This window comes from Flagellimonas alvinocaridis (assembly GCF_004916895.1).
In the GTDB taxonomy this organism is placed as follows: domain Bacteria; phylum Bacteroidota; class Bacteroidia; order Flavobacteriales; family Flavobacteriaceae; genus Flagellimonas; species Flagellimonas alvinocaridis.
Window position 1 is genome coordinate 1,093,808 of record NZ_SNTZ01000001.1, and the last position, 57,671, is coordinate 1,151,478.

Annotated in this window: 49 protein-coding genes (2 of these 49 running past the window's edge); 27 read left to right on the forward strand and 22 right to left on the reverse strand. The window is 43.1% G+C overall.

Translation table 11 applies throughout. The features are described 5' to 3' along the window. On the reverse strand, positions 1-525 hold the start of the coding sequence (locus EZV76_RS04950) for a hydroxymethylglutaryl-CoA reductase, degradative (RefSeq protein ID WP_136565458.1). Its footprint begins 780 nt before the window's first position; only the first 525 of its 1,305 coding nucleotides appear in the window; the start codon lies at positions 523-525; its stop codon lies off the left edge, out of view. A gap of 181 nt (positions 526-706) precedes the next feature. Between EZV76_RS04950 and EZV76_RS04955 the strand changes: the two genes are divergently transcribed. Then, positions 707-2,905 (forward strand): S9 family peptidase, encoded by a 2,199-nt coding sequence (locus EZV76_RS04955; protein WP_136565459.1) that lies wholly within the window; start codon positions 707-709, stop codon positions 2,903-2,905. Positions 2,906-2,921: 16 nt separating this feature from the next. After that, positions 2,922-4,454: a peptide MFS transporter gene (locus tag EZV76_RS04960; protein ID WP_136565460.1), complete on the forward strand. Its 1,533-nt coding sequence runs from the start codon at positions 2,922-2,924 to the stop codon at positions 4,452-4,454. Here the strand turns inward: EZV76_RS04960 and EZV76_RS04965 are convergent. From EZV76_RS04965 to surE, 5 genes are read right to left on the reverse strand one after another with little or no spacing between them, the layout of a single operon-like run. Then, positions 4,451-6,457, reverse strand: a complete 2,007-nt coding sequence (locus EZV76_RS04965; protein ID WP_136565461.1) for a ComEC/Rec2 family competence protein — start codon at positions 6,455-6,457, stop codon at positions 4,451-4,453. The genes EZV76_RS04960 and EZV76_RS04965 overlap by 4 nt on opposite strands. Positions 6,458-6,474: 17 nt before the next feature. Next, on the reverse strand, positions 6,475-7,020 hold the full coding sequence (locus EZV76_RS04970; RefSeq protein WP_136565558.1) for a C40 family peptidase: 546 nt from the start codon (positions 7,018-7,020) through the stop codon (positions 6,475-6,477). A 34-nt stretch (positions 7,021-7,054) separates the two neighbouring features. Further along, the gene (gene lpxB, locus EZV76_RS04975) at positions 7,055-8,167 is read right to left on the reverse strand and encodes a lipid-A-disaccharide synthase (RefSeq protein ID WP_136565462.1); all 1,113 of its coding nucleotides are present in this window, start codon (positions 8,165-8,167) and stop codon (positions 7,055-7,057) included. Between the two features lie 20 nt (positions 8,168-8,187). Next, on the reverse strand, positions 8,188-8,475 hold the full coding sequence (locus tag EZV76_RS04980) for a hypothetical protein (protein WP_116216237.1): 288 nt from the start codon (positions 8,473-8,475) through the stop codon (positions 8,188-8,190). Next, the gene (gene surE / locus EZV76_RS04985) at positions 8,465-9,244 is read right to left on the reverse strand and encodes a 5'/3'-nucleotidase SurE (RefSeq protein WP_136565463.1); all 780 of its coding nucleotides are present in this window, start codon (positions 9,242-9,244) and stop codon (positions 8,465-8,467) included. Before surE ends, EZV76_RS04980 begins: the two co-directional genes overlap by 11 nt. A 200-nt stretch (positions 9,245-9,444) precedes the next feature. Between surE and EZV76_RS04990 the strand changes: the two genes are divergently transcribed. Continuing rightward, complete coding sequence (locus tag EZV76_RS04990) at positions 9,445-11,625, forward strand: carboxy terminal-processing peptidase (protein ID WP_136565464.1); 2,181 nt, start codon at positions 9,445-9,447, stop codon at positions 11,623-11,625. Positions 11,626-11,760: 135 nt separating this feature from the next. Then, on the forward strand, positions 11,761-12,564 hold the full coding sequence (locus tag EZV76_RS04995; protein ID WP_136565465.1) for a DNA/RNA non-specific endonuclease: 804 nt from the start codon (positions 11,761-11,763) through the stop codon (positions 12,562-12,564). On the opposite strand, the gene rodA is transcribed toward EZV76_RS04995, so the two are convergent. From rodA to EZV76_RS05030, 7 genes are all read right to left on the reverse strand, one after another. Next, complete coding sequence (gene rodA / locus EZV76_RS05000) at positions 12,561-13,844, reverse strand: rod shape-determining protein RodA (RefSeq protein WP_136565466.1); 1,284 nt, start codon at positions 13,842-13,844, stop codon at positions 12,561-12,563. The two genes, EZV76_RS04995 and rodA, sit on opposite strands and share 4 nt — an antisense overlap. Beyond that, entirely contained in the window at positions 13,834-15,702 is a 1,869-nt protein-coding gene (locus tag EZV76_RS05005) for a peptidoglycan D,D-transpeptidase FtsI family protein (protein WP_136565467.1), read from the reverse strand. Before EZV76_RS05005 ends, rodA begins: the two co-directional genes overlap by 11 nt. 56 nt (positions 15,703-15,758) lie before the next feature. Next, positions 15,759-16,265 (reverse strand): rod shape-determining protein MreD, encoded by a 507-nt coding sequence (locus tag EZV76_RS05010; protein WP_136565468.1) that lies wholly within the window; start codon positions 16,263-16,265, stop codon positions 15,759-15,761. Next, complete coding sequence (gene mreC, locus EZV76_RS05015) at positions 16,258-17,073, reverse strand: rod shape-determining protein MreC (protein ID WP_136565469.1); 816 nt, start codon at positions 17,071-17,073, stop codon at positions 16,258-16,260. The genes EZV76_RS05010 and mreC overlap by 8 nt, the downstream gene beginning before the upstream one ends. A 53-nt stretch (positions 17,074-17,126) precedes the next feature. After that, positions 17,127-18,155, reverse strand: coding sequence for a rod shape-determining protein (locus EZV76_RS05020; protein ID WP_116216229.1), 1,029 nt, complete (start codon positions 18,153-18,155; stop codon positions 17,127-17,129). A 55-nt stretch (positions 18,156-18,210) separates the two neighbouring features. Next, entirely contained in the window at positions 18,211-19,743 is a 1,533-nt protein-coding gene (gene purH / locus EZV76_RS05025) for a bifunctional phosphoribosylaminoimidazolecarboxamide formyltransferase/IMP cyclohydrolase (protein WP_136565470.1), read from the reverse strand. Positions 19,744-19,833: 90 nt separating this feature from the next. Continuing rightward, positions 19,834-20,286 carry an XrtF-associated fRMsr-like GAF protein gene (locus EZV76_RS05030; protein ID WP_116217558.1) on the reverse strand — a complete coding sequence of 151 codons (453 nt, stop codon included), beginning with the start codon at positions 20,284-20,286 and terminating at the stop codon, positions 19,834-19,836. A 155-nt stretch (positions 20,287-20,441) separates the two neighbouring features. Between EZV76_RS05030 and EZV76_RS05035 the strand changes: the two genes are divergently transcribed. The 8 genes from EZV76_RS05035 to EZV76_RS05070 all read left to right on the forward strand — a co-directional run bounded on the left by EZV76_RS05035 (position 20,442) and on the right by EZV76_RS05070 (position 31,792). Continuing rightward, positions 20,442-20,804, forward strand: coding sequence for an HYC_CC_PP family protein (locus tag EZV76_RS05035; RefSeq protein ID WP_236640859.1), 363 nt, complete (start codon positions 20,442-20,444; stop codon positions 20,802-20,804). Positions 20,805-20,896: 92 nt separating this feature from the next. Beyond that, the gene (locus tag EZV76_RS05040; protein WP_136565472.1) at positions 20,897-24,634 is read left to right on the forward strand and encodes an efflux RND transporter permease subunit; all 3,738 of its coding nucleotides are present in this window, start codon (positions 20,897-20,899) and stop codon (positions 24,632-24,634) included. Next, the gene (locus EZV76_RS05045; protein ID WP_136565473.1) at positions 24,631-25,851 is read left to right on the forward strand and encodes a TolC family protein; all 1,221 of its coding nucleotides are present in this window, start codon (positions 24,631-24,633) and stop codon (positions 25,849-25,851) included. Before EZV76_RS05040 ends, EZV76_RS05045 begins: the two co-directional genes overlap by 4 nt. Before the next feature lie 16 nt (positions 25,852-25,867). Next, on the forward strand, positions 25,868-26,203 hold the full coding sequence (locus tag EZV76_RS05050) for a heavy metal-binding domain-containing protein (RefSeq protein ID WP_136565474.1): 336 nt from the start codon (positions 25,868-25,870) through the stop codon (positions 26,201-26,203). A gap of 25 nt (positions 26,204-26,228) precedes the next feature. Further along, complete coding sequence (locus tag EZV76_RS05055) at positions 26,229-26,780, forward strand: helix-turn-helix domain-containing protein (protein WP_136565475.1); 552 nt, start codon at positions 26,229-26,231, stop codon at positions 26,778-26,780. Positions 26,781-26,847: 67 nt separating this feature from the next. Continuing rightward, positions 26,848-29,343 (forward strand): heavy metal translocating P-type ATPase, encoded by a 2,496-nt coding sequence (locus tag EZV76_RS05060; RefSeq protein WP_136565476.1) that lies wholly within the window; start codon positions 26,848-26,850, stop codon positions 29,341-29,343. Between the two features lie 3 nt (positions 29,344-29,346). Then, entirely contained in the window at positions 29,347-30,057 is a 711-nt protein-coding gene (locus EZV76_RS05065; RefSeq protein ID WP_136565477.1) for a PepSY domain-containing protein, read from the forward strand. Position 30,058: 1 nt separating this feature from the next. After that, on the forward strand, positions 30,059-31,792 hold the full coding sequence (locus tag EZV76_RS05070; RefSeq protein WP_136565478.1) for an efflux RND transporter periplasmic adaptor subunit: 1,734 nt from the start codon (positions 30,059-30,061) through the stop codon (positions 31,790-31,792). 301 nt (positions 31,793-32,093) lie between these two features. Here the strand turns inward: EZV76_RS05070 and groL are convergent, their stop codons facing one another. The 7 genes from groL to miaB form a co-directional block, all read right to left on the reverse strand. Then, on the reverse strand, positions 32,094-33,725 hold the full coding sequence (groL, locus tag EZV76_RS05075) for a chaperonin GroEL (RefSeq protein ID WP_129653473.1): 1,632 nt from the start codon (positions 33,723-33,725) through the stop codon (positions 32,094-32,096). 21 nt (positions 33,726-33,746) lie between these two features. After that, positions 33,747-34,025 carry a co-chaperone GroES gene (locus tag EZV76_RS05080; protein ID WP_116216218.1) on the reverse strand — a complete coding sequence of 93 codons (279 nt, stop codon included), beginning with the start codon at positions 34,023-34,025 and terminating at the stop codon, positions 33,747-33,749. Between the two features lie 144 nt (positions 34,026-34,169). Continuing rightward, entirely contained in the window at positions 34,170-34,538 is a 369-nt protein-coding gene (gene secG, locus EZV76_RS05085; RefSeq protein ID WP_136565479.1) for a preprotein translocase subunit SecG, read from the reverse strand. A gap of 7 nt (positions 34,539-34,545) precedes the next feature. Continuing rightward, positions 34,546-35,442 (reverse strand): DUF8458 domain-containing protein, encoded by an 897-nt coding sequence (locus tag EZV76_RS05090; protein WP_136565480.1) that lies wholly within the window; start codon positions 35,440-35,442, stop codon positions 34,546-34,548. Positions 35,443-35,447: 5 nt separating this feature from the next. After that, the gene (locus tag EZV76_RS05095; protein WP_136565481.1) at positions 35,448-35,966 is read right to left on the reverse strand and encodes an LptE family protein; all 519 of its coding nucleotides are present in this window, start codon (positions 35,964-35,966) and stop codon (positions 35,448-35,450) included. Positions 35,967-35,997: 31 nt separating this feature from the next. Continuing rightward, positions 35,998-37,269 (reverse strand): sigma-54 interaction domain-containing protein, encoded by a 1,272-nt coding sequence (locus EZV76_RS05100; RefSeq protein WP_136565482.1) that lies wholly within the window; start codon positions 37,267-37,269, stop codon positions 35,998-36,000. 3 nt (positions 37,270-37,272) lie between these two features. Further along, the gene (miaB, locus tag EZV76_RS05105; RefSeq protein ID WP_136565483.1) at positions 37,273-38,736 is read right to left on the reverse strand and encodes a tRNA (N6-isopentenyl adenosine(37)-C2)-methylthiotransferase MiaB; all 1,464 of its coding nucleotides are present in this window, start codon (positions 38,734-38,736) and stop codon (positions 37,273-37,275) included. Positions 38,737-38,875: 139 nt separating this feature from the next. Between miaB and EZV76_RS05110 the strand changes: the two genes are divergently transcribed. The 9 genes from EZV76_RS05110 to EZV76_RS05150 all read left to right on the forward strand — a co-directional run bounded on the left by EZV76_RS05110 (position 38,876) and on the right by EZV76_RS05150 (position 50,839). After that, entirely contained in the window at positions 38,876-40,132 is a 1,257-nt protein-coding gene (locus EZV76_RS05110) for an LVIVD repeat-containing protein (RefSeq protein WP_136565484.1), read from the forward strand. Positions 40,133-40,251: 119 nt separating this feature from the next. Further along, entirely contained in the window at positions 40,252-42,735 is a 2,484-nt protein-coding gene (topA, locus tag EZV76_RS05115) for a type I DNA topoisomerase (RefSeq protein ID WP_136565485.1), read from the forward strand. Position 42,736: 1 nt separating this feature from the next. Further along, positions 42,737-43,894, forward strand: coding sequence for a formimidoylglutamase (locus EZV76_RS05120; RefSeq protein WP_136565486.1), 1,158 nt, complete (start codon positions 42,737-42,739; stop codon positions 43,892-43,894). Positions 43,895-44,014: 120 nt separating this feature from the next. Next, entirely contained in the window at positions 44,015-45,394 is a 1,380-nt protein-coding gene (gene porK / locus EZV76_RS05125; protein WP_136565487.1) for a T9SS ring complex lipoprotein PorK/GldK, read from the forward strand. Between the two features lie 72 nt (positions 45,395-45,466). After that, positions 45,467-46,123: a type IX secretion system motor protein PorL/GldL gene (gene porL, locus EZV76_RS05130; protein ID WP_136565488.1), complete on the forward strand. Its 657-nt coding sequence runs from the start codon at positions 45,467-45,469 to the stop codon at positions 46,121-46,123. A gap of 66 nt (positions 46,124-46,189) precedes the next feature. After that, the gene (gene porM, locus EZV76_RS05135) at positions 46,190-47,761 is read left to right on the forward strand and encodes a type IX secretion system motor protein PorM/GldM (RefSeq protein WP_136565489.1); all 1,572 of its coding nucleotides are present in this window, start codon (positions 46,190-46,192) and stop codon (positions 47,759-47,761) included. Positions 47,762-47,779: 18 nt separating this feature from the next. Then, entirely contained in the window at positions 47,780-48,682 is a 903-nt protein-coding gene (gene porN / locus EZV76_RS05140) for a type IX secretion system ring subunit PorN/GldN (protein ID WP_136565490.1), read from the forward strand. A gap of 460 nt (positions 48,683-49,142) precedes the next feature. Next, the gene (locus EZV76_RS05145; protein ID WP_136565491.1) at positions 49,143-49,439 is read left to right on the forward strand and encodes a hypothetical protein; all 297 of its coding nucleotides are present in this window, start codon (positions 49,143-49,145) and stop codon (positions 49,437-49,439) included. A 344-nt stretch (positions 49,440-49,783) separates the two neighbouring features. Continuing rightward, on the forward strand, positions 49,784-50,839 hold the full coding sequence (locus tag EZV76_RS05150) for an NAD(P)/FAD-dependent oxidoreductase (protein ID WP_136565492.1): 1,056 nt from the start codon (positions 49,784-49,786) through the stop codon (positions 50,837-50,839). Here the strand turns inward: EZV76_RS05150 and EZV76_RS05155 are convergent. Continuing rightward, positions 50,836-51,249, reverse strand: a complete 414-nt coding sequence (locus tag EZV76_RS05155; protein WP_136565493.1) for a DUF983 domain-containing protein — start codon at positions 51,247-51,249, stop codon at positions 50,836-50,838. The two genes, EZV76_RS05150 and EZV76_RS05155, sit on opposite strands and share 4 nt — an antisense overlap. Before the next feature lie 65 nt (positions 51,250-51,314). On the opposite strand from EZV76_RS05155, the gene EZV76_RS05160 reads away from it, so the two are divergent. The 6 genes from EZV76_RS05160 (at position 51,315) to EZV76_RS05185 (ending at position 57,354) form a co-directional block, all read left to right on the forward strand. Next, complete coding sequence (locus tag EZV76_RS05160; protein WP_136565494.1) at positions 51,315-53,228, forward strand: ABC-F family ATP-binding cassette domain-containing protein; 1,914 nt, start codon at positions 51,315-51,317, stop codon at positions 53,226-53,228. 135 nt (positions 53,229-53,363) lie between these two features. Further along, positions 53,364-54,251, forward strand: coding sequence for a leucine-rich repeat domain-containing protein (locus EZV76_RS05165; protein ID WP_136565495.1), 888 nt, complete (start codon positions 53,364-53,366; stop codon positions 54,249-54,251). Positions 54,252-54,427: 176 nt separating this feature from the next. Next, positions 54,428-54,787 carry a potassium channel family protein gene (locus tag EZV76_RS05170; RefSeq protein ID WP_136565496.1) on the forward strand — a complete coding sequence of 120 codons (360 nt, stop codon included), beginning with the start codon at positions 54,428-54,430 and terminating at the stop codon, positions 54,785-54,787. 447 nt (positions 54,788-55,234) lie between these two features. Continuing rightward, positions 55,235-56,527 carry a Glu/Leu/Phe/Val family dehydrogenase gene (locus EZV76_RS05175; protein WP_136565497.1) on the forward strand — a complete coding sequence of 431 codons (1,293 nt, stop codon included), beginning with the start codon at positions 55,235-55,237 and terminating at the stop codon, positions 56,525-56,527. 9 nt (positions 56,528-56,536) lie between these two features. Then, positions 56,537-56,956: a GreA/GreB family elongation factor gene (locus tag EZV76_RS05180; RefSeq protein ID WP_136565498.1), complete on the forward strand. Its 420-nt coding sequence runs from the start codon at positions 56,537-56,539 to the stop codon at positions 56,954-56,956. Next, positions 56,953-57,354: a hypothetical protein gene (locus EZV76_RS05185; RefSeq protein ID WP_136565499.1), complete on the forward strand. Its 402-nt coding sequence runs from the start codon at positions 56,953-56,955 to the stop codon at positions 57,352-57,354. Before EZV76_RS05180 ends, EZV76_RS05185 begins: the two co-directional genes overlap by 4 nt. A 23-nt stretch (positions 57,355-57,377) precedes the next feature. On the opposite strand, the gene EZV76_RS05190 is transcribed toward EZV76_RS05185, so the two are convergent. After that, positions 57,378-57,671 carry the end of a type ISP restriction/modification enzyme gene (locus EZV76_RS05190; protein WP_136565500.1) on the reverse strand. The gene runs 390 nt beyond the window's last position, so 294 of the gene's 684 nt are visible here — the last part of the coding sequence; its start codon lies beyond the right edge, outside the window; the stop codon is at positions 57,378-57,380.

A 57,671-nucleotide genomic window follows, 5' to 3' on the forward strand; every position in this document is an offset into this window, starting at 1 on the left:
TTGGTGGTAGCCTTCCATTTTATCACTGAGGTCCCGTAATTGAATATCGTTGATGCCCCCGCCACGTTTTTCCATGTTTTGGGTAATGGAAGATACACTTTGGATGAGCTTTGGTTTTAACTTCTCAAAAAAGCCTTGAAGTTTTCGGACATCTCCCTTATAGATAAAATGTACTTGCCCCACTTTTTCAGTATCAATGACTTTCGTCTTGAATCCGCCCCGATTCAACCAAAATTTGGCCGCCTTGCTGGCCGCCGCTACTACAGAGCTTTCCTCAATGGCCATGGGGATGACATGAAGTTTTCCGTTGATCAAAAAATTGGGGGCTATGGCAAAAGGGAGGTAATAATTGGAGATAGTATTTTCTATGAACTCGTCGTGAAGCTTCTGAACCGTTGGGTCGGGATTCCAATACTGTTCCAGCAATTTTTTGGAAGCTTTGGGGTCTGCGGTGAAATGCTCGGCAATGTAGGCTATCTTCTCGGCTTTTGAGCGTTTGGAAAATCCTTCAACAGGGGTGTCCATAGTGTTCGGTTAAAAAGGTTCAAATATAAAGATAATAGAACTTTGGGGTAGGTCTGGTCAAAACTTAAGCGTTGATTAGGTAGGATGTTGTGAATCAGTTCTTGTTGCAAATGCAACATTTAAGTTTATTTTTTCGATAAATATTAGTAAACTTGACAGTTTTAAATAATTTTTTCTCCACATGAACAAAAAGTTCTTCTTGATCCTATCCCTTTTAGGATTTTTGACCATTTCCACAGCACAAAAGAAAAAAATTACCCTCGAAGAAATTTGGGGTGGCGAATTTAGGACCGAGTACATGGACGTACTCCGTTCCATGAAAAACGGAAAACAGTACACCATTTTGAATTTTACCCAATCACCCCAGACCAGTAGTTTGGACAAATATGATTATCAAACTTTGGAAAAGGTAGAAACTATTGTAGCCTCAGGCGGTACTGTGCCATTTTTTACCTCATATACCTTCAGTGAGGATGAATCAAAGATAATGTTGGCCACAGAGGTTGAGCCGATTTTTAGAAGATCAAGATTAGGAATATACTATGTGTATGATATCGCATCCAAGAGCATGACAAAGGTTAGTGACACCAAAATCCAAGAACCTATGTTATCTCCAGATGGTTCTAAAGTAGCTTACGTACAGGACAATGACCTGTACATTTTCAATGTTGCTTCCAAGACAGTGCAACAGATAACCACAGATGGGAATAAGGGAACCATCATCAATGGGGTCACGGATTGGGTGTACGAAGAGGAATTTGCCTTTGTCCGTGCCTTTGAATGGAACAGTGATGGCAGCAAAATTGCCTTTTTACGATTTGATGAAACCGAAGTGCCTTTATTTTCCATGGATGTATATGGACAGGGGCTCTACCCGTTTCCGTATGAATTTAAATATCCCAAAGCAGGAGAAAACAATTCCATAGTAACCTTACACATGCTGGATGTGAAGTCGGGTTCCATTTCTAAAGTGGATTTGGGTAATCCCTATTACATTCCTCGCATCAAATGGATGAATAGTCCAGAACATTTGAGTGTACAGACCATCAACCGACACCAAAACCATATTAAACTGTTGGATGTTAACGCCAAGGATAATTCGGTTTCCATTTTGTTGGAAGAAAAGGACAAGGCCTATGTTGATATTGATGACGATCTTACCTTTTTGCCCGACGATAGTTTTATCTGGACCAGCGAAGGCGACGGTTTCAACCACTTGTACCTGCACAGCAAAAACGGCAAGCTGAAAAACCAGATTACCAATGGGCCATGGGAGGTGACCCAGTATTATGGGTATGATGAGGCCAATGATAAAATTTACTATCAATCTGTGGAGAACGGTTCCATTAATCGGGACGTTTACAGCATCGCCAGCTCTGGAAAGGATAAAAAAAGGTTGAGCAACAAGGAAGGAACCAATTCAGCAGCTTTCAGTGCCGATTACACCTATTACATCAACACCTTTTCAAGTGCTACAACGCCTTACGAGTTCACCCTCCATCAAGTGGCTAAAGGCAAACGAATCAAAGACTTAAAGGAAGATAATGAGCTTATCAGCAAAGGCAGGTTGATTAAGGATAATGGAGCTTTGTTGAAAAAATTGGAGGGATATGAACTTGTTCCCAAGGAGTTTTCAACCATTAACATCAATGGGAACGACCTGAACATGTGGATGATGAAACCGGCCGATTTCGACCCTGCAAAAAAATACCCTATGATCATGTTCCAATACAGTGGCCCTGGTTCGCAGCAAGTGGCCAATAGCTGGTTGGGAAGCAATGACTACTGGCATGAAATGTTGGCCTCTGAGGGCTACATCGTTGTTTGTGTGGATGGTAGGGGGACAGGTTATAAAGGGCGTGACTTTAAAAAAGTCACCTATTTGAACCTAGTGAAATATGAGACCGAGGACCAAATTGCTGCGGCCAAAAAATTAAGCGAACTGCCTTATGTGGATGAAGACCGAACCGGAATATGGGGATGGAGCTTTGGGGGACATATGAGCACCAATTGCTTGTTGAAAGGGAATGATGTCTTTGAAATGGGCATTGCCGTGGCCCCGGTGACCAACTGGAGGTTCTACGATACCATTTACACCGAACGTTTTTTGCGTACCCCTGAAGAAAATCCCGAAGGGTATGACAATGAGTCTCCATTCAACTATCCCGAACTGCTCAAGGGTAAATATCTGTTGGTGCACGGTTCTGGGGATGACAATGTGCATGTGCAGAACTCCATGCGAATGATAGAAGCTTTGGTACAGGCCAACAAACCTTTTGATTGGGCCATTTATCCCGATAAGAACCACGGTATTTATGGAGGTAATACCCGATTACACCTGTTCACTAAAATGACCAATTTCATCAAGGAAAATTTATAACCAATACATAAAACATATGTCAGACATTGTAAAACCAGCCGATGAGAAAACCCTTTTTGGGCACCCGCAGGGGCTTTTCTACCTATTTTTTGCTGAACTGTGGGAGCGTTTCAGTTTTTATGGGATGCGGGCCCTGCTGTATCTTTATATGGTTGAGGTCATATTTGAAGCATTGGTCACTAGAGACTACGCAGCAGCGGCGATTTACTCTTCTTATGGCTCGTTAGTCTATGCTTCTACAGTAATCGGAGGAAAGATTTCCGATACCATAATTGGAATGAGAAGGTCAATTTTTTTAGGAGGGATTTTAATGTCCTTGGGTCATTTTGTATTGGCTATTGACAATAATATAGCTTTCTTTTTGGCCTTGGCTTTTATCATTGTGGGCAACGGATTCTTCAAACCCAATATCTCAACCTTTGTGGGAACGTTGTACAAGGATGGTGATACCCGAAAAGATTCAGGGTTCACCATTTTTTACATGGGAATTAATATAGGGGGCTTTATTTCACCCTTGCTCTGTGGTTGGTTGGGACATACCTATGGTTGGCACTACGGATTTGGTCTGGCTGGAATAGGCATGTTGACTGGATTGTTGTTTTTCTGGAGGGGTATCAAAAAGAATGTATTTGGTGATGGAGGTAAACCACCTAGCATGGAAGTCTATGAAAAGAAAATTTGGGGGATTCCACAAAAACATTTAGTTACACTCTTGGCTTTTTTATCAGCTCCACTGATTGCACTCCTTCTTCATTCTTATAAACCAATTGGAAGCGAAGGATCTTTCTTTGAGAACCAGAATCCAGTTAACCTGATTTTCAATTTTATGTTAATCCCCATAGGAATTTACTTGATTTATATTATGATCAAAGCTACTTTGGATGAGCGGAAAAAACTCTTTATGGCCATTTTGATTACGTTCTTTATGACCATATTTTGGGGATTCCATGAGCTTCATGGTAGTGTAATTACCCTTTTTGCGGCTAGGAATGTCAACCTTTCTTTGATCAATGCGAGCCAGACAAATGCCTTGAATTCCATGTTCATTGTTATTCTTTCCATACCCATATCGGTTATGTGGACGTACATGGCCAAGAAGAAAATCAACCCAAGAACACCATATAAGTTTGGTATGGGGTTAGTATTGGCCGGGTTGGCCTTTTATGTCGTTTCTTTAAGTGGTGGTAGTGCCGATGAAAATGGAATGGTTCCCTTTTCATATTTACTTGCCTTATACTTCCTGATTTCGGTTGGAGAATTGTTTATGTCGCCCGTAGGGCTTTCCAAAATAACCGATCTTTCGCCAAAACGTATTGTAGCGTTTATGATGGGGATATGGTTCTTGTCATCGGCCTATGCATTTCAAATAGTAGGGTTCATCTCCAAGCAATTGGCCATTGAAAGTACCGATAGCAATGTGGGAGGTTTCGATACCTTGAATGTGTATTTGGATGGTTTTAGTCTCATTGCCAAATATTCCTTGGTAGCGGGTGTAGTGGTGCTGATTTTTGCACCATTGATGAAACGTTTAATGGGTAACGTCCACTAGTCCATATCAAAATCAAAAACATAATATCCCTTTTCGCCAGTATGGTGGAAAGGGATTTCTTTTTGGGCACAAGTCCGTTTCCAGCGGTATATGTAACTGGGATAATTGCTGCCATCGGCCAATACCATTTTTGGGCGTACGGAATCCAAAAAACGCTCCAGATTGATTTTTGGGGACTGGGTGAGCAGAACAAAATCTTGATTTCTTTCTATGGGGTAAATCCCTAAACTGTCCATGATGTATAACTTTTTTTGACCGATGGAGTAATTGTTCTTGAGTTGTATATTGTCAATAGTCTTGATCCGTTCTGCCACGGAATAATCTTGGACAATGTTGCCTGGATTAATACTGTCTTGGGCATAAACATGCAAAGCATTGCCCAACTGGTGCAGCAAAATGGAGTTTCGAGATCTGTGGACCAAGACCAATGCTTCTTTTTGCTGGAGTTGTATCTGGCTCCAAATGCCCCAAGTTTGAAAAGCAATGATGCCACTACATAAAATTAAAGTGGGTTTCAGTTTTGGTTGAGATAGGAATACCACCATGGAAATTACGATGGCGTAGCCTAAAACCAACTGGACATCGTCAAACGGAATATCCTTGATTACAAATTCCTCTTGTTTGGCCACCCAACCCACAATGGAATTCATGGTTTGTATGACCCAATTATAGGAAACCACTAAAAAAGAGGGAAGTTGATTCAGTAGGGCCAAAGCCATGACCAAAATGCCAAGGCCCAAAATCAACCCTAAAAATGGAATGATCAAAAGATTGGACACAAAAAACAAGGCCGGAAATTGATGGAAATAGAACAGGCTAATGGGCAATACTCCCAATTGGGCGGCCAAGCTTACAGATAGCAACTGCCATATTTTGCGCACGATGATGTGCTCCGGGAACCAAAACCGCTGCAATTTTGGATAGATCCAAACAATGGCAAATACAGCAGCATAACTCATCTGAAAGCCCACTTGGAACAGAAAGAGCGGTTTGATCAACAAAATAAACCACATGGAAAGGGCAATGATATTAAAGGCGTTGGTAGGGCGGTTCAAATACAGGGCATAGGCTACAAAGGAAAACATGGTAACGGCCCGTACGATGGAAGGGGAAAGTCCGGCCACAAAGGCATATGCCCACAATAGGACGACCACGCCGACCAGTTTTAAGGTTTTTCCCTTAGGGAAACGCTCCAAGGGTGACAACAAAAACTGAAAGATGAAAAGCAGGATACCCACATGCAGTCCCGATACTGCCAAGATATGTATGGCGCCTGCGTTGGCATAATTGTTATAGGTGCTTTCCGAAATGTCGTCCCGTTGTCCCAACAACAAGGCTTGGATAACGGCCAGTTCGTCTGCACCGAAAGGATACTCTTTCAGTTTTGCGATGAGGTGTTCCCTAAAATTTGAGGCCAACCCAACTATGGTCAAAGAGGATGTTTCCTGCACGACAATGGATTCATGACCCGTCCGCATCTGATGAAAAATGCCCTGCTTTCCCAGATAGTCCTTGTAATTGAACTGATGCGGATTCAAGGGAGGTTGAATGGTTTCCGCCTTGGAGAATATAAAAAGCTCATCATCAATCTTAAAGTTCTTTTTGGTGGAATCCACAGGAAGACTGAGCAATAGTTTACCTGTTGCCTTTTTATGTTCCAGACCTTCGACTACAACCACATAGCGTTGGGTGTAGGGATTGGGTTTTAAGACCTCCCTTACCTTCAGCTGCCATAATTGGTCTTGGGTAAAATCGTTATGCGAATAATGGCTCCCCAAATTGTTGGAGAGCGATAGACCAACCACCAACATACCTAAGGATGCGGTTATAAGCAGGGTGGTCAACTCAAAAAAGGGAACACCATCCCTTGCCTGCCTTTTGTAGGTAAAGTACAGGACGGGGAACAGGATACAAATCGCAATGAACGGGATGCGAGGTGCGATATCCAGATAAAAGCCCAAAACAATTCCCACAATGACAAACACTGTGAGTTTGATGGACACAAAATTAAACGAGCGCACTATAAAATACGCATGGCCTTTACAAAGGCATAGTTCCAGTATCCCTCCCGTAATGAGGATACCAAAACACCCCTTGAGGTCGTGGCATGAATGAATTTAATGTCATCTCCATCCACATCCACCACAAGGCCCACATGGTTGATGCGCTTTCCGGTTTTACTCGTTTTAAAAAAGAGCAAATCGCCCTTTTGTACATCTTCCACCTGTATTTTTTGGCCCTCAAGGGCCATTTGGTACGAAGTTCTAGGAAATAGGATCTCATTCTCCTTTAGGGAAACATAGACCAATCCAGAACAATCCATACCTTTTTTGGTGGTGCCCCCGTATTTGTAGCGTGTTCCAGAATAGCCCATAGCGGTGGAAATGATGGCCTCGGCCTTGGCATTTTCACGTTCTTCCTTTCTGGTTTTTTTCTCGGGGGATGTGTCTTCTGTTGACCCCTCTACCGTAATGGTTCGGGTCTTGCTGTAGGTTCGTTTTCTCTTGCCTGGGCCGCAACTGATAAAGGCAAAAAGAAACAGTAAGAAAATGGTTTTACGTAGCATCCAAGAAATAGTATTGTTTTCTTGGACGTTAAATCTAAGCATTTTCAATGATTAATCGGGCGGCTAATTGACTGGCGCCTTTTCCACCCAATTTTTTTCGTAGCAATTCATAGTCCTCTATAATTTGTTCCCGCTCTTGTCCTGCCACTATTTTTGAAAGCTCATTTTTGAGGTTTTTGGTGGTCAGGTCGTTTTGAATAAGTTCTTTGACCACCTCTCTTCCCATAATCAAATTGACCAGTGAAATAAAGTCGAGTGTGATGATGCGTTTGGCAATTTGGTAAGAAATCCAATTGCCCTTGTAGCACACCACTTGGGGAATGCCGAAAAGGGCCGTTTCCAAAGTGGCCGTCCCACTGGTTACCAAAGCCGCATGGGAATGTTTGAGCAAGGAATAGGTTTTGTTGGATACATAACCCACTCTGCTTTCCTTTAGGAAAGGAGCGTAAAATTCATCTGGTAGGCTAGGGGCTCCCGCAATCACAAATTGGTATTCGGGAAAATCACCTTTTACGGACAGCATCACGTCCAACATCTTTTGAACCTCCTGTTTTCTGCTTCCGGGAAGTAAGGCAATAATAGGTTTCTGGTTGTCCAATCCATTTTCTTTTCTGAAAGTGGCCTCATCCACCAAAGGGGTGTTCTCTATGGCATCGATAAGGGGGTGGCCCACAAACTGCACGGGGTATCCATGTTTTTTTTCATAGAACTCCTTTTCAAAAGGAAGGATGACGTACATGGCATCAATATCACGCTTGATTTTTTGGATGCGCCCCTCCCGTGAGGCCCAAATTTGAGGGGAAATATAATAGTTGGTTCTAAAGCCATTTTGTTTGGCCCATTGGGCTATCCGAAGGTTGAAGCCGGAAAAATCAATAAAAATGACCACATCCGGATTGAATTTTTTGATGTCTTCCTTGCAAAAAGCGATGTTTTTAAAAATGGTGGGGATGTTCATGATCACCTCAAGAAATCCCATAAAGGCCATATCCTTGTAATGCTTGGCCAATTGCCCTCCGGCCTGCTGCATCAAATCACCGCCCCAACAACGGATATCTGCATCAAGATCTTCATCCTTCAGCGCCTTGATTAGGTTGGAGCCGTGCAGATCGCCGGAAGCCTCACCCGCTATGATATAATACTTCATCGTATAATGCTCAAGTTCAATTAGAACAAAACTTTGTAGGCCAAAATCACCAAGGCGGTCAACAATGTGGCAATCATGACCCCTCTTGCCCTCAAATCCCTTTTGATACGGAGAAACCCGAAGAATGCAATCAGGTTCAAAATGGCACCCAAGGCCAATAAACTGCCAATATGGCCTTGTTCCACTGCGGCATTGAAGGTATCCACAATACCGATATCAGAAAACAAAAGAATGTATAGTAAAGTGCCAAAAGTGTTTGCTATGATGCCCACAACAAAACCGATAATGATTTCCTTTTTAGTGTCCATTCAAGTTCCAGTTGTTAATGTTCGAAATGGCATGGTGTGCCGTAAGGTCAAATTGGGTGGGTACCACTGAAATATAACCGTTGGCCAGCGCCCATTCATCTGTATCCTCACCTTTGTCCAAAAGTTCAAATTCGCCCGTCAACCAATAATAATCCTTTCCAGAGGGGCTGGTGCGCTTGTCGAATTCCTCCTTCCAATTCCCTCGCGCCTGCCTACAAACCTTGATGCCTTTGGGTTCTTCAGAGGTTTTGGGAATGTTCACATTGAGCACGGTCCCCTTTGGGATTCCATTGGCCAAAGCCTCTGCTACAATTTTTTTGATAGGCTTTAGGGATGGCTCAAAATTGGCCTCCCATGAATAATCGCATAGGGAAAACCCAATGGCAGGAATACCTTCGATACCTGCCTCTATGGCAGCACTCATGGTGCCAGAATAGATGACGTTGATGGAAGAGTTGGACCCGTGGTTGATGCCACTCACACAAATATCCGGTTTTCGGTCCAAGATTACCTTAAGGGCCAATTTTACACAATCGGCTGGCGTGCCACTGCAGCTGTACTCACTTGGAGCACCTTCCTTATGGTCTACCACCACTTTCTTGGAAAATAGGGTGCTGTCTACCGTTATGGCATGTCCCATGCCCGATTGTGGACTGTCTGGGGCCACTACAATAACGTCCCCTATTTCTTTCATGGTCCGTATTAAGGCCCTTAGGCCTGGTGCGGTAATTCCATCATCATTGGTGACCAGAATGAGCGGTTTTTCCATTTTGCATAATTAATGGCATAAAAATACGTTTTTCATAAGGATATGACGTCCCAACCGTTTAACAAAAAATTAAGCGGGACACAACGAACTGGCACGGTTTTTTCAGTATCTTAGGGAATTCATACAATTAAAAACGACGGATACCGTAATGCAAATCCAACCTATCAGGTCAGATGGTTTCGGTCCGAAAAAAACATATTATGAAGAAGAACTTCGTTTTGGCACTTTTGGTGATTCTTGTTGCAGTCGCCTCTTGTAGCTTTACCAATAAGTCTTTTGAGAACGATGACAAGGACAAATTACTGTTGGATTTGATTACCTATGTCTTGGAGCGAGGCCATTATGAGCCTAAAGATTTGGATGATACTTTTAGTTCCAATGTTTTTGATGATTTTATCGATATCCTCGATCCCACCAAAAGATATTTTCTGGAAAGTGATGTGCGGGAATTTGAAAAGTACCGGTTTATGATCGATGATGAAATCAGAAATACGGAAATCACTTTTTTCAATGTAGTATATCAGCGTTTGATGGTCCGCATGAACGAGGCAAAGGAAATTTATAAGGAAGTGCTTTCTGAGCCTTTCGACTATACGCTTGATGAGTCTATCGATATTGATTATGAAAAGCAAGAATTTGCAGCGAACAAGAAACAACTTAAGGAGCGTTGGAGAAAACAACTGAAATATAACACCTTGGCCGTTTTTGAAAACAAGGTGGAAAATCGAATTTCTGAAACCGTACAAGGGGATGGCCCACAAGCGTCTGCACAGGCTTTTGTAAAATACAACGAAATTCCAACCTCCGTGAATCGTGAATTGACCGAGGAAGAAGCACGTGAAAACACCAAGAATACCTTGGACGAGTTCTTTGATTTTGTGGATGATTTGGAGAGAAAGGATTGGTTTGTACAGTACATCAATACCATAGTGGATGAGTTTGATCCACATACTTTTTACTTTGCGCCGGAAGAAAAGGAACGTTTTGACATTGGCATGTCCGGCAAGTTTGAAGGTATTGGAGCCCGTTTGCAAAAAAGACCTGAGGGAGCAAAGATTGTTGAAATCATTTCGGGAGGTCCGGTATGGAGAGATCAAACCTTGGAAGTAGGGGATGAAATCCTGAAAGTTGGACAGGACGGTGAAGAGCCCATTGACATTGTGGGAATGCGCCTTGACGATGCCATTAAATTGATCAAAGGCCCCAAGGGGACTGTTGTGGACCTTACCGTTAGAAGGGTGGATGGCACCATTGAAGTAGTTTCCATTACCCGCGATGTTGTGGAATTGGAAGAATCTTATGCGAAATCGGCAACTATAAAGACAGGTGATGACCATAGATTTGGCCTCATCAACTTACCCAAGTTTTATGTTGATTTTGAGGACTATACTGAACGAAATGCCGCGACCGATGTGGCCAAGGAAGTGGAGCGCTTGAAAGAAGCTGGAGCTGAAGGTATTGTTCTTGATTTAAGGGACAATGGCGGCGGATCATTGAAAACCGTGGTTGAAATGGCCGGGTTGTTCATAAAGGATGGGCCTATTGTTCAAGTACGTTCTTCAGGACAGCGGAAAGAGGTACACGAAGATAAGGATGAACGAATTCAATGGGACGGTCCATTGGTAATTTTGGTCAATGAACTATCCGCGTCTGCCTCCGAAATTTTGGCAGCTGCCATGCAGGATTACAAGCGAGCTGTGGTTATTGGAAGCAAGCAGACTTTTGGAAAAGGAACGGTTCAGAATGTAATTCCATTGGACAATATTGTTCGAAGCAATGAGCACGGGGATTTAGGTGCTATAAAATTGACTACCCAAAAATTCTATCGTATCAATGGAGGCTCTACCCAACTGGAAGGAGTTAAGAGCGATATCGTGGTTCCTGATAAATATAGCTATATTGATTTGGGGGAACGCGATCAAGAAAACCCATTGGGTTGGGATAAAATCACGCCTGCTGATTATAAGGTTTGGGATGGATACATCGACTTTGAGACCACTGTGGCCAACAGCAAAAAGCGAATGGAAAACAATGCCCAAATCAAGCTTATCGAAGAAAATGCCAAGTGGTTGAAGGAACAACAGGATGAAACCGTGATTTCGTTGAATTTTGATAGCTATGTGAGCAGGGAGAATGAGGCCAAAAAGCGTTCGGAACACTTTAAGACACTAAGGGATTATGATTCCAAATTGGCTTTTGAGTCATTGGAGTACGAAACCGAGTTGTTTACCCAAGACTCTGTTCTCCGAGAGAAAAGGGATAGATGGCATAAGAGCTTGGCCAAAGACATATATGTGGAAGAGGCGGTCAATGTTCTCAAAGACCTTCAGATGAATAACATTAAAAACAATGAGCGTAAATTAGCCAGTGTAAAAGGATAACTTTATCAAAGTAAAAAAAGGAGCCGTCCTTGAGGGGACGGTTTTTTTATGCCCTATTCTGAGACGCTGATATTCAAATCCAAATGGTTTTAATAAAGAAATGATTATTCCCAAATTTATAGTGAAGCCCAACATATGAGAAATAAAACAATATTCGCAGTGCTTTTTGCGGCTTGTATAATCGGCTTTTGGGTATTTGAAAATTTTTATACTCCGGCCACATATACAAATCCCGTAGAAGCGACTGATGTTGTTTTGGAAGACTCAAACTTATTACCACGTTCAACCACTGGAGATATTGTTTTTCATCAAAATTTTGTCCTTTCCTATAGTGAGCCCCATGAGCAGGCAGAATGGGTGGCCTACGAACTAAAAAAGGAGCATTTGACCTACGATGACAGAGAACGTCCTTACTTTATAGAAGACCCCAAGGTACAAACCAAATCGGCAGATTGGAGAAATTATAGAGGTTCTGGGTATGATCGTGGACACTTATGTCCTGCCGGAGACAGACGTTTTTCGGAATATGCCTATAACGAGACCTTTTATACCAGTAACATAAGCCCACAGGATAGAGATTTTAATGCCGGGGTCTGGAACCGTTTGGAGCAACAAGTAAGGCAGTGGTGTAAGAAATATGGAGATTTATTTGTGGTCACTGGGGGTGTTTTGGAAAATGATTTGGATGAAATTGGTGAGGAAGATGTAGATGTACCTAGAGCGTTCTATAAGATTGTGCTCAATACCGAAAAGAACTCGATGAGACCTGTTCTCGCTTTTTTGATTCCCAATGTAGAGAGTAACGCTTCTCTAGATACCTTTTTGGTTCCCGTTGAAGTACTGGAAGAAAAAACTGGAATCGATTTTTTTGAAAAACAACCAAAAACATGGCAAGATGCCCATGAGCATATAGTGAGCACTACCGGTTGGGATTTTTAAATACCATCCTTCAAACGGTTGGAATCCAGTTTCAGAAAGATAAAGAGTAGCATGGTGAAGAATATAAGTCCGGAGCCTCCATAACTAAAAAAGGGCAGTGGAACACCGATTGTGGGCAGCAGGCCAATTACCATACCAATATTGATGAAATAATGGAATACCAAGATGGAAATTACACCATAACCGTACATTCGGCTAAAATCACTTTTTTGCCGCTCCGCAATATAAATCAACCGTAAAAAGAAAACAGAAAATAGTAATACAACGGTTGCAGTTCCCAAAAACCCCCATTCTTCTCCAACAGAACTAAAAATGTAATCTGTATGTTGTTCAGGGACAAAATCCCCCTTTGTTCTGGTGCCTTCCAAGAAACCTTTTCCAAAAAAACCACCTGATTCTATGGCCTTTTCAGATTGATAGGTGTTGTACCCGATGGTCTTTCGTATTTCTTCCAGCTTGTCTTCGTCTTTTTCCAGACCTAGCCAAAGGGCAAAACGATCTCGGTGGCGCTGTTCGAACACATTTTCATATACAAAATTCACCGAAAGTGAAAAAAGGGTGGAAACTACAATGACGCCCAGTACCGGCAATAAGGGAATTTTAACGGATGCTTTTTTAAACGTATAGACCAACAGGGTAAGAACCACCATTCCTATGGTGACCCAGACCGTTCCGAACATCAGGGTAGTAACAAAAAGGGCCACTATGAACAACAATATGCCCAGATAATACAAAGGAAACCCCTCGCGAAACAACACGAAAAAAAATGAAAAATAAATCAGGGCACTTCCAGGGTCTGGTTGAGGAAGAATTAAAAAAGCAGGAAGCAAGATAATGACCAAAGCATACATTTGGTGCTTCCGCGTTCTAATATCTGTTTGAATGTCACTTAAAAACTTTGCCAGAGCTAGTGCTGTTGCCACTTTGGCCAGCTCAGAAGGTTGCAGGTTAAAAAAACCAAGATTGTACCATGACGTTGCTCCAGCAATCGTCTTTCCAAATACAAAAAGTCCAAGCAGTAACACAAGGGATACTACATAAAAAATGGAAGCGAATCGCTCAAAAAAGTTTGATTCCACAAAGAGGACCAATATGATACCCAATAGCGAAAGTCCAATAAAATAAAGCTGCTTGCCATAAAGAGTGGTGAAATCAAAAACGGAGGTGCTTTGGTCTGCGAGTGATGTGGAATATATGTTGATCCATCCTATAAATACCAAAAGTGCGTAAAGAATAATGGTAATCCAATCTATTCTTCCAAAGAGTCCCCTACCAGACATATTCATTTATCTTGAAAGGTTCCCCACTGTATGGTTTGGCATATTCGTGCTCCAAGGTTTTTTCCAGCATACGTTTCTCCAGATCTTTCCGGGTAATTTCACCTTTGATATATTTTTCAATCAAGAGGGAGGCAATATGACCTGCATAACGCGCTCCGTAGTACCCATTTTCAATATATACGGCTATTGCAATCTGTGGGTTTTCCACTGGGGCAAAGGCCACAAAAACTGAATGGTCCGTAAGTTGCATACGTTGACCATCCACCCGGATAAAATTTTCAACGGTACCTGTCTTTCCAGCAATTTCAACACCAGGAATTTGTATCCACCTCGCAGTTCCGTATTTGTATACGTTGGCCATACCTTTAATTACGGGTTCAAAGTGTTTTCGTTCTATGGTGGTATAATGGGGTTCTGTGAATTTTGGATCAATGGATCCTGAATTTCCAATACTTTTTATGACATGGGGAGTATAAAAATAACCGCGATTGGCAATGGCAGCAGTCATGTTGGCCAATTGCAGGGGAGTGGCAGCAATTTCTCCTTGCCCTATGGAATTGGAGATAATTGTGGATGCGGCCCATCTACCATCACCATACCATTTATCGTAATACGATTTGTCCGGAATACGACCGGGAGCACCTGTTGGTAGATCTGTACCTAAAAAATTGCCCAGACCAAAACTCTTCATATGCTTTTCCCAAGCGTCCATAGCTTCATCAGTGGTACGATATTTATCATATATCTTTCTGAAGACACCGGCAAAATAGGCATTACAGGATTGTTGGATTCCTGAATTCATGTTTCTGACCCCGCCCCCACAATGACAACCTCTCAAGGTATTTCCAACATAAAAACCATGATAACATCTAACCTTTGTGTCTTCATCTATTACCCCTTCTTGAAGACCAACAAGTGCATTCAAGGTTTTAAAGGGGGAACCGGGAGAAGGCTGCGCCAAAATGGAACGGTCCCACGTAGGTTTGGAAATAGTATCGTAGTGTAGTTTACTGTAGTTTTTGGAGCGCTGTCTGCCTACCAATAGCGCCGGGTTGTAGGTAGGGCCGGAAATCATGGCCAAAATCTCACCAGACTTGGGTTCTATGGCAACAATGCCCCCATGCTTTCCGTGCATCAACCGTTCTCCATATTCCTGAAGTTTTTTGTCCAAAGTAATATGGATTTCCTTTCCTTGTTCGGGAAGTGTGTCCAGTTTTCCACTTTTGTAAGGGCCAATATCACGGTTAAAACGGTCTTTCTGAATGTGTTTTACCCCTTTGCGACCCCTTAAAACCTCTTCATATTGTTTTTCAATCCCTGTATGTCCTTTTAGTTCACCGGCCACATAGTTGGGATTGTTTTTGAGTTCCCATTCATTTACCTCACTAATGTACCCCAATACATTGGCAGCACTATTGGTGGCATAATAGCGCAAGGAACGTTTTTGAATATAGAACCCGGCATAATGCCTCATTTTTTCCTGTAACTTGGCATAGTCCTCCTTGGAGAGCTGGGGTACCAAAACCGATGGAAGTCTTGGAGAATAGGTCCGGGCCTTCTGCATACGGTCTGTAAAGACGGTTTTTTCAATTCCCAAAAGGCCACAGAATTCCAGAGTGTCCAAAGGCTTTACTTCCCGAGGAATCACCATGACATCATAAGCAGGCTGATTGCCCACCATGAGTTCCCCATTTCGATCATAGATATATCCCCGTTCAGGATAGTCATAGATTTTTTTGATGGCGGGATCATCCAATATTTGATCGGGAGAAAAACGAAAAAGCTGCAAATAGGAAAGCCTACCAATAAAGGTAAACCCTATTAACACAATCACGGATGATAGTAGCAGTTTTTTCATGGACAATTTGATTTAAAGCTTTGACCCTTCAATAGTTCAACGTAGCATTGCCTTTTTTATTCAGTTTTTGGACTAAAAAGAGAACTGAATAGTGTGCATAATACTAAAGTTACGATACCTGTGCCAAAAACTTTCTTCAAAATTAAAAGGATGTGGGTAAAACTTAAAATTTCCAGCGAAAAGAAAACAACTTGATGAATCAATATCAGCAAGGCCAAAAAAGCAACACGTTGAATTTTTGTGGTGTTTTTAAAGCTAAAATTCTGAAACTCATAATTGACCCCAAAACAGAATCGCATCACCACAGGTCTTGCATAGGCCACGGTCAAAGATGCAATGGAATGTAATGCCATGGTGTCCGAAAAGATATCAATAATGAATCCCAACAAAAAGGAAATTAGCATGAAGAAGGTGCGGTTTCCTTTAATGGGGTACCAGTAAAAGAAAATTACATACACAAATGGATTGATGCTTCCCATAAAGCTGAGATTGTTGAAAATCAGCACTTGGGCCAAAATCAACAATACAAACCTAAAACCATTTAGCAATACAGAATTATTCATTTGTGGTACGTGCTTCCAGTGTTTTAATTTCTTCTCTGCTCTTGTTTTCTATGAGATATACATTCTTTATGTTGGCCATATCGTTAAAAAGCTCAACATCTATATTGTAAAAGCTTCCGGCCGTGTTAAGGTCATATTTTTTGATGGTACCTATAGGGATGTTCTCTGGAAAAATACTGGACATACCGCCGGTGACAATGGTATCGCCCACAACCAACGGGACCAATCTGGGGATGTCTATCAACTGGGCCATGGTATAATCCTCAGCAGTCCATACCAGTGAGCCAAAATATTCTGAATGTTTGATCTTGGCGTTGATGTTGGACTTGGTGTTTAGAACGCTCTGCACGGTGGCAAAATTTGAGGATACATTTTCAACAATGCCCAATATGCCTTTTGTGGTGATGACGCCCATATCCTGTTTAACACCTTGATTTCTTCCCTTGTTGATGGTAATGTAATTTCTTGGGGAAGTATAACTATTCTTGATGAGTTTTGCACTCAGGACTTCGTAGGCAACAAAAGAGGAATCCAGTTGTTGGGAACTATCAACCTTCATATTGAACAGTAATTTGCGCAAACGCTCATTTTCCTTCACAAGCCTATTGTTTTCTTCCCTTAGACCAAAGTAAGATGAAACATCTGCGGCTGAGCCATAAATATTGCCGGTCAACCATTTGGAAGAATTGAAAAACTTGGATTGGTGATAGGAATGCGAACGAACCGTAATGATTAACGAAATAATCGCAAGAAAGCCATAGAGAAAAGCATTTCTGTAGCGTAAAACAAAATTAATGATCCGTTGCATGCAATCGTATCGTTATAAAAGTTCGAACGCCAAAAGCAAGCGGAGTTCGCAAATTATTTAATCAAGATGCTCTTGTAGCGCTCTAAATTTTTAAGGGCTATTCCAGTTCCACGAACAACGGCTCGCAAGGGGTCTTCGGCTATATACACCGGCAAATCCGTTTTTTGGGAAAGTCTTCTGTCCAATCCTCTTAACATGGAACCGCCCCCGGCCAAATAAATACCAGTGTTATAGATATCGGCTGCAAGTTCTGGAGGGGTTTGCGATAAGGTTTCCATTACCGCATCCTCTACCCGTAGAATACTTTTGTCCAAGGCTTTGGCGATTTCGCGATAAGATACCTGTACCTGTTTTGGCTTCCCGGTCAACAAGTCCCGTCCTTGAATGGATTTATCCTCTGGGGGCGACTTGAGGTCCTCAGTGGCCGATCCAATCTCTATTTTAATGGCTTCAGCGGTGGTCTCCCCTACATAGAGGTTGTGCTGGGTGCGCATGTAATAAATAATGTCGTTGGTGAACACGTCACCTGCAATTTTCACTGATTTATCACAGACAATACCCCCCAAGGCAATTACCGCAATCTCGGTGGTACCCCCACCAATATCCACGATCATGTTTCCTTTGGGTTGCATAATATCCAATCCAATACCAATAGCCGCTGCCATGGGTTCATGGATAAGGTATACTTCCTTGCCGTTTACCCTTTCCGCAGATTCCCTAACCGCACGCATTTCCACTTCGGTGATACCGGAAGGGATGCAAATGACCATTCGCAATGCAGGCGGGAACCATTTTTTCTTTAGAGCTGGAATGTTTTTGATGAACATATTGATCATCTTTTCCGAGGCATCAAAGTCTGCGATTACCCCGTCTTTCAAAGGCCGTATGGTCTTTATGTTTTCATGGGTTTTCCCCTGCATCATGTTGGCTTCGCGCCCCACCGCGATGATTTTTCCGGACACGCGATCCCTTGCCACAATGGAAGGGCTGTCCACAACCACTTTATCCAAGTGGATGATCAGGGTATTTGCAGTACCAAGGTCAATGGCAATTTCCTCGGTCATGAAATCAAAAAATCCCATAAAAAGCGTTTATTTTCGGATTAACGGTAAAAAATTACCGGCTAATGTACTAAAATTAATGTTTAAAATGCCTTGTGCCCGTCATTACCATGGCCATTCCATTTTCATTGCAATAATCAATGCTCAATTGATCTTTGATGGACCCTCCTGGTTGGATGACACTTTTAATGCCCGCCTTGTCCGCAATTTCAACACAATCTGGGAAAGGGAAAAAGGCATCACTGGCCATTACGGCACCCTCTAAATCGAAATTGAACGACCCTGCTTTATGGATGGCCTGGTTCAGTGCATCCACACGGGATGTTTGACCTGTTCCACTGGCGCACAGTTGTTTGTTCTTGGCCAAAACAATGGTATTGCTCTTGGTATGCTTGCATAATTTGGAAGCGAAAATCAAATCTTCGATTTCTTCTAAAGTTGGTTTTTTATCTGTAACAGGATTCAAGTCTTCTTTGGAATCGGTTTTGGAATCCTTGTCCTGTACCAAAAATCCATTCAAGCAAGTGCGGACTAAAGTCTCTGGCAGGCTTACTTGGTTTTGAACAAGGATGATGCGGTTCTTTTTTCCTTTTAGGATTTCCAACGCCTCATCGGAATAGCTCGGTGCAATGACCACTTCGCAGAACAGGTTGTGGATCTCCGCTGCGGTTTCAGCATCAATTTCAACATTGGAAATCAAAATACCACCAAAAGCTGAGACCGGGTCACCGGCCAAGGCATCCACATAAGCTTGCTTGATGGTGCTTCGGGTGGCAAGGCCACAGGCATTGTTGTGTTTTAAAATGGCAAAAGTGGGGTCATCATTCACAAATTCTCCCATCAGGTTTACTGCGGCATCCACATCCAAAAGGTTGTTGTAAGATAGCTCCTTGCCGTGCAGTTTGGTGAACATCGCATCAAAATCTCCAAAGAAGAATCCTTTTTGATGAGGGTTTTCCCCATAGCGTAACACTTGTCCTTTGGCTTCACTGATTTTGAGTACGGTTTCTTCCTTTTCCGCATTGAAATAGTTGAAAATGGCCGTGTCATAATGTGATGAAACGTTGAACGCTTTAGCAGCAAAACGCTTCCGGTCTTCCAAGGTGGTGGTGCCGTTTCCTTCGGAAATAACATTTAGGAAGTCTTCATAATCCTCCATGGAAGAAACACAAAGTACATCTTTGAAGTTTTTGGCAGCGGCCCTGATCAAGGAGATACCCCCGATGTCTATTTTCTCAATAATATCTTGTTCCGAGGCGCCACTGGCCACGGTTTTTTCAAAAGGGTAGAGGTCCACGATGACAATGTCCAACTGGGGAATGTCAAATTCTTGCATTTGGGCCACGTCACTTTCGTTGTCCTGTCTGTTTAAAATGCCGCCGAACACTTTGGGGTGCAATGTCTTCACCCGTCCACCTAGAATGGAAGGATAGCTGGTAACGTCTTCCACGGGTACCACATCAATACCCAGATTGCGGATAAACGTTTCGGTTCCTCCTGTGGAATAGAGGGTTACGCCGAGTTCATCCAATTTTTTAACGATGGGCTCCAAACCATCTTTGTGGAATACGGAAATCAGTGCAGCAGAGGCTTTTTTGGCAGTCTTCATGGGTGTCTTAAAAATCAATTTCTTAAGCCCACAAAAGTACTTGTTTTGTTGCTAAAAAGCAGAATGGGTTATCAACAAAATGGAGGAGTTTTACAGAATTTCAGCCACTTTTTTGTTGATGAATTCCAAAAACCGCTCATCCTCCTCGGAAAAGGGGTCCGGGGTGTTGGAATCGATATCGATTTGCCCCACATTTTCCCCATTCACAAACAAGGGAACCACAATTTCAGCTTTTACGGTTATGCTACAGGCAATGTAGTTGTCCTGTGCGGCCACATCGGGAACCACAAAATTCTGGTTGCTCACCGCAACTTGCCCACAAATTCCCTTACCAAAAGGGATAATGGTGTGGTCCGTGGGTGCACCTGCGTAAGGACCCAATTTTAATTCTTCTTTATCCCCGTTTCTGAAGTAAAACCCCACCCAATCGTAATAGGGCACTTTACTGCGCAATAATTCACAAATTTCACCCAAGCGGGTGTCCACGGTTTTGGAATCATCGGTTATGATGGAAAGTACTTTGGGTTGAAGGGTTGCCAACATACATCTATTTTTTTGCAAAGGTATGGAATAGGGGGTTTGTCCGATGCAAAGCCATAAACTTACGGGTCCGTATTTTTAAACTTCTGTTAAACAAAACAATAAATCATCAAATTTTGTAGTTTTGTAGGGAAATGAAACAGGTTTTTCATCAAATCATGTCATCTGCAATGGCCCTTTTGGTCTTGGCTTCAACGGTTTCTTGGACCGTGGACAAGCATATTTGTATGGGTAAAGTTCAGGATATTTCCTTTTTTGCCCATGCGGATGATTGCGGTATGGACATGGAGATGGAAAAATCTTGCTGTGATGAAGAATCGTTTACGGTTCAAGGTCAGGATGACCTAAAAATCTCCTTTGATGATTTTAGTGTAGGACAACAGCTGTTTTTGGTAAGCTTTGTCCATTCCTATTTTTATCTTTTTGAAGACAATGTGGACGAAGTCAATGCTTTTAGGGACTACGCCCCACCCCCACTGATACAGGACGTTCAAGTACTGCATCAGACTTTCCTCATTTGATTTAACATTGGTTGATTGTACCCGACCCCTTGTGGTTGGGCGTGCCCTTTTATGCACTTTTTTCTTGATCCAATTGTTTAAATCAAACCTATATGCTGAACAAAAGCATCAAATTTCTCATAGAGAACAAATTAGTGGCCGTTTTACTCCTAATCCTATTTGTAGGATGGGGTACGGTGAACGTTCCATTTGACTGGGATACCGGATTTCTTCCCAAGAACCCTGTCGCAGTGGATGCTATCCCCGACATTGGAGAAAACCAACAGATTGTATTTACCCAGTGGCCCGGGCGGTCACCCCAGGATATGGAAGACCAGGTCACCTATCCGTTGACCACTTCGTTGTTGGGTATCCCGGGAGTAAAGACCATACGGAGTTCGTCCATGTTCGGACTGTCCAGTATCTATATCATTTTTGAGGAAGATGTGGAATTTTATTGGAGCCGGAGCCGTATTCTGGAAAAACTGAATTCTCTGCCCAATAATCTTTTGCCCAGTGGGGTAAATCCGGCATTGGGTCCCGATGCCACTGCCTTGGGACAAATTTTCTGGTACACTTTGGAAGGACGGGACGAAGAAGGCAATGTTACCGGCGGATGGGATTTGCAGGAACTGCGAAGTGTTCAGGATTACTATGTAAAGTATGCCCTGTCATCGGCCAGTGGGGTTTCAGAAGTCGCTTCCATTGGTGGATTTGTGCAGGAATACCAAATTGATGTAAATCCAGAATTGCTCAAACAGTACAATATTGGATTGGATCAAGTGGTAAAGGCCATAAAGCAGAGCAATCGGGATATTGGCGCTCAGACCTTGGAAATCAACAAGGCAGAATATTTGGTCCGTGGACTGGGGTACATCAAATCCTTGGAAGATATTAAGGATGCCGTGGTCACTTCAACCGAGTATACCTCCATAAGAGTACAGGATGTGGCCCATGTATCCTTGGGACCTGCTGTTCGAAGGGGTATTTTGGACAAGGAAGGTGCCGAGGTGGTCGGTGGTGCTGTTGTGGCACGATATGGGGCCAACCCCTTGGAGGTGATCAACAATGTAAAGGAAAAAATAAAGGAGCTCAGCGCCGGATTGCCGTCCAAGGAATTAAAGGATGGTACTACATCGCAGTTGACCATTGTGCCATTTTATGACCGCACGGAACTCATCCAAGAAACCTTGGGCACGTTAAATGAAGCATTGACCTTGGAAATACTGATCACCATTTTGGTGATTGTGGTGATGGTCTTCAACCTGAGGGCGTCTTTATTGATTTCAGGACTATTGCCCGTAGCGGTACTCATGGTCTTCATTTCAATGAAACTGTTTGGGGTGGATGCAAATATCGTGGCTCTTTCCGGAATTGCCATCGCCATTGGCACCATGGTCGATGTTGGGGTTATCCTTTCCGAGAATATTATTCGGCACAGGGATGAGAACACCCAAAACCTACCCATAAACACCGTGGTCTACAATGCCACATCGGAAGTCTCTGGAGCCATATTGACCGCCGTACTGACCACGATTATCAGTTTCATTCCAGTATTTACCATGGTAGGGGCAGAGGGGAAATTGTTCCGTCCACTGGCATTTACCAAGACTATGGCCTTGGCAGCTTCCGTAATTGTTGCTTTGTTCATAATACCCCCTTTTGCAGCCATCATTTTCAAAAGAAAACCGCAGGGGCCTCTCCTAAAATACATTTGGAATGGTGCGCTTATAACCTTGGGTGTTGTAGCGGTTGTTTTTGGACAATGGCTTGGCCTGACCTTGGTGGCTTTTGGAGTTTTGGGCATTTTAAGATTGAAAAAGTTGGTGTCTGAAAAGGATGTTACATGGCTCAATGTGGTCCTCTGCATCACTACCATACTATTTTTATTAGCGACCTATTGGCGGCCCCTTGGTTTTGATAGGAGCATAGCCATCAACCTTATCTTTGTGGGGTTGATTTGTGGGGTACTGTTGGGAGTGTTTTATCTGTTCCGAAAATATTACCATCGGATTTTGTTGTGGGCATTGGAGAACAAACTACTGTTTCTTTCAATTCCTACAGTGATTGTGGTCTTCGGGTTTTTGATCATGCGAAACACAGGTCAAGAATTTATGCCCTCCCTTAACGAAGGCTCTTTTCTGTTGATGCCCACCTCGCTCCCTCATGCCGGGGTAGAGGAAAACAAAAGGGTGTTGCAGCAGTTGGATATGGCCGTGGCCACGATCCCGGAGATTGAAACTGTGGTGGGAAAATCGGGAAGGACCGAATCGGCCTTGGATCCTGCTCCTCTTTCCATGTACGAAAATATGATTCAGTACCGCTCCGAATATGAAAAAAATGAATCAGGCTCCCCGCAGCGTTTTAAGGTAAATGAAGATGGGTATTTTGTGTTGAAGAACGGAAAAGTGGCCGCCAATCCCAATCTCAAAGTTCAGAATGAGACCAATTATGCAAATTCCCATGTAAGTGAACCATTGCGGATTAACAGGAAGTTGCTGACCCCTGATTCCGATGGGGAATATTTTAGGAACTGGCGTCCAGAAATCAAAAACCCGGATGACATCTGGAATGAAATTGTAGGGGTGACCCGATTGCCAGGGATTACTTCGGCTCCCAAATTACAACCCATTGAAACCCGTTTGGTGATGCTTCAGACTGGGATGCGCGCTCCTATGGGAATCAAGGTCAAAGGACAGGATTTGAAGGAAATCGAGGCGTTTGGATTGCAGTTGGAGTCCATCCTCAAAGAAGCTGATGGGGTAAAGGATGAGGCTGTCTTCGCCGATCGTATTGTGGGCAAACCCTATTTATTGATTGATATAGACCGTGAAAAATTGGTGCGATACGGCGTGGTCATTGAAGATGTACAGCAAATTCTTGAGGTGGCCATTGGCGGTATGACCTTGACCCAAACCGTTGAAGGAAGGGAACGTTATGGGGTTCGGGTGCGCTATCCAAGGGAACTCCGGGGAAATCCAACCGATATAGGCAATATTTATGTGCCCGTGGAAAAGGGCAACCCCGTTCCGTTGAGCGAATTGGTCACCATAAAATACGAACAAGGTCCGCAGGTCATTAAAAGTGAAGATACCTTTTTGGTGGGCTATGTACTTTTTGATAAGCTGGATGGTTTTGCCGAAGTGGATGTGGTGGAAAATGCCCAAGCCAAGATTCTGGAAAAAATTGATAGTGGTGCGCTGGTGGTACCCAAAGGGATCAGCTATCAGTTCACGGGGACCTATGAAAACCAGCTACGGGCAGAAAAGACATTGTCCGTTGTGGTGCCTTTGGCCCTATTGATCATTTTCCTCATCCTATATTTCCAATTTCGATCAGTGGCCACTTCCTTGATGGTGTTCACGGGAATTGCCGTGGCCTTTGCCGGAGGATTTTTAATGATATGGCTATACGGTCAGGATTGGTTCTTGAACTTCAGTTTTTTCGGTGAAAATCTACGGGATCTGTTTCAAATGCATCCCATTAATCTGAGTGTTGCGGTGTGGGTCGGGTTCATTGCCCTTTTTGGAATTGCTACGGACGACGGTGTAGTCATGGCCACCTATTTAACGCAGACCTTTCAGAAAAATACCCCTACCTCCTTGGAAGCCATCAGGGAATCAGTTTTGGAAGCTGGGGAGAAGCGTATTAGACCCTGTTTGATGACCACGGCGACTACCATTTTGGCCCTTTTGCCCGTATTGACCAGCACCGGAAGGGGAAGCGATATCATGATTCCCATGGCCATTCCCAGTTTTGGGGGAATGCTGATCGCATTGATCACCCTATTCGTAGTGCCCGTATTGTTCAGTTGGAAAAGCGAGTGGCAACTTAAAACGCAAAATCGATGAAAAAGAATCTCATTTTTATGGCATTTGCCCTTTTGACGGTTGGAATGAATGCGCAGACATTGGAACTGTATCTTCAGGAAGCGGAGCAGAACAATCCATTGATCCAGGCTTTGGAGCTGCGGTACAACATTGCCAAGGAGAAGGTGGATGAGGTGAACACCTTACCCAACACGACCCTAGGCGCGGGTTATTTTGTGAGCGAACCCGAAACACGGACCGGTCCACAGCGGGCCAAATTTTCAGTATCACAGATGCTGCCCTGGTTTGGGACCATTACGGCCCGTGAAAACTATGCCAGTTCTATGGCGGAGACCGAGTATGTGGAAATTGCCATAGCCAAACGTAAATTGGCATTGTCCGTGACCCAATCCTATTACCGATTGTACGCATTGCAGGCTACCCAGGACAAACTCGATGAGAATATTGCTTTGCTCAAAACCTATGAACGCTTGGCCCTTACTTCAGTGGAAGTGGGAAAGGCTTCGGCAGTGGATGTGCTCAAACTTCAAATAAGACAGAACGAACTTCAACAGCAAAGAGAAGTATTGCAGCAACAATACCTAGCGGAACAGGCCGTGTTCAATAACCTATTGAATCGGGATGAGAGCATTTCGATTGAGGTGGTAGACGAAATGGGTATTCCGGAGGAAGACCCCATTCTTGAAAAGGAAGCATTGACCCTGAACCCTGAACTCCTCAAGTACGATCAATTGTACGAATCTGTGGTGCAATCCGAACTGCTCAACCAAAAGGAGAATGCCCCTAGTCTCGGATTTGGATTGGACTATGTGACCGTTTCGGAACGGCCCGATATGAGCTTTAGTGACAATGGCAAGGACATTGTAATGCCCATGGTCACCCTTTCCATTCCCATTTTCAACAATAAGTTCAAGTCCGTGACCAAACAAAACCAAATGCGCCAACAAGAGATCGAGCTGCAAAAACAAGAACGTTTGAATGTATTGGAAAATACGTTTGCCAAAGCGCTTTCACAGCGTAACGAGGCCCGGATTGCTTATTCCATTCAGGCTAAAAATATGGATCAGGCCAAGGATGCCGAGGAAATCCTCATCAAAAATTATGAAACAGGCACCATTGATTTCAATGATGTACTGGACATTCAGGAGTTGCAATTGAAATTTCAACTCAATCAAATACAATCTGTGCAGATGTACTATGTGCAATCTGCCTTGATCAATTATGTAATCAACAAGTAATTTAATTTTAACAAAAATGAGAACAAACATCAGAACAATTATCGGAATCGCATTTGCATCAGCATTGGTATTGACCATATCTTGTAAAGGAAAAACAGAGGAGACAAAGGAAGCTTCCACCGAAGCGACCATGGACCATGAGGGGCATGATATGGACAACATGAACCATGAAAATCATAACATGGGCGACATGGAAACCAAGGATGTGCAAGGCAAAGAGTATACATCTACTTATGTGTGTCCCATGCACTGCGAAGGCAGTGGTAGTGATACAGAAGGGAAATGTCCGGTTTGTGGCATGACCTATGTTTTGAATACGGAGCACATGAAGGACGGGCATACCCATAATTAAGCTTCAAGAACTTTACCCATCCATTATGATCATTAAAGTCAAAAATATGGTGTGCGACCGCTGCAAGAGCGTTTTGAAAGACGAGTTTCAAAAGGCGGACATTGCCGTGGTGAAAATGGATTTGGGTGAGATCCAGTTCTTGGATGATGCATCGCATCGCATGGACGATATTCGGGAGATTTTGGTCAGCAATGGGTTTGAGCTGATTGAGAATCCAAACGACACCCGCATTGCTGAAATCAAAAAGCATGTGCTCCTGGCATTGAACCATGGGGTGGACCGGAATCTCTCGGAGTATCTGTCCGACAAAATGAAAAAGGAATATTCGGTGCTGAGTAAACTCTTCAGTGCCACAGAGGGGATGACCATTGAAAAGTTTTTCATCAGGCTCAAAATTGAAAAGGCCAAGGAACAGATTCAAATGGGCAACAAAACCTTTTCGGAGATTGCCTATGATCTAAACTATGCTAGTGGCAGTCATTTGGCCAAACAGTTCAAGGCCATAACAGGAATGTCCATGGGGGAATATCAAAAACTTCAGCAGTGGGACAGAAAGGCTTGGGACCAAATTGTATAACAATTAACCAAAATTGTAAAAGTAGTTGACCGGAGGATACGGTAGTTTCGATTTAAAAACAAAAACAATGAAGCACACCTATCACATACACGGAATGACCTGTAACGGATGTAGGGGCCATGTGGAAAAAACCCTTTCCGAGGTTGAGGGGGTGATTTCCGCTGAGGTCAATTTGGAAAAGGCCGAAGCCGTGATCACCATGGAGGAGCATATTCCACTGGAACGGTTTCAACAAGCTTTGGAAAAGGATGGGGGCAGGTACAGTATCCATATGCCCGGTCATCACCATCCACCCAAACCCAAGGAAAAGCAAGCGATAAAAAATGGAACCGGGGTCTTTTATTGTCCTATGCATTGCGAGGGGGACAAAACCTATGATAAGCCCGGAGATTGTCCGGTCTGTGGAATGGATTTGGTGGAGGAACAGAATTTGTCCACTCCCTCCTCGGAACAATGGACCTGCCCCATGCACCCTGAAATTATTCGGGACGAACCGGGCAGTTGCCCCATCTGTGGGATGGATTTGGTCCCCAAAAAGCCAGATCTTTCAGCAGAGGAGAAAACGTATAAAAAATTAATCAAAAAATTCTGGCTGGCCTTGGCATTTACCCTGCCTATTTTTTTGATCGCCATGAGTGAAATGGTACCCAACAATCCATTGTACACCATTTTATCACAAAAATATTGGAACTGGGTGCAGTTTGCTCTGTCCCTGCCCGTGGTCTTTTATGCCACTTGGATGTTTTTTGAACGGGCCTACAGAAGCATAAAAACTTGGAACCTGAACATGTTCACTCTCATTGGCATTGGTGCTGGAGTGGCATGGACTTTTAGTGTTTTTGGGATGCTTTTTCCGGATTTCTTCCCGGAACAGTTCAAGACGGAAGCGGGTACGGTACACGTGTATTTTGAGGCCGCAACGGTCATTCTCACCTTGGTGCTTTTGGGTCAGGTATTGGAAGCCAGGGCCCACAGCAAGACCAATTCTGCCGTAAAGGAGCTATTAAAGCTTGCCCCGAACAAAGCAATCAGGGTAATCAATGGAGAAGAGGAGGAAGTACATATCGATGACATTCAGTTAGGGGATATTTTGCGGGTAAAGCCCGGGGAAAAGATTCCTGTGGATGGCGTGGTGATGGAAGGTCAGACAGCCATAGATGAGTCCATGATCACGGGCGAACCCATTCCTGTGAACAAGGAAAAAGGGGATAAGGTAAGCAGTGGTACCATCAACGGGAATACATCCTTCTTGATGAAAACCGAAAAAGTGGGGTCGGACACCCTATTGTCCCAAATCATAAAAATGGTGAACGATGCCAGCCGCAGTAGGGCGCCTATTCAGAAATTGGCCGATACCGTATCTGGATATTTTGTGCCCATTGTGGTGGCCATAGCCGTGGTCACTTTTGGCGTTTGGGCCATTTGGGGACCTGAACCTGCCTATGTATATGCGTTGGTCAATGCCATTGCCGTATTGATCATTGCCTGTCCCTGTGCCCTAGGGCTGGCCACTCCAATGTCCGTTATGGTGGGGGTGGGAAAAGGGGCCCAACATGGCGTTTTGATCAAAAATGCCGAAGCATTGGAAAAAATGAACAAGGTGAATACCCTTATTGTGGACAAGACCGGAACCATTACCGAAGGTAAACCCACCGTTGAAAAAGTTGGGACATTCGGTGATAATGATGAGAACACGGTTCTGCAATACATGGTTTCCTTGAACAACCTTAGCGAGCATCCCTTGGCACAGGCCACTGTGAACTACGGAAAAGAAAAGAATATTGATTTTTTAAAAGCTGATGGATTTGAAGCCGTCACCGGAAAAGGGGTCCAAGGAACCGTAAATGGGAAGAAGACTGCTCTGGGTAATCACAAGATGATGCAGGAAATGGACATAGAGGTGTCTGAAAAGATGGAAGCTGAGGTAAAAACCTATCAACAGCAAGGAAAGACCGTTTCCTATTTGACCATCGATGGAAAAGCGGTGGGTTATGTGGTCATTGGAGATCGTATCAAAAAAACCAGTGCAAAAGCCATCAAGGCATTGCAGGATAAAGGGGTGAGTGTGATCATGCTAACTGGGGACAACCGGGATACCGCCCAAGCCGTGGCCAATGAACTTCATTTGTCAGACTTTGAAGCGGGCATGCTGCCCGAGGACAAGCTTAAAAAAGTATCGGAACTGCAGTCCCAAGGTAGGGTGGTGGCCATGGCCGGAGACGGTATCAATGATGCCCCCGCATTGGCCAAAAGCGATGTTGGGATTGCCATGGGAACAGGTACCGATGTGGCCATGGAAAGTGCCTCCATTACCCTGGTAAAAGGAGATTTGCATGGTATTGTCAAAGCATTCAACCTGAGTGGTGCCGTCATGGGTAATATCAAGCAAAACCTGTTCTTTGCCTTGGTATACAACACCTTGGGGGTTCCTATCGCCGCGGGAGTGCTCTATCCATTTTTTGGATTGTTGCTCTCTCCCATGATAGCCGCCTTGGCCATGAGCTTTAGCTCCGTATCGGTCATTGCCAATGCACTCAGACTTCGAACTAAATCAATCGACTAAATAATGGTAAAACGACAAACAGCAATCAAAATTCGAAAGACCCACAGGTACTTGGGTATCTTTTTGGGGATCCAATTCCTGATGTGGACCATCAGTGGGATGTATTTCAGTTGGACGGACATTGATGAAATCCATGGAGATCATTTCAAACAAATGCCGCCCAAAGTCACATCTTTTTCCAATCTTTTGGGAACGGATAGCTTAAACGGTATTGAAGGGATAGCTTCCATGGAGCTTTTGGAGATTGCTGGTCAACCCTATTATTGGATCAATGGGGCACAGTTGTTCAATGCCAAAACCGGGGAACAAAAGAAAAGTGTAAGTGAAGAAGAGGCCTTACAAGTGGCGGCCGATCATATGCGCCCTGACCTTAAGGTCAGTTCCATTGTCCAGATCAATGAAGTGGGGCCGCATCATGAGTATCGAGGAAGACCTTTGCCCGCCTATGAAATTTCGTACGAGACTTCTGAAGAATTAAAGGCTTATGTGGCTCTGAACAATGGGGCATTTCAAACGGTACGGCACAGGGATTGGCGTTGGTTTGATTTTTTATGGATGACACATACCATGGACTATCAAGGTCGGGATGATTTCAATACCCTATTGCTCCGGGGATTTTCCTTATTGGGACTGATTACGGTATTGAGTGGTTTCTTACTTTGGTTCACGTCTTCCCCATCCGTTCGAAAAGTGGTTAAACAAAAAAATAAATAGCATGAAAAAGAATAGTGTATTTGTTGTAGTGGCAGCCGTGGTTGGACTTCTTTTAGGATATCTGATTTTTGGTTCAAACGCTAGTGATGAGGGTTCTGCCGATGGACATAATCACAGCGAGGAAATGGCATCCGGTCAAATGTGGACCTGTTCCATGCATCCCCAGATCATGCAGCCGGAACCTGGCGATTGTCCTATCTGTGGTATGGATTTGATTCCGGCCAGCTCTTCAGATGAAGGCCTTGCCATGGGACAGATAAGAATGTCAAATAATGCCATGGCACTCGCAGGTGTGGAAACAGTGACCGTGGGTGCTGGGATGACAGGGGAAGGTAGTGTGAAACTCTCTGGAAAAGTGGCCGTCAACCAAGAGGCGGATGCCGTGCAATCGGCCTACTTTAATGGGAGGATAGAAAGGCTCAACATCAATTTTGAAGGGGAAGAGGTGCGAAGGGGGCAACAACTGGCCACCATTTACTCTCCCGAGCTGGTAGCCGCACAACAAGAGTTGATCACTGCGGCGAATTTGAAGGGTTCCCAACCAGCACTTTATGCGGCGGTTCGGAACAAGCTTACCTTTTGGAAACTTTCTGAAAATCAAATCAATGAAATTGAAAGTTCCGGAAAGGTACGTGAGAATTTCCCGGTATATGCCAATGTTTCGGGAGTGGTTTCGGAAATCATGGTCGAAGAAGGGGATTATATAAGCACTGGCTCACCCTTGGTGAAAGTGGCCAATTTAAATTCGGTTTGGGCCGTGTTCGATGCTTACGAGAACCAATTGTCACTTCTTAAGAAAGGACAAAGCATTGAGGTACGAACAAAATCGTACCCCAATGAAGCTTTTAATGCAAAGATTTCTTTTGTGGATCCCTTGCTGAACAGTTCCACCAGGACCCTTGAGGTGCGTGCGAATCTGGATAACAGAAAAGGATTGCTGAAGCCAGGGATGTTTGTCACTGCCGAAATCCAATTGGAGAACGATACCGAAACGGAAGCCCTTACCGTTCCGGAAAGTGCAATTCTTTGGACTGGGGAACGCTCTGTTGTTTATGTAAAGCCAGATTCCGAAGAAGGGATTTTTGAGATGCGCGAAGTGACCTTGGGAAATTTGGTCAATGGGAATTATGTGGTGGTTTCTGGATTGAATTCAGGTGAGGAGGTAGTCGCCAAGGGTGCCTTCACCGTGGATGCGGCTGCACAACTTCAAGGGAAAAAATCCATGATGAATAAAAGCGGGGGAAGAACCATAACCGGACATGAAGGACATGGAGCTGGAATGCAAATGGATATGGAAATCTCAAAAGAAGCCAAGACGGCATTTGACTTATTGTTGGATCCGTATCTTAAACTAAAAGATGCCTTGGTGGCTTCCAATATGGAACAGGTACAACAATTTGCCCGTGAGGGGATGGAGAAAGCCAAACAAATTGCTGCCATGGAAATGGATGAAAAGACAAAGATTCATTTTTCGAAGATTGGGAATCAATTTGCGACTATTGCTTCGGAAAGTTCGTTGGACAGCCAGCGAGATCATTTTGTCCAATTGTCGGAAAACATGATACTGATTGGAAATGGGATAACAGGAATGAGCAAGAAGCTGTATGTACAACAATGTCCTATGGCCAACAAAAGCAAAGGGGCAAATTGGTTGAGTCTAGAGGAGGAAATCAAGAACCCATATTACGGCGAGGCCATGTTGAAATGTGGAAGCACGGTTAGTGTAATAAACTGATAATCAAATACTAAAAAATATCTTACCTCAAGTTTAGTTAATATTTAGCCAATAAAAATCATGGAATTGAAAACTGATATACATTTACTTCAGTTTTTAATTTATTGACTCATGAAACAAGCGAAGTCAACTGGAAAGTCATCTCCTGCCAAAGCTGTAAAAAGCAATGCCAAGAAGACTACCCAAGCTACTGGTAAGAAGAAGTAACTTGTGGTTTTTTGGCCCAAAGGGCCATAACTGAAAAGAAAGAAAAACGCCCTGATGAAAATCAGGGCGTTCCTATTTTAAATCCTATTGGATATTACATCATTCCTGGCATTCCGCCACCACCCATTGGAGGTCCGGCAGGAGTATCTTCCTTGATGTCGGTCAATGCACACTCAGTGGTCAAGATCATACCTGCAACCGAAGCGGCATTTTCCAAAGCGATACGGGTCACTTTCTTAGGGTCGATGATTCCAGCTTTCAACATGTCAACATATTGATCGGCCTTGGCATCGTAACCAAAGTCTTTCTTGCCTTCCAAAACCTTGGAAATTACAACAGAACCTTCACCTCCAGCGTTTTCAACGATGGTACGCAATGGAGCCTCAATGGCCTTGGCCACGATCTGAACCCCAGTGGTTTCGTCCAAAGATTCGGTTTCCAATTTCTCAAGGACTTTCTTAGCACGAACCAAAGCAACACCACCTCCGGCAACGATGCCTTCTTCAACGGCGGCGCGGGTAGCATGCAAAGCATCGTCCACACGGTCTTTCTTCTCTTTCATTTCCACTTCAGAGGCAGCACCTACGTACAATACCGCAACACCGCCAGCCAATTTGGCCAAACGCTCTTGCAATTTTTCCTTGTCGTAATCTGAGGTTGTAGTCTCGATTTGCGCCTTGATTTGGTTTACTCTAGCTTTGATGTCAGTCGCTTTTCCTGAACCGTTTACAATAGTGGTATTGTCCTTATCGATGGTTACGGTCTCGGCAGTACCCAACATATCCAAAGAAGCATTTTCCAAAGAGAAACCTCTTTCTTCAGAGATAACGGTACCTCCGGTCAAGATGGCGATGTCTTCCAACATGGCTTTTCTTCTGTCCCCGAATCCAGGAGCCTTCACAGCGGCAATTTTAAGACCACCTCTCAATTTGTTCACTACCAAAGTGGCCAAAGCTTGTCCTTCAACATCCTCGGCAATGATCAACAACGGTCTTCCTGATTGCGCAACGGGCTCAAGAATAGGAAGGATTTCCTGTAGGTTGGAGATTTTTTTATCGAAAAGAAGAATATAAGGACTCTCCAAATCGGCAATCATTTTGTCAGTATCGGTCACGAAGTAAGGAGAAAGATAACCTCGGTCAAACTGCATTCCCTCTACGACATCTACATAAGTATCGGTACCTTTGGCTTCTTCCACAGTGATGACACCTTCTTTACCTACTTTTTCAAAAGCAGTGGCGATAAGGTCGCCAATGGTATCGTCATTGTTGGAAGAAATAGCGGCAACCTGCTTTATCTTGTCGGTATCGCTACCTACTTTTTTGGCTTGTTTTTCCAAATCGGCTACTAAAGCCTCAACGGCTTTGTCAATACCACGTTTCAAATCCATGGGATTGGCGCCGGCAGCAACGTTTTTCAAACCTTCTTTTACAATTGCTTGGGCCAAAACAGTGGCGGTAGTGGTACCATCACCGGCTTGGTCATTGGTTTTGGAAGCAACTTCCTTCACCATTTGGGCACCCATATCCTCTAGGGCGTCCTCCAATTCAATTTCTTTTGCTACGGATACACCATCCTTGGTCACTTGGGGAGCGCCAAAGGATTTACTGATGATCACGTTTCTTCCCTTGGGACCCAAGGTAACTTTAACGGCTTCGGCCAATTTATCAACGCCTCGTTTCAAGCCGTCACGTGCATCTATATCAAACTTAATGTCTTTTGCCATTTCTTTTTAGTTGATTTTTAATTAAACAATTGCCAAAATATCACTCTCGCGCATGATCAAATAATCCGTTCCGTCCAATTTAAGTTCGGTTCCGGCATATTTTCCATAGAGTACGGTATCTCCAACCTTTACGGTCACTTTTTCATCCTTGGTACCAGGACCAACAGCAACTACATTGCCTTTTTGAGGTTTTTCCTTTGCGTTGTCCGGGATGATGATACCGGAGGCAGTTTTGGTCTCAGCCTGAAGAGGCTCGATGAGGACCCGATCTGCCAATGGTTTGATGCTTACTTTAGCCATATTTTTACTTTTTAGGTATTTGTTTTTAAAATTCTCGAAATATTGGGGCAGAAATTATGCCATTGCCCAAAAACTGACATTATGGAAAACAAAAATGCCAGCTTGTCATTCAAGCTGGCATTTTTGTATCTGTTGTCATTGTTCTTAGTTGATCGTGTCAGCGGGATTTGTGGTATCCGCCGCAGGAACCTGCTCTGGAACTTCTTCTGGAAGTGCTTCAGGAACTGTAGTTTCAGTTCCGTCACCCTGTAGAAGTTTTGAGTCTGCTTGGCTATAGCTTCCCTTTAGGGAAACATTGGAAAGCAAAATCAAAACAACCAATAAAGTGGCAAGGGTCCAAGTACTTTTGTCCAAGAAATCCCCTGTCTTTTTTACACCACCAACAACTTGGGTACCACCTCCTCCAAAAGAAGAGGAAAGACCGCCACCTTTTGGATTTTGGACCATGATGACCAATACCAACAAAAGGCACACGACGATAATCAATATCAAAAAAATTGTAAACGTGCTCATTACTATCTTATTCTTTTTCTTTTTGCAGCTTCTTCACCGCCCGAATTTGGTCTGCAAAGAAACCACTTTTTTCTGGATATTTCAAACTCAATATTTTAAAGGCTTGAATGGCCTTTTTGTACTTTTTTTGTTCCAAATACACCTTGGCCAAAGTCTCTGTCATCAGTTCATTTTTATCGAACTTGGTAGATTCTTTGATATTTACCTTGGGATTGGTGTTTTCTTGGGGTACTATTTTTGGATTGTTCTCGATGAACTTGTCCAATAGCTCAAATTTTTTCTTTTTTTCCAACTCTTCCATGATCTCCTGCTCATCTTGGGATGCTTCCTGCTCATGCTTGGAGGTCAATTTGAGCCATTCGGTAAAGGAATGCTTTTCTTTTTTGGTAAAGGGGATGGGTTTGCCCAATTGCAGTTCGACCTCTGGAGTGGGATCTTCCTTCTTGATTTCTTCCGAAACAGGTTCTTCGGGGGTTTTGGATTTGAATAGGGCCGGATTCAATATTTGTTCGGCATCCTGAAGGTTTTGGGGCAAGGCTACTTCTTCGGCATCCACCAGCATGGCTTTCACAGTCTCACTGGGTTCAATTTCCTCCGAAACGGCATTTTGATCTTCCAGTTTGCTGCCTCTTCCGGCAATGGTGTCGGCAATATTGTTCTGTACAAATTCCTGGGATGTAATGTAATCAAATAGTACTTCACGGTCCGCCGTATGGGCCGCGGCCACTTTTAGTGCTCCGTTATATTTATAGCTGTCCAGATTTTTAAGCCCCTTCAAGTGCAGTGCCCGTGCGGCTTGAAAATAGGGATACTCCTCAATAATGTCCTCCAATTCCCTCGTCTGTTTTGGGGACAGGATGGTGTTGGACTTTTGAAGAATATGTATAAAATCCGATACGTTCATAATCATTACCAATTTCCTAAGGATGCATTAAAAATATCCTGGGTAAGGCGTTCAAAAATTTCTTCGTGTGCGGCTGCTTGGATTGCTGTCAATGAAGCAGCGGCATCAAAATCATAGAAAAATGAAAATCGACGTTCAAAATCAGCATCATCCTTTGTGGTGTTGTAAAACCGTACATTTACGCTCATGGTCAATCGGTTTTGGGCCGTTCTCTGGTCGGAGGTTGCCGTCATGGGGATGACCTTGTACTCCACAATTTCACCTTCGTACAAAAGATCGCCGTTGCTGCCGGTGAGAGATAGGCTGGTGAGGTTGTTGATCATATCCTGAAGTGCCAAGGTAAAATCGCGATCCAATCCGGGCACAATGGTGGAACCGGGGCTTTGGTCGGCATAATTCTGGAAAAAGTTGACCTGAAAACTAGTGGCCGTCCCAATATCTGCTCCCGAAAAATTATAGGCTCCACAACTATAAAGACTGAGAATAAACCCTAAAAGTCCAATTTTAAAACCATTTTTCTTCATGTATATCAATTCAAATTTTAAACTTGGAGTATTATAGATCGTATTGTTTTATCTTTCGGTATAGAGTCCGTTCAGAAATGCCCAATTCGGCAGCCGCGGCTTTGCGTTTTCCACGATTGCGTTCCAATGATTTCCTAATAAGTTCTATTTCCTTTTCCTGTAAAGATAGGGTTTCTTCTTCTTCGATCTCCTCGGCAAAATGGTACCGGTCTTCTGGGGATTGGGTCACTACCATGGGTTTTTCCACAGTGGGCTCAGGAAGATGTAATACTTCGGCCATAGTATCGTCTTCCTGCTCAAATTCCTCTTCCTTACCTCCATAAATTTTGCGGATCAGGGTTTCATTTTCCTCCTGGACCTTTTCAGAAGTATCGTTTTTCAAAAGTTCCAAGGTCAGTTTTTTCAAATCATTGAGGTCACTTTTCATATCAAACAAAACCTTGTACAGAATTTCCCTTTCGTTGCTGAAGTCACCTTCTTTTTTAGTCTGACCCACCACGGCGGGTAAATTGGAGCCACTGGAACTGGGCAGGTAGCTGTTTAAGGTTGCCGCAGAAATGTTCCTGTTCTCTTCCAATACCGAAATCTGTTCTGCAATGTTCCGCAATTGTCTGATGTTGCCCGGCCAACGGTATTTCAACAATAATTGAACCGCATCATCCTCTAAACGGATGGTGGGCATTTTGTACTTCTGCCCAAAATCCGAGGCAAACTTTCTAAACAGCAAATGAATGTCGTCCCTGCGTTCCCGAAGGGGGGGAATTGCGATTTCAACGGTGCTTAATCGATAGTAGAGGTCTTCCCTGAACTTTTCTTTTTTAATGGCCTCGAACATGTTGATGTTGGTAGCGGCCACAATTCTAACATCCGTTTTTTGAACCTGGGAAGATCCCACTTTTAAAAACTCACCATTTTCCAAGACACGGAGCAACCGTACCTGTGTGGTAAGTGGAAGTTCACCCACCTCGTCCAAGAAGATGGTTCCACCATCGGCCACTTCAAAATATCCGCTTCGGGTTTGGGTAGCCCCGGTAAAGGCTCCTTTCTCGTGGCCAAATAGCTCACTGTCTATGGTTCCTTCCGGGATGGCCCCACAGTTTACGGCAATATATTTGGCATGTTTTCGGTGTGATAGGGAATGGATGATCTTGGGGATGGCCTCTTTTCCCACACCACTTTCCCCGGTCACCAAAACCGATATGTCCGTGGGAGCTACTTGAATAGCCTTTTCTATGGCACGGTTTAGCTTGACGTCATTGCCAATGAGCTCAAACCGTTGTTTAATGGATTGAACGCTCTCCATATATTAGTTGTTCTTTGAGTATTCCAAGGCCTCTCCAAGGAGTGTGGCCGAGGTGCAATCATTGATTTGTACATTCACAAAATCGCCCACTTGGTAGTTTTCCTTTGGAAAGACCACAACGGTGTTTTGTGAATTCCGACCCATCCAGTGGGCATCGGATTTTTTGGACGGACCCTCAATAAGGACTTCCTCAATTTTGCCTACATGTTGCTGGGTACGGTAATGGCTATGCTTTTGTTGCAGTTCGATGATTTCCGTGAGGCGTCTTTTCTTAATGGCTTCAGGAATGTCATCTTCCATCTTTCTTTCGGCCAAGGTTCCGGGCCGTTCGGAATAGGCAAACATGAAACCAAAATCATACTTTACATACTCCATGAGGCTCAAGGTATCTTGATGGTCCTCTTCGGTCTCTGTAGGGAAACCGGTGATCATATCCTGACTAATGGCACAATCGGGGATGATGTTTTTAATATTGTCAATAAGCTCAAAATATTCCTCACGGGTATGCAAACGATTCATCGCTTGTAAAATACGATTGCTGCCACTTTGTACCGGAAGGTGGATGTACTTGCAGATGTTTTCATATTTGGCCATGGCCTCGATGACGTCCAAGGTCATATCCTGCGGATTTGATGTGGAAAAGCGGATTCGCATTTTGGGCTGGGCCAAGGCCACAAGCTCCAAAAGCTTCGCAAAATTCACCGAAGTGGCCTTTTGCATCTCGGAAGCCTTATCGAAATCTTTTTTGAGTCCGCCACCATACCAAAGGTAGCTGTCCACATTTTGGCCCAAAAGGGTGATTTCCCTAAAGCCTCTTTCCCAAAGGTCGTTCACTTCCTCCAAAATGGATTGGGGGTCACGACTACGTTCCCGTCCGCGGGTAAAGGGGACCACACAGAAGGTGCACATGTTGTCACAGCCACGGGTAATGGATACAAAGGCGCTCACACCATTGGAGTTCAACCGGACCGGCGCCACATCGCCATAGGTTTCGTCTTTGGATAGGATAACGTTTACGGCGTTACGGCCTTCGTCAATTTCTTGGATAAGGTTTGGAAGATCTTTGTAGGCATCAGGTCCCACTACCATATCCACTATTTTTTCCTCTTCAAGGAATTTGCTTTTCAAACGTTCGGCCATACAGCCCAAGACCCCTACTTTCATTCCAGGGTTGGTCCTTTTTACAGCATTGAACTTTTCCAAGCGTTTGCGAACAGTTTGTTCCGCCTTTTCACGGATGGAGCAGGTATTCACGAGTACCAAATCAGCTTCTTCGAGCTCCTGGGTTGTGTTGAAACCTTCCTTGGCCAAAATGGAAGCTACAATCTCACTGTCCGAAAAGTTCATCTGGCATCCGTAACTTTCTATATAAAGTTTACGGGTATTCTTTGCATTTTTTTCGATGGCCAATGTACTTCCCTGTTGGCTTTCATCTATTATTTTCTCTACGGTTTCGTCCTTTGTCATTGTGATGCAATAGTCTGCAAAGATAGTGCTTATTCCAGTTTAGTGACAATTTGGCAGTTAAATTTTAACCAAAATTCAAGCAACGACATCCGCTATTTTTTATCTAGGAATTGTAATCTACCAAAAAACTGCATCACCCATGAAAAAGAAAATTCTGTTTCTAGTTTCCTTGACCCTATTATTTTTTGTTGCCTGCGACGATGATGAATCCAATGGCGAATATGCCGAGTACTTGGTGGCCCGCCCCATTGTGATGAGCCAAGCTGAATTTGCGGCCAGTGTTGATATCATTGCACCACGGCCCATAGATGAATCCGGAAAAATATATACGTACAAGGATTACATTTTTGTCAACGACAAACATCAAGGCATTCATGTCATCAACAATGCCAATCCACAACAACCCGTAAAAATCGGATTTATAAAGATTCCGGGTAATGTAGATATCTCTATAAAGGATGATTTCCTATATGCGGATAGTCTTATGGATTTGGTGGTTCTCGATATTTCCGATATCAATAATATTAAGCAGGTGAACCGATTGGAAAATGTTCTGTACAGCAATGTTTTTTGGCCCATGGAAGCTGATATTTTTGAATATGAGGATTATGATTACCAAACGGAGATCCTGATCGGATGGGAAACCATAACGGAGCGAAGATTGATTTCCGAGGTGGAAGAGGGTATAGGAAGAGGTTTTTTCTTTGATAACGTGGCAGTTGCCGAAGCTGCCAATGATGGAGGGTCAGGTCAAGGTGGTTCTTTGGCCCGTTTTAAGATTGTGGCCGACTACCTTTATGCCGTGGACAACCATAACATCAATATTTTTAATATTTCAGATTTGGATAACCCCAAAGAATTGGAAGATGTATACGCTGGGTTCGATATCGAGACCATTTTCAATAGGGACAACCATTTGTTCTTGGGGAGTATGCGCGGCATGTACATTTATGATATCACCAATCCGGCAAAACCAGAGTTTGTTTCCGAGTTTGAGCATGGAACGGCATGTGACCCCGTAGTAGTTGATGGAAACTACGCTTATGTTACCCTGCGTGGGGGTAATTGGTGCGGAGCTACGGAGAGTGGTCTTTTTATTGTGGATATTTCCAATATTGAAAGTCCTGAACTGGCAATCTCGTACCCTATGGATGGTCCGTACGGGTTGGGAATCAAGGGGGAAAAGCTTTTTGTCTGCGATGGTGATTCAGGTCTTAAAGTTTATGATAAGACCGATATTAATGATTTGAAACAGTTAAATCATTTTGAAGATATTGTTACGTTTGATGTAATTCCGTTAGAAAACCAATTGATCATGGTGGGAGATGAAGTGCTCTATCAATATGAATATTTAGATGACGGAATAAAGCTTATCAGCCAGATAGGGCTGAAATAAAAAAGTACCGTTTTAAAGTCAAATATCCCGTTTTCAGCGGGATATTTTTTTGCCTATGGGTTTACAAAAAATTCAAAATCGAAATTTTGACATACTTTTGTTACCACAAAACCCAGTGCATGCCAAAGAATTTAGTTATTGTAGAGTCCCCCGCAAAGGCTAAGACCATAGAACGTTTTTTAGGAAAAGAGTTTCAAGTTGAATCCAGTTTTGGGCATATTGCAGATTTGCCGTCCAAAGAACTTGGTGTAGATGTAGAAAATGATTTCAAGCCAAAATATACCGTAGATAAGGAAAAGAGGGCCTTGGTAAAGAAACTGAAGGACCTCGCCCAAAAAGCAGAAACCATATGGCTGGCCAGTGATGAGGACCGCGAGGGAGAAGCCATTTCATGGCACTTGGCAGAGGAGTTGAAATTGGACAAGAACAAAACAAAGCGTATTGTTTTTAATTCGATAACCAAGTCTGCCATCCAAAAAGCCATTGAAAATCCACGGGACATTAATTACAATTTGGTAAATGCGCAACAGGCCCGAAGGGTTTTGGACCGATTGGTGGGCTATGAGCTTTCCCCGGTACTTTGGAAAAAAATAAAGCCGGGACTTTCCGCTGGGCGGGTGCAATCCGTTGCCGTACGGTTGATCGTGGAACGGGAACGGGAGATAGACGGTTTTACCCCGGAAGCTTCTTTCAGGATAAAGGCCGATTTCAAGACTGGCGATGGCAATATGTTTTCTGCCAGACTCAATAAGACGTTTTCCTCCAAAGCAGAAGCCGAAAACTTTCTTCAAAAAAATATTGGGGCAGATTTTTCAGTGGCCAATCTGGATAAAAAACCGGCCAAGAAATCCCCAGCTCCCCCATTTACCACATCTACCTTGCAGCAGGAAGCTTCACGTAAATTATATTTTTCGGTGAGCCGTACCATGCAAGTGGCCCAACGTTTATACGAAGCAGGACTCATTACTTACATGAGAACGGATAGTGTAAACTTGTCCAATGAGGCTTTGGGTGCCGCTAAGGAGGCTATCGTTCAAAACTACGGTAAAGAATATAGTCAAGTGCGAAACTATACAGGCAAATCCAAAGGTGCCCAAGAAGCGCACGAAGCGGTACGCCCTACAGACATGAAACTACAATCCCCTTCTTTGGAGCGGGATCAGGCCAAGCTCTACGAGCTTATATGGAAAAGAACCTTGGCTTCGCAGATGAGCGATGCGCAATTGGAGCGTACCAATGTGAAAATAAAAGCCAGTTCCCATACGGAAGAGTTTACGGCCAACGGAGAAGTGGTCAAATTTGATGGTTTTCTTAAGGTATACTTGGAAGGCACGGATGATGAAGATATTGCAGAGGAGCAGGAAGGGATGCTTCCAGCCATGCAGATTGGGGAGGCCTTGCAAAATGTATTCATAACGGCCACGGAACGGTTTACCCGGGCACCGTACCGCTACTCCGAAGCTTCCTTGGTGAAGAAATTGGAAGAATTGGGAATTGGAAGGCCATCTACCTATGCGCCAACCATTTCTACCATTCAGAACAGGGGATATATTGAAAAAGGAACGGTGGAAGGAACAGAAAGAAAGTATGTTCAGTTGGTTTTGGAAGATGGGAAAATATCAGAAAAAGGACTTTCTGAGATGGTAGGCTCCGATAAGGGAAAATTGGTGCCCACGGATATTGGAATGATCGTAAACGATTTCTTGGTGAGCCATTTCACCAAAATCCTTGATTACAACTTTACTGCCCAGGTAGAAGAGGATTTTGATGAGATTGCTGCAGGTGAAGAAGACTGGCAAGAAATGATGAAGTCCTTCTACAAAGATTTTCATCCCAATGTTGTGGAAGTTGAGGAAAATGCCGATCGTGCCAGCGGAGAACGCATTTTGGGAACCGACCCCAAAACAGGACGTCAGGTAGCCGCCAGATTGGGCCGTTTTGGACCAATGGTTCAAATTGGAACGGTGGACGAAGAGGAAAAACCGCTCTTTGCCAGTTTGTTGCCGGACCAATCCATCAACACCATTACCTTTGAAGAGGCCATGGAACTTTTTCAATTGCCTCGCAAATTGGGTGAGTATAAAGGAGAGGAAATAGAGGCCAATGTAGGCCGATATGGTCCGTATGTGCGCTTTGGAAAAAAATTCATTTCCCTGGCCCAAGGAGAAAGTGCCTTTGATGTAGATTTGGATCGCGCCATTGAATTGATCAAGGAAAAAGAAAAAGCCGATGCACCCATTGCCTCGTATGAAGGAATGGAAGTGACCAAGGGTAAGGGTAGGTTTGGACCGTTTATAAAATGGAACGGAATCTTCATCAATGTGAACAAAAAATACGATTTTGACAACCTTTCCCAATCCGATATAGAGGAGCTCATTGAGGATAAAAAGAAGAAAGAAGCCGAAAAGCTGGTACAAGAGTGGCCTGAAGAAAAAATACGTATTGAGAAGGCCAGATGGGGAAGGCACAATATTATCAAGGGAAAAATAAAAGTGGAACTTGCCAAGGATGTGGATGCCACAAAAATCTCTTTGGAAGAAGCCCAGGCCCTTTTGGAAAAAAAATCACCTAAGAAAAAAGCCAAAGCAAAAGCTAAGAAATAGTATGGCATTCGATTTTTTGGTCCCCGTCAAGGACAAGGTATTGGCCTATTCAGAATTATTGCCGCCACAGGCACTGGGTAAGAACATCCACATGCATACCGAAAAAGATGGGCTGCCAGTATTTGCCCATGCCGATGTCGCCATTTTTGGCGTGAAGGAATCCAGAAATGCCTTTGAGAAAAAAACGGAGGAATTGGATTTGGAGGAAATCCGAATACAGTTGTACCGTCTTATGATGGGGAATTGGAACTCTACCATTATAGATATTGGCGATGTGGAGGAAGGCGAGACGGTGGAAGACACTTATTTTGTGGTCAAGGAAATTGTGGCTGGACTCCTAGAGGAAAATATTATACCTATAATCTTGGGCTATACCCAAGATATTACCCTGCCAACCTATAGGGCCTTTGATAAGATCAGGGACATGGTGAACTTGGTTGCCATAGATAGCCGTTTTGACTTTGGGGAGGACGATGAACTTATTTCTTCGCATTCGTACATGAGCAGGATCATTACGGATAAACCCAATAATCTTTTCAATTTCTCCAATATTGGGTACCAGAGTTATTTCAACGCCCAAGAGGAAATAGATTTAATGGAAAGGCTATTTTTTGATGCCTATAGGTTAGGAGACATTACATCGAACATAGAATTGGCGGAACCCATTTTAAGGAGCAGCGATATAGTTAGTTTAGATTTGCGCGCCATCAGGGCCAGCGAAATGGGCATGCATAAAAACTTTTCGCCCAATGGTTTCACAGGTAGGGAAATCTGTGCCATAGCCCGGTATGCCGGAATAAGCGATCGAGTATCTCTGCTGGGCATCTACGAAGGGGAGAATACCCATCAAGCCTTTCAAATGATTGCCCAACTCATCTGGTATTTTATAGAAGGACTAAGTTTCAGGATACAGGAAACCCCAACATCCAAAAGCGAAGATTTCACCAAATTTACGGTACCCACTGATACAGAGGAGCTGGTCTTTTACAAAAGCCATGTTACCGAACGCTGGTGGGTTGAAGTACCATCAATTTTACCACAACATACTAAAACAAATTCGGTGGCGTTATTACCTTGCACCGAAGGGGACTATTTGGATGCTTGCAACCAGAACATCCCCGAAAGGTGGTTCAAGGCCTACAGAAAGGGCTTTAACTAAACAAATTAAATTTTAAGCATTGACTGTTCTTACACAATAAATTATTCAAAAATTAGTTTTGAGAGTAATGAATTTGTGTAGCACCGTTTATAATCTTGAATCGAAAATTTAACCTAAAGTATGAGAAAGCTATTCATTTCATCTATAGTACTTGTTTTTTTGCTTAGCAGTTGCGGCTCTAAATCAAGGTCAAAAGGTGAACTAGTTGGGGCCCCAGGGAAAAAATGGCATCCAGAGAAACCCTATGGAATGGAATTGATTCCACGAGGTGCCTTTGTTATGGGTAAGGCCGAAGAAGATCAGGCCAAAGTATTGAATGCCCCCACAAGAACGGTTACCGTACGTTCTTTTTATATGGATGATACGGAAATCACCAATAGTGAGTACCGTCAGTTTGTGGAGTGGGTAAAGGATTCCATTGTACGGACCAGATTGGCCATATTGGCCGACGAATTGGGCATTAGCCCGGAAGACGAAGGTATAGGGGAGTATGCTTTTAAGGATACGGATACCACTGACCTTTCCGTGTATGACAAATACATGTTGGACAATTATGCAGGTCTGGGGGAAACCGGTTACGAAGGACGCGCATTGAACAAAGATGCGGATTTGGTATGGGATACTTCAGAGTATCCAGATGAGTATTATGCCGAAGTAATGGATTCCATCTATCTTCCTGAAGAGGAAAGCTATAATGGTCTCCGGTCCATAGATGTTACCAAACTGAAGTATAAATACAGTTGGATGGACATTGAAGCTGCTGCCCGTGCAAAGACCGGAAGCAGAAAAGATTTTATCAAGCATGAAGAATTGGAAATCTATCCAGATACCACAGTGTGGATCAGGGATTTTGAATATTCCTACAACGAGCCCATGCACAACGATTATTTTTGGCACGATGCCTACAGTGATTATCCTGTTGTTGGGGTAAACTGGATGCAAGCCAAGGCCTTCTGTAATTGGAGGACCAAGTTTAAGAACGATGATCAGAAAAGTAGAGGGAAGCAGTTCGTGAACCAGTTCCGATTGCCTACCGAAGCTGAATGGGAATATGCTGCCCGTGGCGGTATTGAAGGAGGCACATACCCATGGGGTGGTCCATATGTGATCAGTGACACGGGATGTTTTATGGCCAACTTTAAGCCACAGCGTGGAGATTATGCAGCCGATGCCGCTTTGTACACCGTAGAGGCCAAATCATTTGAACCAAATGACTATAACCTGTACAATATGGCTGGTAACGTATCGGAATGGACCAGCTCCAGCTTTGATCAAGGAGCCTATGAATACCTGTCTACCATGAACCCCAACGTAGGTTCAGGACAGAACCAAAGAAAAGTGATCCGTGGTGGATCTTGGAAAGATGTTGCGTACTTCCTACAAGTAAGTACAAGGGATTATGAATATCAGGATTCCGCAAGAAGCTACATTGGTTTCAGGACCGTACAGGATTATATGGGAGAGGAAGATTCTACCAACGGAAGCAGAAGCGGACTTTAACAACGAGAGAACATTATATAAATAAACCAGTAACCAAATACTTATTTATATAACTTAATTAAAACTAGAATTATGGCACAGTCAAAATCAACAAAAAAGCTGTTTAACATGGCCTACGGGCTTGGAGCATCGGTGGTAATCATTGGTGCATTGTTCAAGATCCTTCACTGGGAGTTTGGACCCCTTACAGGTGGACTTCTTCTTGCGGTAGGTCTTATTACTGAAGCATTGATCTTCGCTATCAGTGCATTTGAACCTGTGGACGATGAATACGATTGGTCCTTGGTGTACCCAGAGTTGGCCGGTGGTCAGCAGAGCGCATCCAAAAAGCAAGATGCTAAAGATGCCCAAGAAGCAGAAGGACTTCTTTCCAGAAAATTGGATGACCTTCTTAAGGAAGCCAAAATCGATTCTGAGCTTTTCTCCAATTTGGGTGAGAGCATCAAGAGTTTTGAAGGTGCTGCCAAGAATATCACTCCAACCACAGATGCAATTCAACACACTAAAAAGTATTCTGAGGAATTGTCCCACGCCGCTGCCCAAATGGAGTCTTTGAACAGCTTGTACAAAGTACAGTTGGAAAGCGCTAGCAGACAAGCCTCCATCAATGAGGAAGTAGTTCAGAATGCAGGAGCCCTGAAAGACCAAATGGAGTCTTTGGCCACCAACCTTTCCTCCTTGAATGGAGTATATGGAGGTATGCTTTCCGCCATGGGTAGCAAAAACTAATTAGGATATCGATTAAATGATATCAAACCCCAAATCAAATTAATTTATAATTCTAATTAGATAAACATGGCATCAGGAAAACAAACACCACGTCAGAAGATGATCAACCTTATGTACTTGATCTTCATCGCGATGTTGGCACTTAATATGAGCAAGGAGGTTCTTGCAGCATTCGGACTTATGAACGAAAAGCTGGAGACTTCCAATACCAGAATGGACTCCAGTAACTCCGATTTCTTGGCAAGCTTGGGAACCAAAGCTGAAGAGAATGAGGCAGAGTACGGATCGCTGTACCAAAATGCTCAGCAAATCAAAGAACTTTCCGATAAGTATTATACCTATCTGGAAGGATTGAAAAAAGAGATGACCCAGGATCTTGAAGATCCAAAAGATTATGTGGTCATGGACAAATCCGACTATTTGGACCAAAAGTTTTTCCAAGGAGATAACTTGGGCCCAGAAGGGAAGGAATTCATGAAACAAATCAATGAGTACCGTGAAGGTGTAATCAACACATTGCCAGAAGGAAAGTTTACTGCTGTTAAAGAAGCTGTAAAGACCCGTTTTGCAACTGGTGACGCCGACGGTAAGGTAGAGAAAAGAGACGGTACACGTCAAGATTGGATCAACTATCACTACGAAGGGTTCCCATTAGTGGCCTCTTTGACCAAGTTGACCCAATTGCAGGCCGATATCAAAACTACTGAGCAAGAGGTGTTGAAAAACCTTTTGGAAGGTAACTTGACCGCTGCCGTATCCTTGACCAATTTTGCCAGTTCTTTGGACGCTCCTAAAACGGCTTACTACTCCGGTGAAAAATACGATGGTAAGATCATTGTAAGTAAAACCGATAAGACATCCACTCCTGTTAAAGCAGAGTTGACCTTGGATGGTAGAACTTTGGCCGAAGGTAAAGACTACGCTTTGGAAGCTGGAGGTATTAAGATGTTGATCAGTGCCGGTACCCCAGGTGACCACACCATTAAAGGAACCATGTACTTTATGCAGGATGGAAAAGAGGTACCTGTTGAGGTGAACAATACCTTTGCTACAATCTCTATGCCTAATGCAGCAGTTATCTCTGCAGATAAGATGAACGTAGTATACCGAGGTGTTGCCAACCCAATGACTATCTCCATCCCTGGTATTCCTGACAACAAGGTAACTGCATCAGCTGCTGGTTTGAGCAGACGAAGTGGAAGCCAGTATGTGATGAACCCAGGTACGGGTAGAACAGTTACCATTACCGCTTCAGGAACATTGCCTGATGGTAAAGGAATCTCTACCAAGTCTGAGTTCCGTATCAAGGATATTCCAAGACCAGGTGGTACCGTTCGTGGAGAGTCTGGTAGCATTAAAATGCCAAGAAGAAACCTTGAGATTTCTACCATTGGCGCCATGTTGGAAGACTTCGATTTTGATTTGAACCTTGCTGTTGGGCAGTTCAAGTTCAAAGTACCTGGTCAGCCTACCGTGGTTGTAAATGGAAACAAATTGGATAACCGTGCCAAGTCTGCCTTGCAAAGGGCTCAGCGTGGCGATGCTGTTCAGATTTTCGATATCCAAGCGTATATCACCAACAACAAGAGCTACAAGTTGAAAAAGGTATCTCCGGTTGTGGTTGAGCTTACAAACTAATAAAGTATAGAAGTAATCATGAATTGGAAAAATGTATTTATAATCGGATTGTTGGGTGTATTGCCCGTATCAATGATGGGACAGGCGAACATTTTGAACGCCAAACTTCCCACCGATATCGGCAAGAAGACCGAAGCTCAAATTGAGCAGGACAATGACGCTCCCCTCGAATACGGTTATGTGGATGATAGGGATATCCTATGGTCCAAGACCGTCTGGGAGACCATTGACCTGGATGAGCGTGTCAACTTTCCGTTGTACTATCCCACCGATACTATAGGTATTGGGGCGGACCGAAGGTCTTTGTACCATGTGTTGATGAAAAACATCAGAAATGGGAAACTGACCGAGGTGTACACAGATTCGTACTTTACCGAAAAACGGAAGCTGTCGGATCTTTCCGCTACCTTGACTAAAATCGATACCACTGACCTGGGATACGAGCAATTTAATGCCGGTGAGCAGATTTCCCCTGAGTTTATCAACAAAAGGGATTTGACCGCTGCTGATATTGAAGAGTATCGCATAAAGGGAATCTGGTACTTTGACAAGCGTCAAGGGGAACTGAAGTACCGTCTATTGGGGATTGCCCCCGTTGCACCGGACGTAAACTTTATAGATGATGAATCTATAGACCCAGGAGAAAACAAAGTAGAGTTGTTCTGGGTTTGGTATCCTGCTGCACGACAAGTGTTGCACGAAGCCAAAGTGTACAACCAACGTAACTCCGCAAGACCCATCTCTTATGACATGCTGTTGAATGCAAGACGTTTCAACGGAGTGATCTATAAAGAGGACAACGTTCACGGAGACCGTAAGATAGACGATTACATTTTTGACAATGCCCTGTTCCAATTGCTGGAAGCACAACGAATCAAAGAAACGATTCGGGATCGGGAACAGGATATGTGGGCGTATTAATGAAACCCAGCTGTGAAAACTGCTTAGGCAGTATTCAAAGGAGATGGTTGAATTATTCCGAACTTGTTTCGGAATCCACCACAAAAAATTTTCCAATTCAATAAGACAGAACGCCGCACAAATGTGCGGCGTTTTTTATGTATTCAAGATAAGATTCTCATTCCGAGCTGTCAGTCTGAGCGCCCGTCTGACGGACAGGCAGGCAGTCGAAGACAAAGCGAGAAATAAGAATAAGTTTGACAGCCATCTTTTACCTTATGCAAATCAGGGAAGTTTAGGGGAGAGGGAAAGGTTCATTGCCATCACCCTGCTCGTTCGTCAATCCATATCCCATATCCGTCAATTCTAGCTGGATTTTTTTAGTAGGAAAACGCTAACTTCACGTATCAGTCGATATAATTCATTTAAAAACGAATCATATCTTTAGACGTTGTAAGTAATTTAAGAAAAAACGTAATCCATGAAACTTTTCAGTTGGAAAAAGAAAACCGAACCACCAAAAACTGATATGAATATCAATGTGTTTTTTAAAGCGTTCATATTGGATACTCTGAAAGAATTGCCGACTGAAAAAAGTGATTTGATTGGAACTATGAATCTTGACTATGTTTTTTCAACTGACTTTAATGACTGGAAAAAAACAATAAAAAAAGTGCTGAATTTATCAGACACTATTGAAATTGCTATTAAGGACTTATGGTTACGGAATTCTGAAATCGCAAAAAAACGAATCGCAGAATCAAATCTTGCGGAATGAAAAAACTACTTACAACAATGTATAACCGCAATTACGGCGGATTCGACTATGTCCGAATCCACTCGGAATTGCTAACGCCAGTGCTAAACCGTAAATTAACCCATTTAAGCCTGTAACTGACGGTTATACGAACTGATACGTGCCACCCTTTTTCTTAGCACATTTTAGCTTTTTAAAAAGGAACGCGGCAACCTATCAATCAACAAACCACACCTACACGTTTCACCCAATAGCTACTAACCAAATACCCGATATTCGTGACGATTGGTGTAATTCGTGTCAATTTGTAAAAAAGACCAGCCTCCTAATCTTTAACATCTACTCGAGATGCCTACTTTTGCACCATGTATGATTACTTGGTTGTTGGTCTGGGCTTGGCCGGAATTTCCTTTTGCGAAGTACTGGAGAAGGAAGGCAAGTCTTTTAAAGTGGTTTCTGATGCATCGCAGCAAGCCTCCCAAGTTGCAGGCGGCCTATACAATCCAGTTATCTTAAAACGGTTTACCTTAGCCTGGAAGGCTAGGGAACAAATGGAGTTGGCTCAACCTTTCTATGCCCAATTGGAACAAAAATTAGGGGTACAGTTAGACTTTAAAGTTCCGGTGTTACGTCGTTTTGCCTCCATTGAAGAGCAGAACCTTTGGTTTGAAGCTGCTGATAAACCGGGGTTGGACTATTTTTTGTCAACCACCATTATACCCAACCAAAACAATGCTCTAGATGCACCGCATGGTTTTGGAGTAGTCAATTATACCGGAAGAATAGATACGGGCACCTTGGTACAGGCTTACACAGCCTATTTGGATCAAAAGGGAGCTTTGAAAAGAGAGTCTTTTGATTTTTCCGCCCTTAAAATTGAAGAAGCAAAGGTTTCATACAAAACCATGGAGGCAAAGCAAATTATCTTTGCCTGTGGTTATGGCCTTCAAGACAACCCTTTTTTCAACTACTTGCCCTTGAATGGCACCAAAGGGGAATTGTTGACGATCAAAGCACCAGCGTACAAGGAAGACAGAGTGATAAAGTCGTCTGTGTTCACCATTCCGTTGGGGGGGGATTTGTATCGGGTAGGCGCTACCTATAAATGGAAGGATAAGACCAACGAGCCCACCGAAGCATCCAAAAATGAACTTCTGGACAAGCTGACCACTTTTTTAAAATGTGATTTTGAGGTGATGGACCATGTGGCGGGTATTCGGCCAACTGTGGTAGATAGAAGGCCTTTGGTAGGGCAACACCCAAAACATAAAAAGTTGTATGTCCTCAACGGATTTGGGTCTAGGGGCGTACTTATTGCGCCCTATGCCTCACCCCAATTATACCAAGCCATTGAACACCAAAAACAGATTGATCCTGAAATGGACATTCAACGGTTTACCAAAAAATATTATCCAGATTAACCTTCCGCTACGGTATGCTTGTGTGTGTAATGCGCTGAAGCTTGCGGGTCATATTTAAAAAAGAAATTCACCCAAATATTACGTGACAAACGAACTATCACGGGCATGAAAACAACCAATGTGCCCACTATGGCAATAAAAGTGCCTAGTAAAGACGCGTTAAAAATCAAAAATGCAATTACAAAAGCCGCAACGGCAAAGGCTACCCCAACGGCATAACTCACGTACATGGCACCGTAGAAAAAAGAAGGCTCTATTTTGTACTTAGTGCCGCAGTGGGAACAACGCTCGTTCATGTTGAAAATTTGGGAAATAGCATACGGATTGGTGTTTTGGTACATGCTTTCCTCATGGCACTTGGGACAACTTCCTGTTAAAATACTGTACAGTTTGGTTCCTTTTTTTAACATTTGCAGCGATTTTATGCAAAAATACGCAATACCGTAATTTTGTTTTGTAATTCAGGTCACATAAAATGTTAAATGTCCATAATCTTTCAGTAGCCTTTGGGGGTGAATATCTTTTTGAAGAAATAGCGTTTCGTTTAAATGCTGGAGACCGGGTGGGTCTTATTGGTAAGAACGGCGCCGGCAAATCAACCATGCTGAAATTGTTGTCCAAGGATATGGCACCAGATGAGGGGACCATTGCCACGGAAAAGGACCTTAAAATAGGTTTTTTAAGACAGGATATAGATTTTGAACAAGGCCGAACCGTGTTGGACGAATCCTATCAGGCATTTGCAGATATCAAGGCCATGGAGCAAAAGCTTGAAGAAATTAACACGGCCTTGGCGGAGCGAACCGATTACGAGAGCGAGGGCTATCATCAGCTAATGGTAGATTTGAACGATGTTACCCATCATTATGAAATCTTGGGTGGCTACAACTATCAAGGCGATACTGAAAAAGTATTGTTGGGGTTGGGTTTTAAACGGGATGATTTTGATAAGCTGACGGATACCTTTTCCGGGGGATGGCGCATGCGGATAGAGTTGGCCAAGCTGCTTTTGCAGAATAACGATGTACTGTTACTGGATGAGCCTACCAACCACTTGGATATAGAATCCATCATTTGGTTGGAACAATTCTTAAAGACATACCCCGGTGCCGTTGTGATTGTTTCTCACGATAAAATGTTCTTGGATAATGTAACCAATAGGACCATAGAAATTTCCTTAGGTCGAATTTACGATCATAATAAACCATATACCAAGTTCTTGGAGTACAGAAAGGAAATCAAGGAACAACAGCTTAGTGCCCAAAAAAACCAAGAAAAACAAATACAGCAGACCGAGCGCTTAATTGAGAAGTTCAGGGCTAAATCGAGCAAGGCTTCTATGGCGCAGTCCCTCATTAAAAAGCTGGACAAGATCGAGCGTATTGAAGTGGACGAGGAGGATAATAGTGTCATGAACCTTCGTTTTCCTATATCAATAAATCCTGGTAAGGTAGTGGCAGAGCTGGATGACCTTTCCAAAAGCTATGGTAAAAAAGAAGTTTTAAAAGATATTGATCTTTTGGTGGAACGTGGCACCAAAACCGCTTTTGTGGGACAAAACGGACAAGGAAAAACCACTTTGGCCAAAATTATAGTGGGAGAGTTGGACCATACCGGAAGCTTGAAAATTGGACACAATGTACAACTAGGCTATTTTGCCCAGAACCAAGCAGAATATCTGGAGGGCGAAAAAACCATTTTAGATACCATGATCGATGCTGCCAATGAAAAGAACCGAAGTAAGGTTCGGGATATATTGGGTTCTTTTCTTTTTCGTGGTGATGAAGTGGAAAAATATGTAAAAGTGCTCTCTGGTGGAGAACGAAACCGCTTGGCTTTGGCCAAGATGTTATTGCAGCCCTTCAACGTCCTGATCATGGATGAGCCTACGAACCATTTAGACATCAAATCCAAGAATGTACTGAAAAAGGCACTACAGAATTTTGAAGGAACATTGGTGCTGGTATCCCATGACCGTGACTTTTTGCAAGGACTTACAGATAGGGTCTACGAATTTAAGGATGGTGGTATAAAAGAGTATTTGGGCGACATAGATTTTTATCTGGAGCAGCGCAAGGCAGAGGACTTCAGAAAAATTGAGAAAGGAGAGAAAAAAGTAGAAAAGAAAGTAGAGGAGGTATCCAAAGAAAATGATTACCAAGTCCAAAAAAAGCTGAAATCCCTTAAGAACAAATTAAGTGGGGTTGAGAAGCAAATTTCACAATTGGAAAAAGAGATAGCCGACATTGACCATGACCTTTTAATGGATTATGATACGACCATTGCCCGCCCCAATTTTTTTGACACCTATCAAGGCAAGAAGAGAAAGTTGGAGAACTTAATGGAAGATTGGGAGGTCTTGTCCCACGAATTGGAGTCCCTAAATTGATGTGGGATAGAAATTTACACCACACTTTTACCCTCGTTCACAACAAATTGCGTTCGATTCACCGATTAAATTTGTAAGTTTTTTCGTCTTTTGATTACTTTGTAGGTAAATTCCTTAGGATAAAATAAGTATTCAATGATTCGATTGGCCGTTTTCTTCTTATGTATGCTGGTATCTGTAGGTAAGACCTACGCCAACCAGGAAGTTCCCCAAGAGGAGAGGAATGCCCTCATAGATTTATACAACAGCACCAAAGGTGACAAATGGAACAATTCCTGGAATATGGAATCTCCAATCCACACGTGGAAAGGAGTAGAGATAAAAGACAACCATGTGGTGGGGTTGACCTTGTTCATGAACAATTTGGACGGCGTACTTCCAGAAAGCATGGGTAAACTGAAACATTTGACCCAATTGAATTTAGCATTCAACAATATTACCGGAGTTCTACCCAAGGATATTGTAAAATTAAAAAACCTTAAAGTGTTGCGCCTGGAAATGAATCGTATCAAAGGTTCGCTTCCGGATGGCATTGGAAAAATGAAACAATTGGAAGTGCTATCCATGTTCAACAATTTCTTAAGTGGCCCCATTCCTGATACATTCGGAAACCTCACTAAACTAAAAGAACTCAATCTATCTAGTAATAATCTTAAAGGAATCATTCCAAAATCCATAGGGAATCTAACCCAGTTGGAAGCTTTAGGCCTTTTTGAGAATGGCCTGGAAGGAAGCATACCGGCCGAAATGGGAAATTTAACCCAGTTGAAGGAGCTCGTACTGGCCAATAATCAATTGGGAGGTGAGATTCCTACAGAGTTTGGACAATTGGCAAGCATACAGGTATTGCAATTACAAAACAATCGATTTGATTCCTACACAGGACTCAAAATGATGAATACAGAACAGTTTTTGGTCTTTGATAGTGATGATAAGACCTTGACGCCACGATTTAATGACATCCATTTTGAACGTTCGCGTATGGCGGATACAAAATTTGAGGATGACAACGAAAATGAGTAGTTAGTTATTACTTTAGTTTGTTTGGTTTGGGGATACAGGCGTGTATCCCCTTTTTCTTTTTATGGATTTGATCAGAAGAAGAACGGTTTCCATGAATGATTGTGAGAATTGGGAAAGATTCCTTCTTTTGTTTAACTTCACTTAGATTCATTGTTTATAGTTTACACAGAAGTATTGTGCTCTCTTTTGTTTTGAACATTTACCGATTTGCCAAAGCCATTGTCAAAGGAATCAAAAATGATGATGAGTTTAAATTCCTGTGCTTCTTTTTGATGTTTTTATTGATAGGCTCTACCCTTTTCTATTCCCAAACAGAACATTGGTCCGTTATTGATTCGTTGTACTTTTCGGTGATGACCATGGCTACTGTGGGGTATGGCGATTTTGTTCCCACTACGGATTTGGGCAAGGTCTTCACTATAATTTATGCCTTTCTATCTATTGGAACCTTTGTGGTATTCACTGCAAAAATTGTGCGGTTGATTTTGGAAGATGGCTCACGCAGAAAACTATTCAAGAACAGCACAAGAAAATAACAAACCCGCCTGATAAATAATTCAAAAACTTACCCAATCATCTTTATCAAAATTTATGGTTTTGCTAGACCTGAAACGGAATGGGTAAAATCTCCCCAACTGAGTAAAATCTTATCTATTTAGAATATAAGATGTTTTTGTTTCAATCTGATATTCAGATACTTAATAAGATAAGTCGTTTTGGGCACACCCTTTGCCCAATGCACATACGTTCTGGGTTTCAAGAATAAGCCCGGGACGCTTAATATGGAAAAGATGAAAAATTTAAAGAGAAGCTTATGTTCCACCTGTAAATTTCTTGTGGATTGCTCGTTGACTACAAACCATAATGATATCAATTCATGTAGTGAATATGTACACCAAAGAGAACAGGAGTACGCAGTCTTTGAATGGAACTATGTAGAAGTTTAAAAATCAAAAAAAAAATAATTAAAAGAAGTATTGGTAATGATTACAAAAACAAAAAAAATAAAGAGGGTGTTAAAGCAGGGGATGCTGGACAATGTGATGCGCCAGTTTGACAATGCTGCAGATATCATAGACCTGAATCCCAACATTAGAAAAATATTGGAAGTCACCAACAATGAGTTGGTGGTGCATTTCCCGGTTCGTATGGACAATGGAGAGGTTCAAGTATTTACCGGGTACAGGGTACAGCATAACAATGCCCTAGGGCCATACAAAGGAGGTTTACGCTATCACCCTACGGTTGATATTGATGCGGCTAAAGCATTGGCCATGTGGATGACTTGGAAAACTTCACTTGCCAACTTACCCTATGGTGGGGCTAAAGGAGGGATCCAACTGGATCCATCCAAATACTCTCAGTCAGAATTGGAGCGCATAACCAGAAGATTTACCTATGCTTTGGGAGACAATATTGGTCCTGAACTGGATATTCCGGCACCGGATGTGAACACCAACAGCCAAACCATGGCTTGGATATTGGACACCTACATGTCTACCAAATCTCCTTCAGAACGTTCAACCAACCTTCACGTGGTTACAGGAAAACCGCTTGGGGCGGGTGGCTCCGAAGGAAGGGACAGAGCAACAGGATTTGGTGTGTTCTTGAGTATTAAGTTTTGGGCAGAACACAGGAACATAAACCTTAAAAACAAACGGTTCATTGTCCAAGGTTTTGGTAATGTTGGGTATTGGACAGCCTACTTCATGGAAAAAGAAGGAGCCAAGCTGGTTGCCGTGCAGGATGCCAAAGCCAGTATTTATGAAGAAGATGGAATAGCGGTAGAACCTCTTTTTGAATACGCAAGTGCCAATGGAAACTCGGTTTCTGGATTTTCAGGTGCCAGAGAGATCCATGACGATGATTTTTTTGGGTTAGACTGTGATATCATTATACCAGCAGCCTTGGGAAATCAGATAACGGCCAAAAATGCACCAAAAATAAAGGCAAGACTCATTGCCGAAGGAGCCAACGGACCAACGGATGTAGAAGCTGAGGAAATCCTTTTGAAAAGGGAAATTGAGATCATCCCCGATATTTTATGTAATTCTGGAGGGGTAATAGGAAGCTATTTCGAGTGGCTTCAGAACCGAAACGGTGAGATTTGGTCCCTTGAAAAGGTCATGGAAAAATTGGAAGAAAAACTTAAGGAATCGTTCGGAAAAGTTATTCAGACATCGGAAGAACGAAGAATGGATATGCGGACAGCGGCGTTTGTAATAGCTATTGAAAGACTTGAGCGGACTTATGTGCAACGGGGAATTTTCCCATAATCAATACGAATGAAGTACGGAAAACTGATCATAGAACAAAAAGAGTTTGTATTGTTGAAAAGGTATACCAACCTTTCTGGATTTTATAAGGATGATACGCAGTTTGAATCCGCAAAAAGGCTATCCAAAGAGTTGGATACAGCCAAGATTTGCCATGAGAGCGAAATGCCCTATGACATTGTTCGTTTCAATTCTTATGTAACGATAACTTCTGGGGATGGCTGGCAAAAACGATTTCAACTTGTAATGCCCAAGGACAAGGATGTAAAGCAGGACAAGATTTCTATTTTGGCCCCCATGGGATCTGCGGTTGTTGGCTATGCAGAAGGAGATGATGTGGTCTGGAAGTTTCCTGCCGGGGAGAAGAAGTTGGTAATTGCCAAGGTGGAACAAACAGAGGAAACCTTGGATTTAAACACCTTAATATGAACCCACCTACTTTTTACATGCATGATACGATAGAACAAATTCTCCAGAAGCGGGAACATATCGAAATCAATGAATGGATAGAAGAGCTTGAGGCTATTGAAAGAGAGCTCCAATATGTACTGAAAGTACAAGAACAGTTATTGGAAAATAAGGAGTTGGATGGGATTTTGCGTGTGTTGCGCAGGGAGAATACCATACTTTTGGCAAACCTGAACCGATATCTAATGGATAAAGCCAAAGCAGTGGAATGTGACACGCTGGAATGTGATATGTACCACTTACACCTCCATGAAAAAAGCAGGGGCATGTTCAGGGAACATCTAAAAAAGTTCAGGAAAGCAAAGGAAAGGGTGCTCTTGGGTGTTCTTGGGAAAAACAGGGCCCATCTTGCAAAATGATTTGGACAATGTAACATGCGGCGCTATTGATCAAAGGTTTCGAAAACCCCATCAATTTGGGCAAGCAAGGATTGACTATTGCGTATTTTTCTGATGGTAAGCATAAGTTCCTTAAACTCTATTTTGCTAAAGGAAGGAGCAGGTGCGGTGCTCATAACGCTGCGGATAGGGTGGTAAGGACCAATACTGAAATTTAAGGTCCAATCATTTATTTCTATTATAGTGGGGCTACTTTCCACCAATACATGAAATTCATTGGGAATGGGATGGGCGGTTTTTTGCAATGTGTCGTTGGTAATCGGTTTACCGATCTTAAA

What these genes read in the sequence shown, in the direction of transcription:
- EZV76_RS05090 (WP_136565480.1), bottom strand. Translation starts at nt 35,442, where the DNA reads ATGAACGTATCGGATTTTATACATATTCTTCAAAAGTCCAACACCATC.
- EZV76_RS05180 (WP_136565498.1), top strand. Translation starts at nt 56,537, where the DNA reads ATGAAGTACGGAAAACTGATCATAGAACAAAAAGAGTTTGTATTGTTG.
- EZV76_RS05055 (WP_136565475.1), top strand. Translation starts at nt 26,229, where the DNA reads ATGATCATTAAAGTCAAAAATATGGTGTGCGACCGCTGCAAGAGCGTT.
- EZV76_RS05040 (WP_136565472.1), top strand. Translation starts at nt 20,897, where the DNA reads ATGCTGAACAAAAGCATCAAATTTCTCATAGAGAACAAATTAGTGGCC.
- EZV76_RS05080 (WP_116216218.1), bottom strand. Translation starts at nt 34,025, where the DNA reads ATGGCTAAAGTAAGCATCAAACCATTGGCAGATCGGGTCCTCATCGAG.
- porK (WP_136565487.1), top strand. Translation starts at nt 44,015, where the DNA reads ATGAGAAAGCTATTCATTTCATCTATAGTACTTGTTTTTTTGCTTAGC.
- porL (WP_136565488.1), top strand. Translation starts at nt 45,467, where the DNA reads ATGGCACAGTCAAAATCAACAAAAAAGCTGTTTAACATGGCCTACGGG.
- EZV76_RS05030 (WP_116217558.1), bottom strand. Translation starts at nt 20,286, where the DNA reads ATGTTGGCAACCCTTCAACCCAAAGTACTTTCCATCATAACCGATGAT.
- EZV76_RS04955 (WP_136565459.1), top strand. Translation starts at nt 707, where the DNA reads ATGAACAAAAAGTTCTTCTTGATCCTATCCCTTTTAGGATTTTTGACC.
- EZV76_RS04970 (WP_136565558.1), bottom strand. Translation starts at nt 7,020, where the DNA reads ATGCTACGTAAAACCATTTTCTTACTGTTTCTTTTTGCCTTTATCAGT.
- EZV76_RS05110 (WP_136565484.1), top strand. Translation starts at nt 38,876, where the DNA reads ATGAAAAAGAAAATTCTGTTTCTAGTTTCCTTGACCCTATTATTTTTT.
- EZV76_RS05185 (WP_136565499.1), top strand. Translation starts at nt 56,953, where the DNA reads ATGAACCCACCTACTTTTTACATGCATGATACGATAGAACAAATTCTC.
- lpxB (WP_136565462.1), bottom strand. Translation starts at nt 8,167, where the DNA reads ATGAAGTATTATATCATAGCGGGTGAGGCTTCCGGCGATCTGCACGGC.
- EZV76_RS05065 (WP_136565477.1), top strand. Translation starts at nt 29,347, where the DNA reads ATGGTAAAACGACAAACAGCAATCAAAATTCGAAAGACCCACAGGTAC.
- EZV76_RS05155 (WP_136565493.1), bottom strand. Translation starts at nt 51,249, where the DNA reads ATGTTAAAAAAAGGAACCAAACTGTACAGTATTTTAACAGGAAGTTGT.
- EZV76_RS05175 (WP_136565497.1), top strand. Translation starts at nt 55,235, where the DNA reads ATGATTACAAAAACAAAAAAAATAAAGAGGGTGTTAAAGCAGGGGATG.
- purH (WP_136565470.1), bottom strand. Translation starts at nt 19,743, where the DNA reads ATGAAGACTGCCAAAAAAGCCTCTGCTGCACTGATTTCCGTATTCCAC.
- EZV76_RS04990 (WP_136565464.1), top strand. Translation starts at nt 9,445, where the DNA reads ATGAAGAAGAACTTCGTTTTGGCACTTTTGGTGATTCTTGTTGCAGTC.
- EZV76_RS04980 (WP_116216237.1), bottom strand. Translation starts at nt 8,475, where the DNA reads ATGGACACTAAAAAGGAAATCATTATCGGTTTTGTTGTGGGCATCATA.
- EZV76_RS05050 (WP_136565474.1), top strand. Translation starts at nt 25,868, where the DNA reads ATGAGAACAAACATCAGAACAATTATCGGAATCGCATTTGCATCAGCA.
- surE (WP_136565463.1), bottom strand. Translation starts at nt 9,244, where the DNA reads ATGGAAAAACCGCTCATTCTGGTCACCAATGATGATGGAATTACCGCA.
- EZV76_RS05160 (WP_136565494.1), top strand. Translation starts at nt 51,315, where the DNA reads ATGTTAAATGTCCATAATCTTTCAGTAGCCTTTGGGGGTGAATATCTT.
- EZV76_RS05005 (WP_136565467.1), bottom strand. Translation starts at nt 15,702, where the DNA reads ATGAAAAAACTGCTACTATCATCCGTGATTGTGTTAATAGGGTTTACC.
- EZV76_RS05100 (WP_136565482.1), bottom strand. Translation starts at nt 37,269, where the DNA reads ATGGAGAGCGTTCAATCCATTAAACAACGGTTTGAGCTCATTGGCAAT.
- EZV76_RS05045 (WP_136565473.1), top strand. Translation starts at nt 24,631, where the DNA reads ATGAAAAAGAATCTCATTTTTATGGCATTTGCCCTTTTGACGGTTGGA.
- EZV76_RS05010 (WP_136565468.1), bottom strand. Translation starts at nt 16,265, where the DNA reads ATGAATAATTCTGTATTGCTAAATGGTTTTAGGTTTGTATTGTTGATT.
- secG (WP_136565479.1), bottom strand. Translation starts at nt 34,538, where the DNA reads ATGAGCACGTTTACAATTTTTTTGATATTGATTATCGTCGTGTGCCTT.
- EZV76_RS05165 (WP_136565495.1), top strand. Translation starts at nt 53,364, where the DNA reads ATGATTCGATTGGCCGTTTTCTTCTTATGTATGCTGGTATCTGTAGGT.
- EZV76_RS05120 (WP_136565486.1), top strand. Translation starts at nt 42,737, where the DNA reads ATGGCATTCGATTTTTTGGTCCCCGTCAAGGACAAGGTATTGGCCTAT.
- EZV76_RS05150 (WP_136565492.1), top strand. Translation starts at nt 49,784, where the DNA reads ATGTATGATTACTTGGTTGTTGGTCTGGGCTTGGCCGGAATTTCCTTT.
- groL (WP_129653473.1), bottom strand. Translation starts at nt 33,725, where the DNA reads ATGGCAAAAGACATTAAGTTTGATATAGATGCACGTGACGGCTTGAAA.
- topA (WP_136565485.1), top strand. Translation starts at nt 40,252, where the DNA reads ATGCCAAAGAATTTAGTTATTGTAGAGTCCCCCGCAAAGGCTAAGACC.
- mreC (WP_136565469.1), bottom strand. Translation starts at nt 17,073, where the DNA reads ATGCAACGGATCATTAATTTTGTTTTACGCTACAGAAATGCTTTTCTC.
- porN (WP_136565490.1), top strand. Translation starts at nt 47,780, where the DNA reads ATGAATTGGAAAAATGTATTTATAATCGGATTGTTGGGTGTATTGCCC.
- rodA (WP_136565466.1), bottom strand. Translation starts at nt 13,844, where the DNA reads ATGTCTGGTAGGGGACTCTTTGGAAGAATAGATTGGATTACCATTATT.
- EZV76_RS04995 (WP_136565465.1), top strand. Translation starts at nt 11,761, where the DNA reads ATGAGAAATAAAACAATATTCGCAGTGCTTTTTGCGGCTTGTATAATC.
- EZV76_RS04960 (WP_136565460.1), top strand. Translation starts at nt 2,922, where the DNA reads ATGTCAGACATTGTAAAACCAGCCGATGAGAAAACCCTTTTTGGGCAC.
- EZV76_RS05035 (WP_236640859.1), top strand. Translation starts at nt 20,442, where the DNA reads ATGTCATCTGCAATGGCCCTTTTGGTCTTGGCTTCAACGGTTTCTTGG.
- EZV76_RS05020 (WP_116216229.1), bottom strand. Translation starts at nt 18,155, where the DNA reads ATGGGATTTTTTGATTTCATGACCGAGGAAATTGCCATTGACCTTGGT.
- porM (WP_136565489.1), top strand. Translation starts at nt 46,190, where the DNA reads ATGGCATCAGGAAAACAAACACCACGTCAGAAGATGATCAACCTTATG.
- EZV76_RS05095 (WP_136565481.1), bottom strand. Translation starts at nt 35,966, where the DNA reads ATGAAGAAAAATGGTTTTAAAATTGGACTTTTAGGGTTTATTCTCAGT.
- EZV76_RS05070 (WP_136565478.1), top strand. Translation starts at nt 30,059, where the DNA reads ATGAAAAAGAATAGTGTATTTGTTGTAGTGGCAGCCGTGGTTGGACTT.
- miaB (WP_136565483.1), bottom strand. Translation starts at nt 38,736, where the DNA reads ATGACAAAGGACGAAACCGTAGAGAAAATAATAGATGAAAGCCAACAG.
- EZV76_RS05145 (WP_136565491.1), top strand. Translation starts at nt 49,143, where the DNA reads ATGAAACTTTTCAGTTGGAAAAAGAAAACCGAACCACCAAAAACTGAT.
- EZV76_RS05060 (WP_136565476.1), top strand. Translation starts at nt 26,848, where the DNA reads ATGAAGCACACCTATCACATACACGGAATGACCTGTAACGGATGTAGG.